Source organism: Psychrobacter raelei (assembly GCF_022631235.3).
In the GTDB taxonomy this organism is placed as follows: domain Bacteria; phylum Pseudomonadota; class Gammaproteobacteria; order Pseudomonadales; family Moraxellaceae; genus Psychrobacter; species Psychrobacter raelei.
In genome coordinates this window covers 2,998,922-3,056,592 of sequence record NZ_CP093310.2, presented here as the reverse complement: position 1 = coordinate 3,056,592, position 57,671 = coordinate 2,998,922, and the positions used below count along the sequence as shown (strand labels likewise).

Genomic DNA, 57,671 nt, shown 5'->3' with positions numbered 1-57,671 from the left:
CGTTAGTATCAGTGAAGATGGTACGAACGTTAATGGGCTCAATGCCATCAGTCCAGCGACCAACTTGCTGTTTGATCCGGTATTTAGCCACCAGATTACAGTGAATAAAAACAACTCAGTGATCGAATCAGGCGGGCGTGCCATCGGCGGCAGTGTGGACATTGACAGTGGATTAATCTCGCGGCAAATAGAGGACAAACCTCAAAATCTTACGCTGGCTATTAAGGATGGAACCAATGCCCCTCGCTCACAGGGTATAAAAGCCAATATGAATAACGAGGACAACCTAAGCATTAATCTGTTGTACTCGGCGCAGCGCCAAGGGCATTACGATATTCCTGGTGACAGCAAGGCGAAGGTCTGTCAAACAGACTTGGTTCGCAGCAATGAATACGGCTTGGGGGTAGATACAGTATTGGCAGACGCCTGCCAAAAGCATGTGGAAAAAACCACTATCTTTAACCCCAAATCAAGACAGTATTTTTATACCGATTATGTTGACCCAAGCACGCTTGAATATACGCAGACCTATTATGACTATGGCTTATCGCCAGGGGATGTTTATACCAATTATGGCGGTTATGGTACGGCAGAGAACCCGCAATACGAGCCAGATCAGCCCGAATATGCTGAGCGGATTAGCAAGATTAACGATGTGACAGAAAACTATCACAATAAGCTTGGGAACAGCCATTTAGACAACCGCCGTTTGGGGGTATCAGGCAGTTATTTTTTTGATAATGTCTATGTTGCTGCTGCTTTGGATAATAAAACCAGCCGTTACGGCTTGCCTGGGTTCTCAATGTCCAATCTCAATTACAATCAAGATTACACCGAAAATGTCCCAGTACAAATCGATGCGGAGCAGACGAAGTATTTGCTAGAGTCGCAAGTTGACTTGACGTATGACTGGTTAAGTCAGCTCAATGTGAATATGGCCCATATCAAGGAGCGTAATGAGGAGTGGTTGGGTGATGATGTCGCCAATCATTATGACTTTGACACTTATAACGCCACTGTAGTCACTCAGCATCAGCCAAGTCTAGGTAAGCTTGGCGTGCTATCTGGAAAGCTGGGCGCTGAGTTGTCGTATCGTGATATTAAAGGTAGGGGTGAGCAGCGTTATTTGCCCGATGTCGATACCCAAAAGCAGGCACTGTTTTTAAAAGAAAGTCTGCCGCTAGATTATCTGACATTAGGGGCAGGCTACCGCTATGAGAAAGTGACACACAAGATTCAAGGCAGCGATTTTAAACCCTCTAGCAAGTCACCGAATTATGAAAAACTGCTCGATACGGATTTTAATCTAAACAGTTATGAGCTGTCCGCCAGGCTTGATATCAATGACTACTTGGCATTTAATCTGCGTTATGCCAACTCTGAGAGAGCCCCCGAGGTGAATGAGCTGTATGCCAGTCAGGCACACTTTAGCAGTATGGCGCATGAAGAGGGTAATCAGACATTAGATTCAGAAAAGGTCGCCAGTACCGAGCTTAGTGCACTGATTAACTATCAAGATATCGACGTTGTCGCCACCGCGTATCAACATGATTTTGATGGTTATTATTCGCTTAGACCCTCAGGGACGACCTTTTTGGCCAATCGCCTGCCCTTAAAGTATTGGCGACAAATAGATACTAAGGTGAGCGGCTTTGAGATTGATGCAAGCAAGCGATTTGATTTTGATCAGTATGGTGATGTGACGGCGCATCTTTTTGCTGACTTGGTGAAGAATAAGCCCAAAGACGGTGAGACACATGGCGAGTATCTCACCAATATCCCAACCGACCGTTACGGCATTGGTCTTAATTGGCAAAACAACAGCTGGGAGAGTGAGATAAACTTTGTTCACTACGCTAAGCCCAAGTATTTAGGAAAAGAGATTAATACTGAGGTGGCGCTGCCCAGCTATAACATGATGGATGTGAGTATCGCCAAAACCATTAACAGTTGGGCTGATTCTACGGTTAAGCTCTTTGCTAATGCCAGTAACTTATTGGATGAGGAGGCCAGACCACACGCATCGCCTCTAAGATACATTGCTCCATTACCAGGGCGCAGTATCAATGCGGGTATTACGGTTGATTTTTAGGGTTTGGCTAAGTTGGCTAAGTGCTTTAAACCAAGCGCATTAAAGCAAGCCAACTACACATTGGTATATTTGCTCGCCTCAGGCATCCAGCGGTGAATCAGCTGGGTGACCTCCGCCTTACGATCGTCATCATTAATCAGGCGTTTGGCCAAATGACTGGCGATCATTAATAAATTCTCATCACGGGTTAAATCGGACACATAATAGCCAATATTACCGGTTTGACGCTTACCAAGTAGCTCACCTGGGCCACGCAGTTGCAAGTCTTTTTGAGCAATCACAAAGCCATCATTACTGTCACGCAGTACATTTAAACGCTCGATACCGGTTTCTGATAGTGGGGTTTGATATAGCAGCACACAGAAGCTTTTAGTTGAGCCACGCCCAACACGGCCACGCAGCTGATGCAGCTGTGATAATCCCAAACGCTCGGCATTTTCTATTACCATCAATGAGGCATTTGGCACATCGACGCCGACCTCAATCACGGTCGTTGCGACCAATAGATCAAGCTCGGCGTTCTTAAACGCAGCCATAATCTCTTGCTTTTCTTTTGACTTCATTTTGCCGTGTACCATGCCGATACGAATATCCAAACGCTCGCTTAAGTCGGCAAAGGTGGCCTCGGCTGCTTGCGCATTTAAGGTGCTTGAGTCGTCGACCAGTGGGCAGACCCAGTACGCTTGCTTGCCCTCTTTACAGTTAGCGGCGATGCGCTCAATCACTTCATCACGGCGGGCACGGTCAATGGTAACCGTGGTAATCGGGGTACGCCCTGGCGGCAGCTCATCAATAATAGAGGTGTCCATATCGCCATAGGCACTCATCGCCAGCGTACGCGGAATCGGAGTGGCCGTCATAATCAGCTGGTGCGGGGTGCTATTGGCCACGCCTTTGTTGGTCAATGCCATACGCTGCTCAACCCCAAAGCGGTGCTGCTCATCAATAATCGCCAGTCCCAATTTGGCAAACACCACCGCATCTTGAAATAACGCATGGGTACCGACCACAATCTGAACCTCATTCTCGGCGACATCGGCCAGTGCTTCACGGCGCTGCTTAGCGGTTTGCTTACCAGCTAGCCAGCCGACACCAATACCTAGTGGCTCAAACCAAGACTTAAAGTTAATCAGATGCTGTTCGGCTAAAATCTCAGTGGGCGCCATGACCGCCACCTGCCAGCCACTATCAAGGGCATAACAGGCTGCCAATGCCGCGACTAAAGTTTTACCAGCACCGACATCACCTTGTACCAAGCGCAGCATTGGAATAGAGGTCGCCATATCACTGGTAATCTCTTTAATCACTCGGTCTTGCGCACCGGTTAAGCTAAAGGGCAGGTTGGCTAGCAGCTTATCAGCCAGCGGGCTATCACCATCACATTTGGGTGCTTTGTGTTGATGCAGCTGCTTGCGGCGATATAGCATGCTTAATTGGTGTGCGGTCAACTCCTCCACAATCAGCCGCTGGCAGGCAGGGTGAGTGCGCGCTTTTAACTGCTCAAGCTGCGCCGTTTGCAACGTAATATCGGTATGCATCGGTGGGGTATGGATTAAGGTCAATGCCTCAAACAACGTTAAATGCTGCCAACTTGGGGCGCTGTTAGGTGATGGGCTGGTTTGCTGAGATGCTGCCGAGCTGGGCAGGCCATAGCTATTGGTCGGTAGCGGTGCTGGTAGATGGTTCACCGCTTCCCAATCAGAGTCATTAAAGACAGACAACGGTACACCTTGCTGATGAACGGTCTGTAGTGCCAGCTTGACCAAGGTACGTAGTTTGTTTTGATGCAGCCCCTTAACCGCAGGATAAATGGGCTGTAGGCCGGTGTTTACCACAGGCGCGCCGGCCGTCACCATATTGTATTCAGGGTGCGCCATCTGCATGCCGTAGCGGCTGATTTTGACTTCACCAAACAGCCTGAGCCGTGTGCCGAGCGTCATGGTCTGTACCAAGCTTGCATAGACCTTAAAAAAGCGCAGCTGAATGGCGCCAGTGGCATCTTCAATGACCACCGTCATGCCGCCACGTTTGTTATCCACATAAGTGACTTGCCCTTCTATAAGCGCCGACTGCCCGTCTTGTAAGTCGCTGATATTGACCAAACGGCTGCGGTCTTCATAATCACGCGGCAGATGCAGTAGCAAATCAAACAAGCGTGACACACCCAGCTGCTCAAGCTGACCCTCAATTTTACTGCCCACACCAGCCAAAACCTGAACAGGCAAATCGACAGCGGTTTGTCTTTGGTTCACGGGTGTGTGCGAGGCGGGCGTATGAGTGTTTGAGGGGATTGGCATAGTGCGTCTCTCGATTGGCAAAATTTAAGAGCTAGTGATTAAAAATGGGGTAAATCTGTCGCCTTATGGCCCCTTTATCATAAGATTATAGAGGATATTTTACCGGTTCATCAGGGCTTATTATATATACTGTATCTGGGCTAAGATTTTTTGAGTCCAGACTGTTATCATACGCATATTATTGGCTTTATGAATAGTGGTTTTGATAAGCGCTGTTTTTTGCGTTCGCTTTGTGTGAGCTTACCATCTCAATCCGCCAGTTTTTCCCCTTATAAAGATACCCGTTACCGGAGCCGTCATGCGAGCCTCAACCCAACATGTGCAAGACAGATTAAACCAACCTTATGATCACCAGCGCAGCTCACAGTTGCCTATCGGTACAGCAGTGATTGTGGCTTGGCTAGCTGGGGCGATGTTTATGCTGTCTTTGGCGCCCTATGGCTACTGGATTATCGCACTGATTTCCCCCGCTTTACTGTATGCGCTACTGCTTGGTGATATGAGCAATAAGCGTGCTTTTATTATCGGTGAAGCGTATGGCATGGGGCTTTGGTGCGTGGGCGCATTCTGGCTATACACCTCGATCCATGATTATGGTGATGTGCCCATGCCGCTGGCCCTATTGGCCATTGCGGTGATGGGGCTGGGCATGGGGCTATTTCATGGTTTTATGGCGCTGATATTTAACCGCTTTGTCGGTAAGCAGCCGCTGGCCTTTGCTGCGCTTTGGGTGCTGCAAGAGTGGATGAAGACTTGGCTACTGACAGGTTTTCCTTGGCTATTTGTCGGATATGCTTTTACCGAGCAGCACTGGTTGTCATCATTAGCGCCTGTGGCTGGTGTATTTGCCCTCTCTTTTGTGGTTGTTTTACTGGCAGCAAGTTTAGTCGATTTGTTCCGCAAGCGCGGCGGTTATCTGCTGGTTTCGATACTATTTTTAGCGTTAAGTATTGGTTTGTGGTTGACAGATCCGGCGTGGACACAGCCTAAGCCCAATACCCCCAATCTGAAAGTCTCCTTAGTACAAGGTAATATTCCTCAAGATTTAAAGTGGCTTACCGAATACCGCTATAAGACGCTTGAGATTTATGCCAAGCTAAGCAGTACGGAGTGGGACCAGGATATGGTGGTATGGCCAGAGTCCTCTATTCCTATGTTCCAGACAGAAGCTTGGCCATTTATTGCCGAGGTGGTCAAAGTCGCAAAAGACACGGACACCACTTGGGTCACTGGCATTCCTTACAAAGATGAGTCGGCTTATAATCCTGAAACGGACAAATACGCACCGTTTTATAACAGCGTGATTGCGCTTGGCGCTCAGGCTGATGGGCTATATAAAAAGCAAAATCTCGTACCCTTTGGTGAATACATCCCTTTTCAAGGGGCGCTGGATTTATTCCCCAATTTGGCCGGTAGCAATGAAGTATTAAGCTATAGCCGTGGTCCAAAAGACCAATTGCCTCTAAAAGTGCGCGGCCACAATCTTGGAGCTGCCGTGTGCTATGAAGTGGCCTACCCGGATACCACGCGCCGTAATGCCCAAAATACCGACTTTTTATTAACCATCTCCAATGATGCTTGGTTTGGTACTTCAGCGGGCCCCTTGCAGCATTTACAAATGGTGCAAATGCGCTCGCTTGAGACCGGCCGCTGGTTTATGCGTGCGACCAATACCGGAGTGACTGCCATTATTGATCATAAAGGTCGTATTGTGGCACAGGCTCCCCAGTTTGAGCGTACGGTGCTGCGTGGTGAGGTGCAGTCGCGTACCGGCATGACGCCCTATGTTCGCTTTGGTAATTATCCTATTTTGATACTTATTGGGCTGTTTTTAGTGTTAAGCTATCTGGCTAAGCGCGCGCAACAATAAGCGTTAATTAGGATGAATTAATACTTCAATCCTTGAGTGTGATGTGTAAAAATATACTGCTAATCCACAAATAGGATGGGGCGTTTTCACAAAAGGTAGCAAATTGCGATATAATAGCAAGAAACGTGACCGGTTCTGACGGTAATATGGCGCCATAGTGTAGAGATTACAGGGAGTTGACTCATATTAGAGCTTAGCTACTTAGTTTCAAAAAGTACCATATTACAGAGGAACTTACTCTCTTAAACCTTTATCAAATTATACAGATAGGTGACCTATGGCAGATGCAAGCCAAAATAAACCGAAGAAAGAATTTATGTATGCTCTAGTGGGCACTGCTGCTTTTTTGGCTATCGTACTTCTTATTGGTATCTCAGCCTTCTTACGCCCAGCAGGCCATCATGTGGCCCCTGAAGCTGCTGTAGAAGAAACCACTGAAGAAGCCGCGGCACCTGAAGCTGCTGCAGCACCTGCCACAGAAGCCGAAGCTACTGCTGAAGCCGCACCTGCGGACGCTGCTACTGCTGAGGCCGACCCTGCTACTGCCGAGACCGCTACTGCTGAAGCGCCTGCCGCTGGTACCGAAGCTGCACCTGCTGCAGATACCGCTACTACCTCAGACACTAACGCTGAAGCTGAAGCTGCTGCGCCTACAGCTACTGATGCCGCTGAACCTGCTACTGATACAGACACACAAAAGACTGCTCAGTAATTTTTTTAGATAGCTGCTAAACCCTTATAGAACCAGCGTTAAAGCCCGTTCAGTCTTTATGACTGTACGGGCTTTTTTGGGTAGTATTAAAATTTTTTTTCTTTACCCTGCTGTAAGTCCATGAAACAATACTGCAGTTTTTTTTATGAAACTGAAAGTTATCTCCCTATTAACTTTTGATAACCTGAAGACATAAAATTACGCTAACTTCAAAACAGAGTGAGACGATGGCTCTCCCTGATTGTTAGAGTCAGCTTCTCTGTTATAGATCTAAGGAATAGGAATTATGAGTAGTGTAAACTCTCAAAACACAGAGTCTTCTGCTGAATTTAAGGGACTAGACAATGGCTTTATGGGGCATCCCCAGCCGCTACGTTCCTTATTCTTCACCGAAATGTGGGAGCGCTTTTCTTACTACAGTATCCGCCCTTTACTGGTGCTGTTTATGGTGGCCTCTATTAGTAATGGCGGCTTTGGATTCGATGATACCACTGCGACTGCCATATATGGTATTTTTGCCGGAACTTTGTATCTTGCTGCGGTACCAGGTGGCTGGCTTGCTGATAATTGGTTAGGTCAAGAGCGTGCCTTATGGTGGGGAAGTATCATCATTGCGCTGGGCCACTTATGTATCGCTTTGTCTGCCTTATTTGGCATGTCTATGTTTTTTATTGGTCTGGTCTGTATTGTGCTTGGTTCAGGCTTATTTAAAACCTGTATTTCAGTGATGGTCGGCGCTTTATATCCCAAGGGTGACTCGCGCCGTGACGGTGGTTTTACCCTGTTTTATATGGGCATTAACATTGGTGCCTTATTGGCTGCACTGATTGTTGGTGTGTTTAAAGAACAGCAAATGTGGCATGTTGGCTTTGGTGTCGGTGGTTTGGGTATGTTGGTGTCGTTATTGGTATACCGTTTTGCTGCCCGCAAAAACCTAAAGCGTTTTGCGAAAGCCAAAGGCATCACCCCTGAATGGGAAGTGGCCAACGATCAGTATCAAAATGTCGGCCGCTGGGTGGGTCTATTTTTAGCGATTTTAATTGCGCTCATTGTGCTTGTGGCTACTGGTGTTATGCCTTTTAACCCCAGTCTGGTTGCCGAATACATGACCTATGTTATTGCCGCCACTGTGCTGCTGTATTTTGGTTATATGTTTGTCTCCCCTAAGCTTGATAAGACCGATAAGCTGCGTTTGCTGATTTGTTTTATTTTAATCATCGGCTCAACGTTATTCTGGTCAAGCTTTGAGCAGCAGCCCACTTCATTTAACTTGTTTGCCGATCGTTATACCGATCTTAATGTCATGGGCTTTGATGTACCAAGCATTTGGTTCCAGTCATTAAACCCCATCTTTATCCTAATGCTGGCGCCCATTGTGAGTATCATTTGGGTGTGGTTAGGTAAGCGTAATCTTGAACCTAACAGTATGGCCAAGTTCTCTTTGGGTATGCTATTGGCGGCAGCAGGGTTTGGTTTGATGACGATGGCCTCTAAACTGGTGGTCGCTAATCCAGACACTCTAGTATCGCCTTTGTGGCTCACAGGCAGTTTGTTGTTATTAACTTTGGGTGAGTTGGCATTAAGTCCTGTCGGCTTATCTTCAATGACTAAGCTTGCCCCAAAAGGCATGCAAGGTCAAATGATGGGTCTGTTCTTCACTTCTGTGGCCATGGGTAACTTAGTTGCTGCCTTCTTTGGCGGTCATGTGTCAGCAGATACCATTGATGGCTTGCCTGGCCTGTTTACCACCATGACCATCTTCTTGGTAGTGACCGCTTTAATCTTGCTGGCTTTATCAAAACCGGTCAGAGCCATGTTAGACCGCAGTGAAGCGGAAGATGAACGCCGCAATGCTGTTTAAATAAGCTTTAGATTCATGGTAAGCTTTTAAGCTGCTTACTAACTGAAAACGGTTCAACAAATCAAACGTGTTACCATAATCTGGTAGCACGTTTTTCACATTTGAAATTGGCAAAAAAAACCACAATAAAAAACACACCATTTATCCCGAGGAACATTATGAGTAAGTCTGTCATCCAAGAGCGTATCCATCAATTACGCCAAGTTCTAAAAAATAACGAAATCAGCGCCCTGATCATCCCATCGGCTGATCCTCATTTATCTGAGTATCTGCCTGAGTATTGGCAGGGTCGTCAGTGGCTATCGGGCTTTACAGGCTCTGTGGGTACTTTGGTTGTGACTCATGACTTTGCAGGTCTGTGGGCGGACAGCCGTTATTGGGTACAAGCAGCGGCACAATTAGAGGGGACTGGTATTACCCTACAAAAACTACAGCCAGGCTCTCCTAATCACGCCCAGTGGCTGGGTGAGTATTTAAAGGCCGGCGATAGTGTGGCCATCGATGGCAATGTGTTGTCACTGGCTGAACAAGATCGCCTGTTAGATGCTTTCGATGAGGCGGCTGAAAGTGAAGAGGAGGGTATCCGTCTGGTCACTGAGCTGGATTTATTAGGCGAGATTTGGCAAGACCGTCCGGCGCTGCCTGTGGCTCAGCTTTATGCCCATGATGCGCAGTTTGTGTCACAGTCGGCGCAAGAGAAGCTGGCCGAAGTGCGGGCACATATGGCGCAAATTGGCGCCACCCATCATCTCATCTCAAGCTTAGATGATATTGCATGGCTGACCAACTTACGTGGCAGTGATGTCGATTACAACCCTGTATTTTTGGCACACATGATAGTCACTGCAGATAAGGCAACGCTTTATATTGACAATGCCAAGGTGGGCGAGGATATCGCCAAATTATTAAGTGACGCCGGTATTAGCGTGGCAGATTATGATCAAGTTCAAAGTGCTTTAAGTGAGCTAACGCCAGAGGATTTATTGTTATTAGATCCCAATAAGGTGGCAGTAGGCACCTTAAATGACTTAGGCGATGACATTGCTATGATTGAGCAAGTTGCGCCAAGCACATTGCTAAAATCCGTCAAGTCTAAAGAGGATATCGAGCATGTGCGTGAGGCCATGCGTCAAGATGGTGCGGCATTGTGTGAGTTCTTTAGCGAGTTTGAAGCACGTCTACATCAAGGCGAACGCTTAAGCGAGCTTGATGTGGACAGTATGTTGATTGATGTGCGTAGCAAACAGCCGCACTATGTATCACCAAGCTTCCCAACCATTGCCGGCTTCAATGAAAATGGGGCGCTGCCACATTACCGTGCCACAGAAGACAAATTTAGCTACCTTGACGGTGATGGACTGTTATTAATTGACTCTGGTGCTCAGTACCAAAACGGCACCACCGACATTACCCGTGTGATTGGTATTGGCCAAGTTAATGAGACGCAAAAACGTGACTTTAGCATGGTGTTAAAAGCACACATTGCCTTAGCCAAAGCCTGTTTCCCAGATGGGATTGCTTCACCACTGATTGATGCGATTTGCCGTGCACCACTGTGGCAAGCCCAAATGGATTACGGTCATGGTACCGGCCATGGTGTTGGCTACTTCTTAAATGTGCATGAAGGCCCGCAGGTCATTGCTTATGCGGCGAGCAACCCACCAGAGCGTGCCATGAAGGTGGGTATGATCTCAAGTAATGAGCCTGGTTTGTACCGTGAAGGCCGCTGGGGTATTCGCATCGAAAACCTAGTGGTGAACCAGCCTGTGCCAACACCGCAAGAGACTGAGTTTGGTCATTATCTAAACTTTGAAACGGTTACGTTATGCCCTATTGATACCCGTTTGATAGAGCCAAGCTTGCTTAACCAAGACGAAATAGAGTGGTTGAACGACTACCACAGCCACGTATTCAATGAGCTAAAAGACCGTGTTTCAGGGGCGGCTTTGGCGTGGCTGACTGAGCGCACAAAAGCCATCTAAACCCTGACTTTATTTGAGGCTGTGGCGTATTGACGTCACGGGACGTATAAAGTAAAAAATCCGCCCAACTTATGTGTTGGGCGGATTTTTTAGGGCTTGTCTTTTACTTCAAGGCTTCAGCCGGTATGTAAGCCCTACAATAGCCACTCAATAGGCAGCAAAGAGCACACCCAAACGCCAAGTCGAGAAAATAGGCTACTGTGTGGCTCGTTATCATACTCGACAGTATTACCGTCATCTAAGGTCTGCCAGTGTAATTTACCTTGCGGGGTTTTGCTCACCTTATAACTGTACTCCATTTGTTTTTGCTTCATATTGTCTGCCAGATAACTTGCCATCTGCTCGCTATCAAACACAAAGCCCATTTCTGTATTTAATGCAGCAGAACGAGGGTCCATATTAAAAGAGCCCACAAACAGCGTTTGATTATCAATAATAAAGGTCTTAGCATGTAAGCTGGCACCACTGCTTTTGAGAATACCGCCATGATTTTTGGTGATAACTGTGGCCTGCGGTTTAAGCTCATATAAGGCGATGCCGGCGCGTAACAGTGGTTTGCGATATTTGGCATAGCCGGCATGTACCGGAATAACATCGGTTGCGGCTAGAGAATTGGTGAGGACGGCGACTTGTTTGCCCTGTTTGGCCAGGCGCTGAAACAGAGCAGTACCTTGCTTGGCGGGTACGAAATAGGGAGAGATTATCAGTAGCTCCTCACGGGTGCCCTGCATTAAGGGAACAAGATGAGCCAGTACCGAGTCCGCCTCTTTCGATTTTTGTAATCCCTTTGCAGGGTCATCACTAATCATCCGTACCTGAGTCCAAATTAGCGGCAATGAGCCTTCACGAAGTTGTTTGACAAAGCTGGACTCTCCCAGCTCTGTTAAGAAAATCTGCGTTTGTTTATCGGTTGCAGGTGTGGTATCAAAAGGCGCGGGGGCGTGTTGCTTAATGATGCTTTGGAGCGGATAAGCAGACTGACTTGCCCAGTAGCGGTCAAAGTCTTGCTCTACATCTTCGGCCACGGGTCCAACAGCCGCCATGTCTAAATCTGCAAACATTACCCCGCTACCAAAGCCAAAATATTCATCACCGACGTTACGCCCGCCCGCTATGGTCACCAGACCATCTGCTGTAAAAGACTTATTGTGCATGCGCCGATTTAGCCTAAAGAAGTCACTAAGATAGCCCAAAGGCCGAAGGGTACGCTGCATAAAGGGGTTAAATAGCCGCACCTCAATATTGGGATGCGCATCGATGCTGGCCAGCAGCGGATCCATGCCGCCAGTGTTATTGTCATCGAGCAACAAACGCACCTGAACTCCGCGCTCAGCGGCTTGGTACAAGCTTTGCAGAAGCAAGTGACCTGTGGTGTCATCATGCCAAATGTAATATTGCACATCTAAGGTGTCTTGTGCAGACGCTGCCAATGCCAATCGGGCCAAAAAGGCCTCGTGGCTGTCATCCAATAAATAAATGCCACTTAAGCCCGGATGCTGCTGCAACAAAGGCAGTAGCCGCTGTGCCAAAAAGCTACTAGGGTCGACTGCTAAATGGCGAGAGGCGGTGTGTGACTGATGGTCAGGCAAGCTTTGATGAGTCACTAGTGCCAAAAGGCTCAAGAGCGCAATGAAACCCACACTAAATAGCAAGATTGTTTTTAACGCCTTTATTAACATAAGGTGGCTCTTTTGAGATAACAGACAGTGTAGTGTGATAAAAGAAGCGGGGCTTGAGTCATAATAGCAAAAGGGTGGTCATAAAAAAGCCCGCTAGAGCATAGCGGGCTTCAGACAATAGCTGTCTATAGAAGCAAACAACTAAAGAAGGGTTAGCCCTTTTTGACCATATAAGTCATAAACTTATAGCTCAGGCCGCTTTTTTCATCAGTAAATGACTCAGACTCTTGAGTGAGTTCAAAGTCTTCGGGTATCTCTGGGTAAAACGCATCGCCGTCTTCGATGTCGGTATCGACAACCGTTAGCTCAATGCGGTCGGTGAACATCATGGCACGTTTAAACACACGCTCGCCGCCGATAACCCAAATAGTTTCAAACTTTAAGCCATGAGCGACGTTGGCTGCATGAGTTAAAGCATCATCCAAGTTATGCACCACATGCACATCTTTAAGACCTTCTAGCCCTTTTTGCTGCGCATAGTCCATTTGAGTGGTGACAATGAAGTTCACTCGTTTTGGCAGCGGCTTTGAGCCCATCGATTCAAAAGTTTTACGGCCCATAATGACAATACCTTTTAGGCCTGTATCTACATAAGCATCGGTCTCAGCGGTGGTCATGGCCTTAAAGTGTTTTAAATCATTGGGGATATGCCAAGGCAAATCATTGCCCTTGCCGATACAGCGGTTGCGGCTAATGGCCACAATTTGGGCAACTTGAGTGTGGGCGTAGCTCATACAAATATCCTTAATCAATAATAACCAATTGTCTGATAAACGGCTTGGCGTATAGCGGCTAAGCTATCTATTTATGCTGTAACTATCTATTGATGCCGCGACGGGCTATTTATACCGCGACGGGTGCTTTAATCGCTGGATGCGACTGATAGCCCTCCACTCGGATATCATCAAAAGTAAAATCAAAAATATCCTTGATGTCAGGGTTGAGCCATAATTTAGGTAACTCATAAGCCTCGCGAGACAGCTGTTCATTGACCTGCTCAATATGGTTTTGATACAAGTGACAATCACCACCTGTCCAAATAAACTCACCCACCTCTAGGTCACAAACTTGAGCAATCATATGTGTTAATAAAGAGTAGCTGGCAATGTTAAAAGGCACTCCTAAAAACAAATCTGCGGAGCGCTGATACAGCTGGCAAGACAGTTTGCCGTCTGCCACAAAGAACTGAAATAATGTATGGCAAGGCGGTAGCGCCACTTGGGTCGCCTCGGCTGGGTTCCAACCGGACACAATCAAACGACGCGAATTGGGGTTGCTCTTAATTTGCTCAATTACCTCAACAACTTGGTCCACCCCATCTTGATTGTAGCGGCCGTCCTCTGCTTTAGTGGCCCCATAATTACGCCACTGATGACCATAGATAGGACCCAGCTCACCCTCAGGGCGACCAAAGCGAGCGGTTTGCTCCGCAGTTGACCATTCGTTCCAAATACGTACCCCATTCTCTTGCAAATATTTGACATGGGTATCGCCTTTTAAAAACCAAAACAGTTCATAAGTAATCGACTTCATGTGCACTTTTTTGGTCGTTAACAGCGGAAAGCCATCTTTTAAATCAAAGCGCAACTGAGCGCCAAAATGACTGCGGGTGCCCGTACCTGTACGGTCTCCCTTCTCGGTACCGTGGTCACGCACATAGCGAATTAAATCAAGATAAGCGGCTTCATTTTTGGAAGTTATCATAGGTCTACAGTCAAATAATTAACAAAGTAAGTGAGCTAAAACAGTTAATACAGCAAAAATCTATTATTTCTAAACGGCGTATTTGCCCCAGTCATATTGCTGACGGCGGTACGCTAAGACCATCAATACTAAGCCAAAGATAATCATCGGCAAGGTATAAAGCTGCCCTTTACTCATCCAACCAAAGATCAGTGAATAGCCTTCATCTGGCTGGCGGAAGAACTCAATAGTAAAGCGGCTGATACCATAGCACAGCATGAATAAGGCACTTACGGCCATACGCGGGCGAGGCTTGGAAGAAAACCACCACACAATAATAAAGGTCAATAAGCCCTCAGCGAATGCTTCATACAGCTGTGAGGGATGACGCGGCAAGAGGTAGTTACCCTCAATTTGGGTCATTAAAGGCTGTAGCGCAGGGTTGGTGGTAATTAACGCGGAATCAAACTTGGCCGCTTGCGGAAAGTAGGTCAACCAGTTGTAACCGCCGTCAGAAACTCGGCCCCAAAGCTCGCCGTTAATATAGTTACCAATACGACCAAATAACAATCCGGTCGGTACGCAAGGAACAATAAAGTCTAATACGCTAAAAATGGGTTTTTTGTACTTACGGGCAAAATATATCATCGCCAACGCAACCCCTACAAAGCCACCATGGAACGACATACCGCCTTCCCAGACTTTGAACAAGTAGGTAGGGTTGGCCAAAAACTCACCGAATTGGTATAACAACACATAGCCAATACGGCCGCCTAATATAACCCCTAAAGCACCGAAGAACACCAAATCGGACACCATATCCGTGGTCCAACCTTCACGCTTGGTGCTGCGGTACCAAGCCAAGCCATAAGCGGCCGCAAAGGCCAGTAGATACATAAAGCCATACCAATGGACTTGAAGTGGTCCAACGGATAAAGCCACTGGGTCAAATTGGGGATGAATCATCATGAGCGAGTTCTGCCTGGTTAATTGATGGTCGTCATAATAGCAAAAATCAGCCTGTAAGACATTAACTGAACGGTGTATTTGAGTTGAGTAAAAGTAAGCCTACGCTCACAAAAAATAGCAAAGGCTCAGACTTGTATTGCGCATCATATAGATAAATCAGTGAGGCTGCCTCATAATGTAGAAGATCCAGAGTACTGTTTGTGCCTTTTAAGGAAAGCCTATGTGTATTACCGCCATTGCTTGGCAGCTGTTTGATGAGATGCCGTTAGTCCTGCTGTCCAATAGAGATGAGTTTTTAGCACGCCCTACCACCCAAGCCCATCAATGGGAGGATTTGCCTATTTTTGGGGGACGAGATGATAAAAGTGGCGGCACGTGGCTGGGCATTCACCAGCAGCCCTTAGAGTCTGAAACGTCGAAACAAACAAATCCGCTATTTAGTCAAAACGGACGCTGGGCGGCGGTATTGAATTTTCGAGATGGGGTGCAAGCCACGCCCGACCAAAGATCACGGGGGGAGCTGGTAACGAACTTCTTAACCGGTGACTTATCGCCTTTGGCTTATGCGCGTCAGATAGAGTTGCAGGCTTATGCAGGCTTTAACCTAATAGTGGGGGACAACAAGCAAGCGGTGCTAGTGAACAATAGAGGCTATCCTGCGACCCCCCTGCACAGTGGTCTGCATATTATTTCAAATGGTCAGCCTGATGAGGCTTGGTTTAAATCTGAGCGTTTGCGCGGCAGAGTGCGTCAAGAGGTGCTGCCATTAATCAGCGAAAGCTTACAGTTTCATCAAGCAGATAAGGAGTATTGGCTACCTGCGGCGTGGAACGTACTCACCGATACGCTGCAAGCTGCAGATGAACAGCTACCTGATACCGGTATGCCTCCTGCTCTAGAGCAAGCCTTATCTTCGATTTGTATTGATACTCCAGAGTTACCCAATTATGGCACTCGGACTCAGAGTATTTTGACCCTGCTAAGAGGTGATGAAGATAATTCTGGTGTTGAGCTACAGTTGGTGAGCCGCGAGTATGCGCATTTGGCTAAAAAATAACAGCAGATTAGAGTGACTTTTATCATCTGTGTAAACCTTAACTGCTCTTTAGTATTACGCTATCTAATCGATAAAGAACACCAGACGAAAAAGAGGCCTGTATCACTAGATACAGGCCTCTTCACATAAAAAATAAGTTAAAAACTAAATCATACTCAAATTAAACGCAAAACTTTATTGAAATCAAACCTGAAGCAAATGGTTTTTAGTCTCAGGTAAAATCAATTCCTTTTTAAGTGGTAACTCACGTGCCAGCTCTCGCAGCGCACGGCGATACACACCTCGTTTAAAATGAACCACTTGACCCAGCGGATACCAGTAGCTGACCCATTCCCAATGGTCAAACTCTGGCTTTGCGGTGTCAAAGCGGATATGTTCGGTATTCGGCTCATCTAGCTTAAGCAAAAACCACTTCTGTTTTTGCCCTATACACAAAGGATGCTGCCCGTGACGTATGTAACGTTTGGGCAGGCGATACCTTAGCCAATTGTCAGTAGCAGCCAAAAGCTGGACGTGTCGAGGATATAAGCCTACCTCCTCCCACAGCTCTCGGTACATAGCATCAAGAGGGGTTTCTCCCTCATCGATACCCCCTTGCGGGAACTGCCAAGAATCATGACCAACTCGTTTTGCCCATAGTACTTGTCCTTGTGTATTTGCCAAGATGATACCGACATTGGCTCTAAAGCCGTCTGCATCAATCATGACGAAAACCTTAAAATTTAGAAATGTTGAAATAAAATCAGTCTACTGCCTTAAAGCTGCGCTTGAATATCTGTTATCGTTTTAATTTCCAATAAACAACAAAAAACAGACAGACTGAAATTCGTTACCTCTATTAAACCAGTAAATCAAGTTAAATGGTAATCATATTTTGATATAAAATGTTTCACACCTTATCTATGACCTAGCCACTTAAATATCAACCAATTCATTGGCTTAAGCGCCAAAAAAATCACACTAACCGCTAAACTACACTTAATAGAAAGCCCTAAAAATATACGCTGCACAGCGAGTAAAATAACTTGGGGTCAAATCCATTAGAGTGTGCTATTTTGTTGCTAGGGATGAAACAATTTGCCAGCTTTTGGCCTGTTGTGTACAATCGTACACTATAATAAGCGACAATAATAGCGATGGCCGTAATAAAAGTTGCGACCAGGTGAGTGATGTTAAGGTGGTTGTTATTGCTCGGTTATTATCCCTGTTAGTGTGAAGGTCATGTAGGTTGCGATGCAGAGTGTCACCACAGTGCTTCGCTGATCGGCGCATTGTTCATGCCTTATTTTATGTTTACTTTATGCTATGACAAGGAAGTCAAGATGATTAAATCTCACCTGTATCAACAAGCCACACAGCCGCGCTTGTATACCCCCTCTATAAAGACCTTATCCCAAGCTATTTTAGCCGTTACATTAGCAGGCATAAGCAGTGCCCATGCCAGCGACTATAGCAGCGTCACCTTTTTTGGTGATAGCTTGACAGATGGCGGTTATTTTAAGCCGGTATTAGACAAAGCAGAGTCAGGTCAATTCACCACCAACCCTGATAATACTTGGGCCACCTCATTTGCTGAGCAGCTAGGATTTAGCTCGACCGCCAACACCATTTTCGATAAAAAATCAGGCAACAACTATGCCATTGGTGGTGCAAGGGCAGGGGTTGATGTTGAAAGAGAAGGGCTACCTGTTGCTTCTGCAAAAACTCAGCTAGATACTTATCTGGCCAATAATAATGTGGATCCAAATGGTCTATATTCAGTTTGGATTGGTGCTAATGATTTGTTTGCTGCTTCAGATTACATACAAAAAAATATTGGGAGCTTTATCTCTAATAAAGGAGAAACTATTCAGAAAGCAATTGATGGTTATATTCTTCCAGCAGTAGAAGATCAAAGTGCTACAGTTAGTAGATTACACACTAATGGTGCTGAATATATTTTAGTTCCGAATATACCTGATGTTGGACTGACACCTGAGACTATTCAAGCAGATGAGGCAATTAAAGAAAATACATTTTTAAAAGAGAGCCTAGGCGAGGATCCTTTTAAAAAAACTGGGAATAGATTAGCAGTTGCCTACAACAATGCTTTGTACCAAGAATTAAAGCAATCAGGTGCCAATATTATTCCACTAGATACGTTTAGCTTATTGCAGCAAGTGGCAGCAGACCCTGCTGCCTACGGCTATACCAATGTCAACGAGGCGGCTTGTAAAACCAGTAGCTCGCTTGAATGTGGTCGAGATAACTTGAAGGAAGCCGGTGCTGAAAACAGCTATTTCTTCGCCGATGGCGTTCATCCCACAGGCCGCGCCCATCAGATGATTGCCGATTATGCCAATGCGGTGGTGACTGCGCCCAGTCAAGTGGGTGTATTACCTCACATTGCCACCCAAGCCGGAATGGCGACCAACCAGCGTTTGCAGACACACATCAATGGGCGACAAAGCTCTACTAACACCAAGCAAAATACCGGCCCTTCAATATGGGCCTCAGCCGATGTCAACTCTTTAGATGCAGCAGGCTTTGATAGCAGTGGTAATACTCAGCTATTATTGGGTATGGATTTTGATCATGCCGGTAGCCCTGACGCTGTCAGTGGTATTTATGCCAATATGAGCCAAACCGAGCTTGATGCCAATAGACGCAGTGGCTTTAATGATGTCGATTTAGATGAGCTTGGCGTGGGTCTTTATCACAGCAATAAACTGGGTCAATTTCAGCTCAATGGCGCCATTGGCTATGGCAAAATCGATATGGATCTAAACCGGACAGTGAGTCTAGACAACATAAAGCAAAGCTTTAAGTCGCAAGCAGATGGTAAGCGCTACTATGCCACGGTGCAGGCCGGTTACCCCATGCCAATCGCCAATATGGCTCAATTTAGTGATACCACTGTGACCCCTTATCTGGGCGCCACGGTGAACCGAGTGACGTTAGATGCCATTCGTGAAAAACAAGTTACAGGCATTGCAATGCAGTTTGAAGAGCAAAAATACAATACCACTTATGGCACTTTGGGTATCAAAGCCAGCAGCCGTTTAAGTGATCGCTTAAATGTGTTTGGAGATTTGCATTATCAAAAGCAATTGGATGACAATCGTAAAGCGGTCAGCGCCCGTCTAAACACTCAGCCGGATCTGCCATTTACCACGCCACAATCAGAGATTGATGATGACAGCTTTGGTATGACGTTAGGCTTATCGCGTCAGTTTGGTAATATCAATGCCAATGCAGGTGTATCACACTCTAGCGGCGATAACGACGATATGACCAGTGTGTTTGTGGGACTTAGCAGCTCGTTTTAATTGGCGCTAATAGCCTCAATAGTACGGATAAAAGACAAAGGCTAGATAGCTTACTATCTGGCCTTTTTAATTTTTAAGTCCAAAAACCGCTGATAAGATTAATTGAAGACAATGATTACGTGAAGCGTATTTGCATCCTTACAAGAGCGTGGTACGATTAAGCTTGGTTTTGTTTAAGAATAACAAATGATAATAAACCCAACGATAAGAGACTGACTATGAGCACCAAAACTCCTACCATCGATCCAAAAGCCATGCCGTTACAAGGTGAGCTGGTGTGGCAAAAAGACAGACATTTTTTGGGCACGGCCCCTTCCGGTCAAACCGTCGATGTGGATGGTAATAAAACCAATGGCGCCAGTCCTATGGAGTTGATTTTACTGGGTTTAGGCGGCTGCGCCAGCTATGATGTGGTGGGTATTTTAGAGAAGGGACGTCAAGACATTGAAGATGTGCGCTGTGAACTCTCAGCAGTACGAGCTGATACAGTGCCTGCGGTGTTCACCGATATTCATTTGCATTTTGTGGTGACCGGTAAGGATGTTAAAGAAAAACAAGTGGCCAAAGCGGTTGAGCTCTCTGCAGACAAATACTGTTCAGCGAGCAAGATGTTGGCCGCAGGCGGCGTAAATATTACCCACAGCTTTGAAGTGGTCGCAAGCTAACAAGCCAAAAGGACAGTCCTATGAGTTGGTTCTTTGCCCTGATACCTGATTCTTCCGGCGTGGCGATTTGGACCATGATAATTGCCAGTGCCTTGCCTTTTATATTTACTTTGCTCGCTAAGGTACTCGGCGGGTTTGGTATGGCAGACAATGCACACCCCCGTGAAGTGCTGGCAACGTTTAGCGGTAAAGCGGCTCGTGCCAATGCCGCTCAGCAAAACAGCTTTGAGAGTCTGCCCATATTTTTGGCCTCAGTCATTGTGGCCATGCTGTTCTTTGTGCCTCAGATTGTCATTAACTATTTGGCCGTGCTTTATATTGTGCTGCGAGTGGGCTATGGCATTGCCTATATTGTTAATTTGCCCACGTTACGCTCTATTGTCTGGGCACTATCCATGGCATGCTGCTTTATGCTGTTCTATCTAGCACTGCGTATGGCGGTCTGATTGTTACGCTAAGTGGTTGCGTTGTTAATAAGCTTGTTAAACACCAGAGCTGTTTTTAGCCTAACTGTGCTTGTAGCAAATCAACAATGGTCTGCTTATTGCGCTCACGTTTAATCTGCTCCCACAGCTGTTTGGCCTCCACATAGCCTTTACTGAGCATACCTAACCACTGTTTGTAACGGCCAATAAGCACCAAGTCATTCTTGGCCTCCCCTTGCAAAAAGGCAATTTGATGTGCAATCAGATGTTGCCACTCAATGACGCTCTCTGGGTTATCAATTTGGGCCACTAAATCTGGGCGGGTCACGGCACCGCGGCCGAGCATCACATGTGACGTATGAGACTGCGCAATACACTGATGCGCGTGCTGCGCATTCCAAATCTCGCCATTGGCAATAATGGGTATCGGTAGCTCAGTAAATGCCACAATCTTTTCCCAATAAGCAGGCGGCTTATAGCCTTGAGTCTTGGTGCGGGCATGAATGGTCAGCCAGTCAGCGCCGCTATCGGCAATGGCTTGGCGGATATCATCGATATTGTTGGCGTCATTATAGCCCAAGCGAATTTTAGCCGAGACCGGAATGTGAGCCGGCACAGCCTCTCGCACCGCAGAGATGATATCACGCATGAGGCGTGGCTCATCGAGCAGCACACTGCCGCCGCGGTGATTGTTCACCGTTTTTGCTGGACAGCCAAAATTTAGGTCAATTGCTGGTGCGCCAAGCTCAGCGGCTGCCAAGGCATTGGCACCCATAAGCTTAGGCTCACTGCCAAGCAGCTGCACATGAATAGGGGTGCCGCTATCGGTTGTGCCTGACTGCAACAGCTCAGGGACGAAGCGGTAAAAGACATGCTCAGGCAAGACATGATGAGTAATACGGATAAACTCACTGACCGACCAATCATAAGGGCGACCCAAGTCGCTGGCAATTTGGGTGAGTATTTGGCGCATCAGTGGGTCTGTAAGCCCCTCCATGGGCGCCAAAAGACGGACAGGCGATGAAAAAAACTGGTCAGAAAAAGACATGGCGGTCACACGTATGGGCTAAAAGAGGGCATGATAACGTATCTGTTTTATTTATGGCGACTTATTATAGATAACTTTTTTGCCATCTCTTAATCCAGAGATGAGATCACTGATATTGGCAATGTCTAAATTATCCTGAGCTCGGGTGCAGGCCACATATAATAAACGCAGCTCCTCGGGGCTGATTTTTATACCATTGGGCGTAACGTCATAATAAAAGTCATCATCAAGCTGTACTCGGCCCCATTCAAGACCTTTGGCCTTGTGGGCAGTAGAGATGACATAATCGGCATCACGCACATCAGTTAAGCTGTTGACTGCTTTGGACAGCACATCGGTGCCATGGTCATCGACCAATTTTACCAAGGTCTTTAAATCACTGCCTTCATTGGTCTCGGCATAATCTTGCACATCATTCCAGTTATAAAAGTAAGCCAATTCGGGCACGCCATAAGCAGACTTGCCTGCTTTTAAGCTTTCGGCCGCGTGACAGAATTTAAGCATTCTATCGGCGTCGGCCTGTAGCGCTACTTTATGGCCGTTTTTTAATCCTGCCAATAACTGTGCCATAGCAGCGGCATTGGTACGACATAAGATGGCGTCTTTTTTTGCACTGCCTGAGGTTTTATGGGTTGTGGAGGTTTTATTAGGATTGCCTTTGAGTGGCACCTCCTCTTGTAGCGCCTTGAGTAATAAGTTGGCCACATCAGCAATGTCATCGCCAAAGCGAAAGGATTGGGTCAACAAGGTCTGCGGCAAAGGCAGCTTTTTCATGGCATTGACCGCGCCTCGCCACTCATAAATCTGCTGATGCGCATCGCCCACATAGATAACCTGACGCGGCTGCTGAGTTAAGATACCCATCATTAATGGGTCAGCATCTTGCGCTTCATCGAATAAGATAAAGTCGGCTGGAATCACAGGTTTTGACAGTGCCCAAAGCTTAAGATAAATGTCATGACCAATACCCGCGGGGTGGCGTGCATCGGTAGATTGTAGCCAGCGCTGTTCAACGGCCGGATATAAGCGCTCACGTAATTGCTCCGCATCCTCAGCACTGACCCAACTTGGGAACTGCAGGTGCCGGGGTGCAGGATGGCTGGCATGGGTACTACAAAAATAGCTGACCGCATCACTGACAAACCGAGCTTGGCGGGCAGGGGTCAAGTTTACATAAGTGGTTTTGCCATCTATCTGCCGGCGTACCTGTACGGTATGCAACCCCAAGTCATCGCCTAAACGTTTTGGCGAAAATCTGGGCAAGGACAATTTGGCAGTAATATCGCGCGCCACATGACGATAGGCCAGCGAGTGAAAGGTGCGACAATCAACATGAGCTGGGAATTTTTGTTTGGCCTCATTGGCGATGCCTTTGTTGAAGGCCAAATATAGGCCTCGGCCGCGCAGACGCTCACCGATAAGCTTAAGAGTGGTGGTCTTACCGGCGCCAGCATAGGCCACGACTTTAAAGGATTTGCCGTCCATGGCCATGTTTAAAGCAGCCAACTGCTCATCGGTCGGGTCACTCATGTAAGCGGGCATTTGAGCGGACGGAGCAGTTAATGACATATTATTACCTATGGATGGAAAAAATCGGGGTTTTGGCGCCAAGCGTTTGTAGCACGTAGAGCATAACTTAAATACGGCAGGACTATAATGCTCAATAAATCCGGTATCTACTTAAGCCATAGGCTAAATACTACCGTTAAAAAAACCATTGACGAGGCAATGGCAGCAGGCGAAGCGTATGAGGTCTGTATCAGCGCACAGGGTATTTAGACAATCAATGAAGGGTATCCTAGCCAGTAGCGAGCGTGTACTGGCTTTAGTCATTATAACAGATTCAACATAGATAATAAGGAGGATGACTGACGAGCGCAGTTAAGAGTTTAAGCCATTAGATTAACTCAGCATAAATGACGTTATTTGCCTTGTATGTATGTGTTATTCACCCTCTTTAAGTGCCGCCTGTTTCTCTTTTACCAGTAATCTGGCCATTAATAAGCCAAATTCAAACAATAAAATCATTGGAATGGCCAATAAAAACATAGAGGGCACATCCGGCGGTGACATCACCCCAGCGGCAGCAAAGCAAGCCACAATCACATAACGACGTTTGTCCGCTAATGATGCCACCGACACAATACCGGTCAATACTAAAATAAGCACCACCACCGGTATCTCAAAAGTAATGCCAAACATCATTAGTAGCTTAGTGACAAAGCTTAAGTAGCTTTCGATATCGGTCATTGGCACCACGCTTGAGGGCGAGAAAGTAATCAAAAAACTCAGTGCCCGGCGTAATACGATAAAGTAAGCGAAAGCCACGCCCGTATAAAACAGCACAATAGAGGACAATAAAATAGGCACAGCAATCCGCTTTTCGTGCTTATAAAGTCCAGGCGCTACAAATGACCAAATCTGGTATAAGATAAACGGCATGGCAAAAAATGCCGAAGTCAATAAGGTTAAGCGGATCGGAGCCATGAAGTTGGCCACCGGATCAATGGCAATCATGGTTGAGGTATGGGGCAGTATCTCAACAAGTGGCTCTGAGATAAAGTCATACAGCTCACGAGAGAACCCCACCAAAGCTAGGAAAATAACTGCCACAACCACCATGATTTTTATAAGGTGCATTCTAAGCTCAACTAAGTGCTCAGTTAGGGGCATATCAGCCAAGCTGTTACTGTCTTCTATGCTATCGCTCACTTTTTCACCGTCTAGCAGCGAAGCTGGGGTGTCAAAGCGGCTTTTTTTGTTTTTAAATAAGCTCATGGTCCCACCTTAGTGCTGTGCCCAGCTGCTGTATCATATAGCAGGGGAATGGCCTTATAGTCAGGAACAAAGGGTGCTGGCGGTAGCCGCCGGGCTCGGTCATAATCTCCCAACAAAAACCACATGTTCTCCCAAGGTCTGGTAAGCGGCAGCTGATTTTGCTGAGCTGCAGTATCAGTATCAGTAATGTTGGCTTGGCTGCTATCTAGGTCTTGAGGGTCTATATAAGCAGTGGCAGCTGAGGGTGCATAAGCATAATCTGAATGAGATTGGCCCATCGTAGTGGCATTGGCTACCGGATGCACCCATGGTTTTTCTAAGCGCTCTGATGCCTTTTGTTTGCTGGCAGCCTTTTCAGCGATGTTCTGATTAGAATCGCTCAACGTACTTGATGCCTCTACTTCAACAGAGGTATCTGTAGAGGAGGCAAAGCTTGCGCTGTTTAAGGTTTGCTGTAGCTGCGATTTTTGTTGCTCAAACTCTTTCATACTACCGCGCAGCTCGTCCATCTCCTTTTGCATCTCAGCCTCGGCAAGACGAATTTTTTCCAGCTCCTTTTGCATCAGCTGACGGGTTTCGGCCAAATCAAGTTCTGCCTCCATCTCAGCTTTCAAGGTGCCTACAGTGCGGCGAAACTTAGAGTAGTAAGTGCCGACCGTACGTACTGCTTGGGGCAATTTTTCTGGCCCCAAGACAATGAGTGCGATGATGCCGAACACCAACATTTCATAAAAACTAAAGTCAAACATAGCCGCTTATTATCCTATTACGGTATTAAATAAGGATTAGGATTGATGCGTGTCTTCAGCTTTGATTTTTACCTCATCCACTTTCACCTCAGGGTGCGTAGAGGCTTCGTGGTCGATAACTTTGGGTTCAATCTTGCTTTTGGCGTGGGCGTCTTCTTCATCTTTTACCGCATCTTTGAAGCCTTTGACCGCGCCGCCTAAATCTTTACCAGCATTTTTTAGCTTTGAGGTGCCAAAAATCAACAGTGCAATACCCAGAATAATTAGTAACTGCATGGGAGATAAGCTCATGGTGGTGTCCTTTTATTAACTCAGTGGTTTAACTTAATGGTTTGCCTTAATCGCCGTGTTATAAATGGCTATACGTGTCGAGCAAGGGTAGAAAAAAGGGATAAAGATATTAACTTAACTCTTAATGGGAGCGGCTATTTTTCTCTTCGATGCCTGAGAGGCCAAAGCGGCGCGCCAACTCAGCCAGTATGCGATCGGACCCGATATTAAACCATGCCAATGTGACCAAAGTGTGAAACCACACATCAGCAATCTCATAGATCAAATCATCGCTTAAGGCTTGCTGTACCTCATCTAGCGGCTCAGAGTTTTGGGTATTAGGTGCAGACACCTGGCTTAGCGCAGCCAAGTCTTTGGCCGCAATAATGCTCTCTACTGCTTCTTCACCTACTTTTTCCAAAATCTTATTAAGACCTTTGGCATAAAGGCTTGCCACATAGGAGCTGTTGGCATCGGCCTTTTTGCGCGCCACTAATACCGCATCTAGCTGTTGTAATACGCTGTGAGCTTGTGTGTGTGATGCTGGCTGCGCATAGGTGTCAGTACTGCCATCTTGAGCAGTATGCTGAGCCGCTATTATATCATTGGCAGACTCAGATGCAGTAGTGCCATAGATGGCGTCAGGATCTTTTAATACCGGAGCGACGGTCTGCCAACTTGGCGCCCCACCGGATAGATCAAGCTTACGATAAAAGCACGATCTGCGTCCTGTGTGACAAGCAATATCCCCAATTTGGGTGACGGTCAGTACAATCACATCCGCGTCACAATCTAGATGAATGTCATGCACAATTTGAGTGTGCCCTGAGCTCTCCCCCTTGTGCCACAGCTTACCGCGCGAGCGTGAAAAATACACGGCAGTTTTGGTCTGCGCAGTCAGATGCAATGCCTCTTTATTCATCCAAGCCATCATTAGGATTTCGCCGCTGTCTTTGTCTTGTGCAATGGCGGGAATGAGGCCATCAGCGGTAAAAGTTACTTGTTCTAACCAAGCGGTATTGGCATCTGTCATCTGTTGTGGCTTGGCAGTTTGCGTATTGTGAGAGGACATAAAGCACCCTATTGTATCTGGTTAAATGAGTTGTCTTGACGTCTTTGCTGCTCAAGGTATGCTAGGGTAGCAGGCGGCCAAGTCGTATCAAAGGCTTAACAATAAACATATCAGTTTTAGTATATAGGTTTTGAGGCAACTCGGCATCACATTGTAGTCTATGATTGGTGCGATTAATACAGCTGCAAATGAGCTTTATGACAAGATTGAAGCTTGTAGTGTCGCTAAACGCTGTATCACTGTTATCATTACCATATTTCTTATGAGCCATCGCAGGAATTTAGTTGGTTAAAGGCTGAGTATCTGATATAATGCGCGCTTCCCACCTCAAGGCAGTGCTGGAATAGTATTTATAATCCGTGATTTATTAGGGCTTATAGCTACACACCCACTGACGAACAGGTTTTCCCTTGGCTGTTAAGTTAGGTGTCATCTATTAATAGATACGCACTCAGCTGGCAACAAAGAATAAGAGGTTCTTATGAAAGTTAAAATGAAAACAAAACGTGGTGCTGCTAAGCGTTTCAAAAAAACTGCTAACGGCTTCAAGCGCAAACAAGCGTTCAAACGTCACATTCTGACCAAAAAGTCTCCTAAACGTATTCGCCAATTACGTGGTACTAAACTGGTGCACGTTGCTGATGTAGCTGCGGTTCGCCGTATGTGCCCATACATCTAACCCACTTAATTTTCGAAGTTCTTATATTATTGAATATACAGACAGTATAAGTTCAGGCAAATCAATTTATTAGGAGTATCTTATGGCCCGTGTAAAACGTGGTGTTCAAGCAAACCGTCGTCACAAAAAAATCTTAAAGCGCGCTAAAGGTTATTACGGCGCTCGTTCACGTGTTTATCGCGTAGCGGTTCAAGCTGTAACTAAAGCTGGCCAATATGCTTATCGTGACCGTCGCAACAAAAAACGTACTTTCCGTCGTCTTTGGATTGCTCGTATCAACGCTGGTGCACGTTTAAATGGCTTAAGCTATAGCCGTTTCATCAATGGTCTGAAAAAAGCAAACATCGAAATCGATCGCCGTGTACTAGCTGACATCGCTATGCATGACGCTGCTGCATTCACTGCATTGACTGAAAAAGCAAAAGCTGCCTTAGCTTAATTTATTGTAGACAAATTAAGCACTAAGTAGTTTTTATTGTTATAAAAGAAGCCATCGCATATGATGGCTTTTTTTGTTTTATTTGCTTACAATTACTTGAGCGGCTTTAGCATAATTATTATACAAACACGCCTTATAAACTTGCTCTTAATGTGCGGCCAGTATCTGATTTTTCATAAACTTTAGGCGTCTTAAGCCCATATCGCCAATAGCTAACAAACTCTGAGAATGCTTACATGACTCAATCTGACGTTTCACCTAATAACACCTCATCTACTCAAGACAGCACGGCTACCCATACGGCCTCTGAGAGTAAACGTGGCTTAACTGAGCTTATCGCCAGTTTGCCAAGCTTATCGGATGTTTTAAGCGAGTTAACCGAAGCTGAGTTGCAAGACTACGCTCAAGCGGCGCAGTCGGCCGTAAGTGAGATTGCAACCAGTGCTGATCTGCAGCAGATGCGGGTGAATCTAACCGGTAAAAAAAGCGCCTTAACCCAGTGGTCAAAACAGATGGGCAAGCTTGATGCTGAGGCCAAAAAGACCATGGGCGGCTGGCTACACCAGCTGCGTACCCAGATTACCGACAGCCTTAATGCTCAGCAGCAAGTTTTAGAGCAAGCAGCATTGACCGCTAAGCTAAATGCAGAGCGTCTCGATATCAGCTTGCCGGCCCGTGGCCAACAAAAAGGTCAGCTGCATCCAGTGACCATGACTGCGCAGCGCATGCAGCAATTTTTTATGCAAGCAGGCTTTAACGTGGCGACTGGCCCTGAAGTAGAAAGCGATTATTATAACTTCGAGGCGCTCAATATTCCGTCGCACCATCCGGCGCGTGCCATGCACGATACTTTCTACTTTGATGCCCATTACTTGCTGCGTACACACACCAGTCCGGTACAAATTCGCACGATGGAGTCGGGTGAGCCACCAATTCGTATTATTTGTCCTGGCCGTGTTTACCGCTGCGACTCAGACCAAACCCATTCACCTATGTTCCATCAATTAGAGGGGCTAATGGTCACTGAGCGTACCACTTTCGCTGAGCTCAAAGGTTTAATTAACGAGTTCTTAGCTGCCTTCTTTGGTAAGCCGCTTACAGTGCGATTTCGTCCCTCATTCTTCCCCTTCACTGAGCCCTCAGCAGAGGTGGATATCTTAGCGGACAACGGCAAATGGCTTGAGGTGATGGGCTGCGGTATGGTACACCCAAAAGTATTGACCAACTGTGGTATTGATGCCGAAAAATATACAGGCTTTGCCTTTGGTATGGGTATTGAGCGCTTTGCAATGCTGTATTACGGTATTGATGACTTGCGTTTATTCTTCCAAAACGATGTGCGTTTTTTACGCCAGTTTGGCTAAGCTCGGCGCTGATAAATCCGGAGACCCCATATGCTTTAGGGCAGGTTATCTGGTAAATACTTTATACGATAACAGACATAATAATTTGACAGCCTTTTTGAGAATTCTATGAAAATTAGCGAACAATGGTTACGCGAGTGGGTAAACCCCAATAATGATACCCAAGCTTTGGCCGACCAATTAACCATGGCAGGCCTTGAGATTGATGATATCGAAGCGGTCGCTGCCGACTTTAGTGGTGTGGTTGTGGGCGAGGTTATCAGTGTTGAGCAACATCCAGACGCTGACAAATTACGAGTGACTCAGGTCAATATCAACTCTGATGCGCCGCTACAAATCGTCTGCGGTGCGCCCAATGTACGAGTCGGTATGCGCGCGCCTGTGGCCACCATCGGTGCCAAGCTGCCTACCGCAGATGGTCAAGGCTTTAAAATTAAAAAAAGCAAGCTGCGCGGTGTGGAATCACAAGGTATGCTGTGCGGGGCATCAGAAATTGATCTGCCTGATGTGGTAGATGGTTTGCTTGAGCTGCCAGATGATGCGCCCATCGGCACAGACATTCGTGAGTATCTGGGTCTGGACAATAAGATATTAGACATCTCAATTACCCCAAACCGTGGTGATTGCTTTAGTGTGCGCGGTATCGCCCGTGAAATTGGCGTCATTAATGGTTTGCCAATTACCGCCCCAGAGGTTACGGCTCAAGCCGATGAAGTACAAGCATCACAAGCAGTAACTGTTGAGGCCACCGAGGCGTGCCCACGTTACTTAGCGCAGCCTGTACTTGAGATTGACCGTAGTATTGAGACACCAGATTGGATGCAAAAGTCCTTATTACAAAGTGGTCAGCGTTTACATAATTTTTTAGTAGATGTGACCAACTATGTCCTATTAGAGCTGGGTCAGCCGTTACATGCTTTTGATGCCGATAAGATTGTGGGCGATATTCAAGTACGTATGGCCAAAGCTGGTGAACAGCTAGAGCTGCTTAATGAGCAGACCGTAACTTTGACAGGTGACGAGTTGGTTATCGCGGATGACCAAGGCATCTTGGCCTTAGCGGGTATTATGGGTGGTATGCGAAGTAGTGTGAGCGATAGCACCACCAATATTGTGTTAGAAAGTGCATTTTTTGATCAATTGGCCATAGCCGGTCGTGCTCGCCGGTTTGGCTTACACACGGATGCCTCACAGCGCTTCGAGCGTGGGGTGGACTTTGAGCTGCCATTGACGGCGCTGCGCCGTGCAGTAAATTTAATCAGCAGCATAGCTCACGGCAAAGCCGGTCAAATTACCGTCATTGAACACAGTGATAAACTGCCAAAACGGGTACCTGTACAGCTGCCTTTTAATAAAGTTGCAGAAGTTATTGGCATTGAGATAGAAAAACAGCGTATTATTGACATACTCACTCAGCTTGAGATTGACGTTGAAGTGAGCGAGCAAGATGGCAATACCGTATTTAATTGCTTGCCACCAAGCCACCGCTTTGATATTGAAATCAAAGAAGATTTGATTGAAGAGATTGCCCGCATCTACGGTTATGACAATATTCCAAGTACCTTGCCTAAGCTAGGCGTGGACATGCGTTATGATGACACCGCTGACTTAACCCATCGCTTAAAACTGGCGATGGTAGATGCCGGTTATATGGAAGCCATCAGCTTTAGCTTTAGTGATGAAAAGATTGAAAATATCTTAGATGACGTCAATTTGGGTAACTTATTGGCATTGGCCAATCCCATTTCATCAGATTTAGCCGTCATGCGTCGCACCTTGCTATCAAGCCTAATCCCTTGTGTGCAATATAATTTGAACCGTCAGCAGCCTCGGGTGCGCTTCTTTGAGACGGGTCTAAGCTTTGTGGGGGCTACCATAGATGAACTGGTGCAAACGCCAAGCTTAGCTATTGTGGCCACAGGTGATGTATATCCTGAACAGGCGCACAGCAATCGTGCTATGGACTTCTTCGACCTTAAGCATGATGTTGAGCAGTTGCTACCTGCAACACTGGATGAATCACGTATCAGCTATCAGCGTAGTGAGTTGGCATTTTTACACCCAGGCCAAAGTGCTGAGCTGTTAATTGATGGTGAAGTGGTGGGCTGGCTGGGTCAATTACACCCCAGTGTGGCACAGAAGCTTGATTTGCCAAGCACTTGGGTGGCGCAGTTGGCATTGGCCCCAATTTTGGGTCAAGCGCGCGCTGTTCAAAGCATCACTAGCCCATCGAAGTTCCCCCAAGTGCGCCGAGATATTGCTTTATTGGTGGATGCTGAAGTTTCACGTCAGGCCTTGTCTCAAAGCATTCGCCAAGCTGGTGGCGCGTTATTGCAACAGCATTGGTTATTTGATGTTTATCAAGGTGAGCATACACCACAGGGCATGCGTTCAGTAGCCTTTGCCTTAGTATGGCAAGACCCTGCTCAGACTTTATCTGATGACGTGGTCAATGATGCGATGCAAAAAGTGATTGCTGCACTACAAACTGAGCATGGGGCACAGTTAAGAGACAGCTAAAAAAGTGGGGGTCTACTGAGTAGGATGCTTGGTAGATACCCTCTATGAAATCTCCCCGGTCATGATGACTATTTAAAAGGGTTTTACACGATAAGGAAGCCGTAATGAAAGCAAAAAACTCAGAGACACAAACATTAACCAAAGCAGATATTATTGATCATTTGGTGGTTAAGTTTGGTTTTACCAGACAACAAGGCCGCATGCTAGTAGATTCATTTTTTGATGAAATCTATGATAATTTAGTAGGTGGTAAGGATGTTAAGCTATCAGGCTTTGGTAATTTTATTCTAAAAGATAAAAAAAGCCGGCCAGGACGCAATCCTAAGACGGGGGAGGAGGTAGAGATATCAGCTCGCCGTGTCGTCACTTTCAAAGCAGGTCAAAAATTACGCCGCCAAGTAGACGAAAGTCAGCTACAGGCATAAGCTTTATAAGTAGTTAGGTCAATTAGATGGCGTGTTGGAGGCTATATTTGTCTAGTAGCTTCCGCACTGCAAACAAAAAAAGAGAGCCAATGGCTCCCTTTTTTTTGTGCTATTACAAAGTAAAGTTACTAGGCAATAGACAGGTCTAAAGCTATATTACTGAATTACTGAGCAGTAGTAGTCTCAGTAGTAGTAGTCTCAGTAGTAGTAGTAGCAGTGTCTGCAGCAGCAGTATCAGCGGCAGCAGCAGCTTCAGCGTTAGCGTCAGTACCAGCAGCTTCTAAGTTGTTAGCTTCTTCAGTAGCTTCTGCATCACCAGCAGCAGCAGCAGCTTCTGCATCAGCAGCAGCGGCTTGAGTGTCAGCTAAAGCAGCGTCTGCAGCAGCAGTTTCTTCGCCTTCAGCAGCGGCTTGATCAAGCTCAGCAGATGCGTCTTGTAGCTCTTCTTGAGCGTCGTTTACATCTTCAACAGCGTTTTCTTTGTTGCTGTCACAAGCTGCTAGGCCCATAGTAGCTGCCATTAAACCTGAAAGTGCAAGTAGCTTAAGTTTCATAATTTTCTCCAAGAAAGTGAAATATAACTGACAAAACGCATTATAAAAAGTTACGCAGCAATAGGAAGTATTGTTGTCATTAAACTTGATATAAATCAAATTTCGTAGAGTCAGAATTCGTTAGCGATTATACATCACTAATATTACAAGTGAAAGTAAATTTGGTTAAAGATTGTATTTAGATACAATTTTTAACGTAACATGCGACTTATAGTAATCGGACCATTGCCACTGTTGGCTAAACAAATATACAAAATAGCTATTTATAAAGTTTGCAGGTGCTCTAAACTCTAATCCTATATGGTTGCATATAATATAGGTTTGCTAGTAAAAAGCTATAAAATACTTTAGGTAAAAAGTGACTAATTGTAAATATAGACAGTTTTAGCAGCACAAGTTTTGATAATAGTGCCTAATATGTGCTAATTATACTTTTTCACTGAGCAAACTGCATCTATAATTTTATATAAAGCGTAATTATTTATCTCTAAATTCTCTCTGACGTTGTTAACACATAGCATTTGACGACTATATAAAACAATTTATCTAATATTCGAGGCGTATATCGATGAAATGGCGTGGTAGAAGTGGCAGCTCAAACGTACGTATGAGTGGCGGTAAGGCTGCAGGTGGTGGTATCTTTGGTATTATTATTGGTTTGGTATTGTGGCTGGTATTTGGGGTGAACCCCATGACCGCTTTTCAGACAGGCCAATCTATGACAGCAGGCAGTAGCAGCAGCACGCAGCCTCTCGATGATGAAGGCCGCGATGCACAATTCGTATCTGTGGTATTAAAGGACACTGAAGCGGTTTGGCAAGAGGTATTTCAAGAACTAGGTAGCCGCTATCAGGAGCCTACCTTGGTGCTGTTCAATGGTAGTGTTAATTCAGCTTGCGGTAGTGCCACCTCAGCGACCGGCCCATTTTATTGCCCAGGCGATCAGCAAGTGTACTTGGACACCTCATTTTTTGCAGAAATGCGTCACAATTTAGGTATTACCGGCGATCAACAAGGATCAGGTGATTCTGAAAACGCAGACAAAGCAGGTGACTTTGCTCAAGCCTATGTCATTGCGCATGAGGTCGGCCACCACGTTCAAACCCTGCTTGGTACCTCACAAAAGGTAAATGAAGCACGCCGCCAATTGAGTGAAGCACAAGGCAATCAGCTCTCAGTTCGCCAAGAGTTACAGGCTGACTGTTATGCTGGGGTGTGGGCCAACCGCAATCAACAGCGCGTTCAGTTTTTGGAAGAGGGTGATATCGATGAGGCACTACAAGCGGCCAGTCAAATTGGCGATGATCGCTTAGCACAAGCCAGTGGCCGTGCTGTTATGCCTGATAACTTCACCCATGGTACCAGCCAGCAGCGCGTTAACTGGTTTACTCGTGGCTTTCAAAGTGGCGATATCCGTAATTGTGATACCTTCTCAGGAGCGATTTAGTTTTTGGCATTTAGTTTTTGGTATAGTCTGGATATATAGTCTGGATATAGTCTCGATGTTATCTTATCCTTATCCTCTACAGTCGGTGGTTTTACGGCGATAGATGACAAAGAAGCCTGCAATTGCAGGCTTCTTTTTATCGGCTGAGTTTAATCTAATATGGCTTTAGATTAGTTAGTGTGGTCGATAACGTAACCGGTACCACCACCTAATACAGCACCTACCGCAGCACCTTTAGCGATATCTTTGCTGTCGCCTTTACTTTTAATAAGAGCACCAGCAACCGCGCCTGCTGTGGCACCTTTGGCAGTATTGCTCATATTGTTGTAGTTGTAGCCACCTGTTGAGTTACAGCCTGCCATCAGTAGAGCAGAGCTGGTCATTGTAGCGAGAGCTAAAGTTTTGGCAAGTTTCATAATATATTCCTTGGAGTTAAAGCTTATTAATCCTAAGCGTGAAGTGACCTTAAGTAAATAAGCAAATTAGAAAGCTTTAAAAAAGCACTAATACACTAAAATGAGTCAGGCCTGATTTATAGTTCATGTTATTTATAATTCATATTACCTTAGTACTGCATAAAAACTGTATCAAAATAGCTAACCTATACCTTCAATACGTAATTGTTGTTACACCTATGTATCGATTTTGCCAACCTATCAAGCTTTTTTAGTTGGCTATATAAATAAAGGCCACTGAATCAGTGGCCTTTATTTATATAGCTTATCTTGAGCTTATTAGTTTTGTGATTTGCGCTTCATTTGATCGAAAAAGTCGTCATTGGTCTTGGCTTCTTTTAAGCGATCTAATAAGAACTCAGTGGCTTGTACGCCATCCATAGGCTGTAGCAGTTTACGCAAAATCCAAACTTTACGCAGCGTATCTTCGTCAAGCAAGCGCTCCTCACGGCGGGTGCCTGATTTTTTGATATTAATGGCTGGGAATACTCGTTTTTCGGCTAAGTCACGCTCAAGGGTAATCTCTTGGTTACCCGTACCTTTGAATTCTTCAAAGATAACGCTGTCCATTTTACTGCCCGTATCAATCAGCGCAGTTGAAATGATGGTTAAGCTGCCCCCTTCCTCGATATTACGTGCCGCACCAAAGAAGCGCTTGGGCTGGGCTAGAGCGTTGGCATCCACACCACCAGTCAACACTTTACCTGATGAGGGCACCACAGTGTTATAGGCACGAGCCAATCGGGTAATTGAATCTAATAAAATCACCACATCTTGCTTATGTTCTACCAAGCGCTTGGCTTTTTCGATGACCATCTCAGCCACTTGAACGTGACGCTGTGGCGGTTCATCAAAGGTTGATGCAACCACTTCACCGCGCACAGTACGCTGCATTTCGGTCACTTCCTCTGGGCGCTCATCGATAAGTAGTACAATCAGATAGCATTCAGGGTTATTGCGGGTAATAGATTGAGCGATGGTTTGTAGTAGAACAGTTTTACCGGCTTTGGGCGGCGCCACGATAATGGAGCGCTGGCCTTTACCAATAGGGGCGATTAAGTCAATGACACGTCCGGTTAAGTCTTCGGTTGTACCATTGCCCATCTCAAGCTTTAATTGCTCGGTGGGGAATAGTGGGGTTAAGTTCTCGAAGATTAATTTGTGACGTGAGCGATCTGGGGTATCGAAGTTGATTTCACCCACTTTAAGTAAGGCAAAGTAACGTTCTGAATCTTTTGGTGGACGGATGGTGCCGGCAATAGAGTCGCCTGTTTTTAGGCTAAAGCGGCGGATTTGGCTTGGGCTTACATAGATGTCATCAGGTCCAGCCAAATAAGAGCCTTCTGAAGATCTTAGGAAGCCAAATCCATCAGGAAGCACTTCAAGTACCCCGTCGCCGTAAATGGCTTCACCATTTTTGGCATGCTTTTTTAAAATAGCAAAGATGATGTCTTGTTTGCGGCTACGTGCCAAATTATCGAGCCCCATTTCTTTTGCTATATTTAGCAATTCAGCAACGGAGTTCTTTTTTAGTTCAGTCAGGTTCATAGAGGTTTCGTTCGATGGTTGTTGAGTCATAGTCAGCTGCCGGTACGCCTAAAAACTAAGCATATGCAATAAATGATAATGGTGTAGGCGACAAAAGGCCTGCGCTACACGTAGATAGAGTTGGTAAAAAACAAAAGTAGGAAAATGGTTGTGTCATTAGCATGAAGAATCTTACTTAATTCAATAAGATTTATAGTCCATTAGGTAAAGATAAGCGCACAGCTTATTAACTTCTTAAAATATAAAGTATGTATCAGGTACAGATGGGATATACGGTTATGCAAGACAGTGAGAAAAGATGTTTTGATTGTCAGTATGCTGCTTACTTTAGCCACGCATTAAGCTGTATATATTTAATACAGTCACTATTATAACGAAGTAAATTTGGCCTGTAGCCATTGGCATCATCAATAAAGGCTATCCACTGGCGTATGGGTCGACAACTGCGCAAGATTGAATAGGATTGTGTTAATAAAAGATGATAAAGCAAAGATTGCGTGCAGATAAGTGTGAGCTTGTCATAGTTAAATCTATGTCGCACACCATTTCTAATGGGGGCTCGCAAATTGACAATAGGTATTCTCTAGGAGTTAAACTATACGGTGTTTACCCTTATCATGTCAATGTTTTTGTTGCAGTAAATCAGATTTTTGCGACGCTTAGCACAAAAAAAAGCGACCATAACAATAACAGTCGCTTTTTTATCGCTGCCTATATCAGGCAAGCCTACTTACTTTATAGCGGTTAATGACCGCGTATAAGCGCTTATAGATGCTTGTCTAGTAAAGCGGCTAGATCTGACTTTGGCTGTAGACCCATAACTGTATCTACTTTTTCACCACCTTTAAATACCATTAAAGTTGGGATGCTACGGATGCCGAAGCGGCTGGCAGTTTCTGGGTTTTCATCGACATCAATCTTAACAATTTTAACTTTACCATTGTAGTCATCAGCAAGCTCTTCTAGTACAGGCGCGATGGCTTTACAAGGACCACACCACGCTGCCCAAAAATCTACCAGTACAGGCACATCAGACTGAGCAACATCTTGTTCGAAGTTTGAGTCGGTTGAATTAACGATTAAATCTGACATAATTTTTTCCTTTTGTGGATGTTAAAATCTGAATAAAACAGTACAGACATCAGCGGCCAGCTATATTATTTACTGCGTTTATTGCCGGTTTTCACTGAAGGACTATCTTCAAAAACTGCCGTGTCTGAATCATAAGGTATATATTACCATTTATTGCACTAAATTTTGTCTTTGAGCCGTTAAGTATGGTTAATAATTGGTATCAGTTGGATTGATGGTATACTGCCATGCTCAGTTATTGGCCAAAAAATTGGCTAAAAAGCCACTGTGCTTATTTTTTTATTCTCAAATTTGTGATCTACTATGGCAATCTCGATAGAAACTGTAAACCAATTAAACCTTAAAGAAGCGGCCCGTGACACTCAGTTTTTCAAAGACTTTATGACCCAAGTTACTGTCTATGAAGATGAGGATTTATTGTTGGTGGATAAGCCTGCCGGTCTTTTAAGCATCGATGGCAAGGACTTAAAGGTCAGCTTGCTTTCTCGCTTAGAGCGTGCCAATCCAGAAGTAAAACTCATTCATCGCTTGGATATGGACACCTCGGGGCTCATGATATTTGCCAAAAACAAACAGGCACAGACTCACATCAGTAAGCAGTTCATCGAGCGCATCCCGCAAAAGGAATACCAAGCGATTGTACAAGGCACGCTTGCCATACCTGGCAAAAAAGGCGAGATAAATATACCCGTACGTTATGAGCCAAGTATTAAGCCCAAGCACGTGGCCGACCCTGAGTGGAAAAAGCATGCGCTAACCCATTATGAGGTACTGCATCATGAGCTGCGCAAAGGCCAACCGGTAACCCGAGTGGCGCTACATCCTGTAACTGGTCGCAGCCATCAATTAAGGGTGCACATGGTGCATTTGGGCCATGTGATTATCGGTGATCCTATTTATGCCGAAGGTGAAGCGCTTAGCTTGGCGCCAAGGCTTAACCTACATGCCCATAAACTGCGCCTAAAACATCCCACTATGAACACTTGGATGGCCTGGGAGAGTGCAGTGCCATTTTAAAGCTTAACTACTGATACGCGTCCTTAGCTTTAAAAAATGTTACTTATGAAAACTGATGAAGTCTCAATTGAGGCTTTTAATCTCTTGCGACAAGTAGTATTTTATTTAAGTAGATATAAGACACTGAACTACAAGGACCGTATCATGAGCATTATTCATTCAGCTTCTCATTTTAAATCGGCCCGTGACGCTGCCAAGCCCCTACATAGAGTAGAGGAGGTGCGTGCTGCGGCTGAAGATTTCCGCAAAACTATGCTGGCCAACCCAAAGGTTAAGTTTTATAAGACCTTTGAGTTGATCAGAATACCTTATCCCACCAAGTATGGCTATCTTAATGCCTACGCCTTGCCTACGCCCTATATGCACATCTGTAATAAGCTGTTTGTCATTCAGTTTGATAGCGAGGAGGGGATTAAGACCTTGCTGGTTAGTCCTTCTGATTGGGAAAATCAGCGTGATACACCTTACTTTTACCATATGCTAGAGGATATGGGGGTTTTATCTAAGCCAGTTGAAAAGATGATTGTTCGAGCCAGTGATACTGTGCTTAGCGCTATTGCCAAGCTAGGTTTGGCTCCTGAAGATGTAGACTATATTACCTATGACCACTTGCATACCCAGAATCTCACCCGCTGGCTGGGCGGTAATGGTCAAGCGGCCATCTTCCCCAATGCTAAGCTATTGGTGATGCGCGAAGAGTGGGAAAGTACCCAAGCTTTGCTGCCGTGGCAGAATCAGTGGTATTGCCCAGGCGGTATCGACGGCATTGACGACAGTCGGATTGAGATTCTCGATGGCGACGTATTTTTGGGAGATGGTTCGGTAGCCTTGATGCATACTAAGGGTCACACCGAGGGCAACCACTCTATCGTGGCACATACCGATCAAGGCCTATTGGTCACCTCAGAAAATGGCGTGAGCATGGACGCCTATGCGCCGCAGCATTCTAATATTAAAGGCTTAGCAAAATATGCCGAACTTACTGATGCAGAAGTGGTGATGAATGGCAATACATTGGAATATGGTATCGATCAGTATTTGTCTATGATTCAAGAGAAAACGGTGGCGGGCCCTTATCCAAAAGATGAGCGCTTCTTTAATATGGCACTTTCATCTGAGTCTGCCGGCTATTATCTGTTCCCTGGTACCGCCCCTACCGTACGTATGGGTGAGTTAGAATTTGGTACCTTTACACCAAAAACAACCAAAGCTAAAAAAGGGGGTGGCCTGTGGCGCAAACTTATATCGTAACTGGTGCTGCTTCAGGTATCGGCCGTGCTTTATGCGAGCGGCTGCTGACAGACAAAGGCAATCAAGTTTGTGCCTGTGATATCAACTATGAGGCCCTAACGCAGATTTATGCCAATCATAAATTGGCAGATGCCGGTGGTTCGCTAATCTTGCAGCAGTTAGATGTGCGCGATGTGCAGCAGTGGCAAGAGGTCGTTAACACGGTGATAGCTCAGTGGCAGCACATTGATGTGATGTGTAATATAGCAGGGGTCTTAAAAGATAACTGGATTGCAGATATTGCCCTTCCTGATGACGTTGATTTACACTTTGATATCAATGTCAAAGGCACCATCTTTGGGACCCAAAGTGTGGTAGATACCATGCGTAATCAAGGCAGTGGTCATATTATTAATGTGGCATCGTTGGCGGCGTTATCACCTGTACCAGGTTTGTCACTATACAGTGCCAGTAAGTATGCGGTGCGTGCTTACTCCCTAGCAGCTGGCATGGAGCTTGAAAAATACGGCATCGCAGTGACTACCTTATGTCCAGATGCAGTACAAACACCGATGCTCGATCAGCAAAAAGATAAAGAGCAGGCAGCATTGACCTTCTCTGGCAGTCGTACGTTAACGGTGGATGAAGTGGTTGATGCCATTGTCGGACCGGTACTAAAAAAACGTCCTTTTGAAATGGTTCTACCGCCAAGCCGTGGTGTGGTGGCAAAAATTGCCAATATTTTTCCGCAGACCACAGCCAATTTTGTGGATAGCTTCCGTAAGCAAGGGGCCAAAAGACAAGACAAGAGTAAAAATTAAACCACCGCTAATCAACTTACTGTCATCCCTACCCATAAAAAAGCAGCCCTAATTTCTTAGGGCTGCTTTTTTTGGATAAACTTTATGAGTAGCGTTTATCAGGGCTCTTTGGACAGCAGTATTGGCCAGTTAATTATAGACCGAATACTTTTAGGCGGCTGTCAACAGGAGCGAATTGTTTTTCGCCTGCAGGCTGCTCGATACCACCGAATACTAATTGAGCAACAAGGTCCCACTCAGGGTCGATATTCCAAGTGCTGTCAACTTCTTCATCAATGATTGGGTTGTAGTGCTGTAAGCTTGCGCCAATGTTTTGGCTAGCTAGAGCAGTCCAAACTACGTACTGATGCATAGCGCTAGCATGCTCTGACCATACTGGGAAGCGGTCTGCGTATAGTGCGAAGTTTTCTTGTAAACCTTTAACAACAGTTTGATCTTCATAGAACAATACTGTACCAGCGCCCGCTTTGAAGCTGTCAATTTTTTGTTTGGTGCTTTCAAAAGCAGTATCGTCATTTACGATAGCACGTAGCTTGTCTTCAGTGATTTGCCATAATTTTTTGTGGTCTTCACCAAATAGTACAACCAGACGGCTTGACTGAGAGTTAAAAGCTGATGGCGTGTGCAATACAGCGTGCTCAACTAACTTAACGATCTCTTCTTTAGATACTGGTAGTTGATCGTTGATAGCGTAGATAGAACGACGTGCTTCTGCTAGTGTTTGAAATGCTTGTAGATTTGACATAATAATACTCCAATTTATGAGTGGATGTTATTAAAAGTGAGATTAGCTCATTTAGTACAGGTCGTCATTTATTATTAAATACTACAAGAGGTAGGGCAAATAAAATCACTTACGGTTATAAGCAGCCACCAGTTGCTGAGTATCTAGGTCGAGTCAACGCCTGTGGAAACAACTGGAGCTAATTATAAAATAAATAAAAAACTTCGCCACTAGTTTTTTGTAATTTTATTTAAACAGTGCGACCTATTATTTAAATAATTCTAAAGAGATTATTCTTTAAAACCTTCAGGTAAAGCAGGGGCTTCTAATCGTTTTAGATCAGAGTCTACGTTACCAAAACGTGGGTGATTATTATTCCAATCATTAATGGCCAGTTCAATATCTGCTTTGTTATCAGCAACGAAGTTCCACCACAGTAGCACTTTTTGATTCAATGGCTCACCGCCTAACAACATAAAGCGAGCGCCTTTTTTACCTGAAACTTTAATGGTTGTTGTCTCAGAGATGTCATCAAAACGGATTAATTCGTTTTGTTTGTACTGCTGGCCTTGATACTCGATACCATCTACAACCATTAAAATACCGTATTCAAAACCAGGCTCTAAGGTCAGCTCAACGTCATCGTCTTGAGTCATGTGCACATCTAGACCAATAAGTTTGGTGTACTGAATAGTCGGTGCTTCGTAGCTGTCACCTTGTGGCGTGGTGTAGCTACCGGTGGTTAGTACAAAATCAGCAGTATCAGTAGACCAGCTTGGTAGCTCTGGGTAGTGATGGAAGTTACGTTCAATTTTTTGATCAAGCGGTAGCGCAATCCACAGCTGAACCATATTCATACCACGCCAAGCATCAGCAGAGCCGCCCGTTTCTGGGAATACGCTTTGCTCAGTGTGACTGATACCCTGATCGTTACCAGTACCTGCCGTCATCACGTTGACTTGGTTTTTGGTAATCAATTGTTCATTGCCGATGCTGTCTTTGTGTAGGACTTCACCTTCAATCATCCAGCTGAAAGTTTGTAGGTTGATGTGTGGATGGCGACCCACTTGCATACCCTCTTCATCGTCACCAAATTCGGCAGGACCAGCATGATCCATGAAGCACCAAGCACCAATAGGACGCTTGCCTTTATTTGGTAATAAACGAGCAATGGGAATACCACCGACATCAGCGATACGGGGTTCAAGAATTTCAGTTTTCATAATAGACCTCGATTTGTCGTTATAAAAAAATTAGCAAAACTCAGCTAAAGGCTGCTCTAGCTTGGGGGATAATAAAGTAGTCACTTATTGTCGTTTCTTCAGTAGGCACGTGGGTAATTATTTGTTTAATTATTGTCGGTTAATGCACCATCTGCTGCTACGCTTATTTAGAAGTTCATTTATTTAGAAGCTCATTGGGACATCTATGACAAGAATTTGAGCATCCTCAATCACATCCATTGTGAAGTTTTTGGTATCGGTGATACCAAGCCCATCACGAGGCTCTAGGGTATTACCATTAATCACCACTTTGCCTGAGATAACAAACACATAAGCACCATTAAGAGTACTACGTAAGCTATAAGTTGTGGTCACACCTTTGTCAAACTCACCGATACTAAACCAAGCGTTTTGATGGATCCATACGCCAGCATCTTCTGGATTAGGGGAGAGCACTTGGTTGAATTTATTGCGCTGGAGCAGTTCTACCAAGTTTACTTGTTGATAGCGTGGTGCCACATCCATCTTATTGGGCACTACCCAAATTTGCAAGAATTTGACTGGATTTTCGTCATCATCGTTCATCTCAGAATGGACCACACCAGTACCGGCCGACATTACCTGAATTTCACCACTACGAATGGTGCCATAGTTGCCCATACTGTCACCATGACGAAGTCTGCCAGACAGCGGAATGCTAATGATTTCCATATTGGCATGGGAGTGATCGCCAAAGCCCATCCCTCCTTCAACATGGTCATCATTGATCACACGCAAGGCACCAAAGCCTACGCGCTTGGGATCATAGTAGTCAGCAAAGCTAAAGGTATGCTTACTTTTAAGCCAACCGTGGTGAGAGCCGCCACGACTTGTGGCTGGGTGATGGACGGTCTTCATACCTGCCCCTTATGTCAGTAATATGTTATTTAATTATTTTATAAGCACTGTTTAAGTTTTATTAAGCTATCTTAATAAAGTCAGATATAAATTTAATATGACTACATAATAGTATCTTTGAAAAATAATTCAAGTCAGGACAATTTATTTTTACCAAAATCAATCAAAGTTGCCTAGAATGGCGGCTTAATTAAGGGGTAGTGGGTTAAATATATGACCCAATCCTGAAGATTTGGTTAAGCAAATGATACAGTTAATACACAGTATAACTAGACGCTTGCTTTGCTAGTGAGTATCATCACTAGTCAATGCTATTTGACGGGGCTGTTCATGTTGCTGTTGACATGAATCGGTTTTTGGTCGATTTTTGGCACAAGTTAAATTTAATAAAAAGAGAGAATCGTTATGACGGACAATCAAAAACCAAGTTACGAAGTTATCGATAATAAAGAAGCCAAAAAATTTGAAATCCATGTAGATGGCTATGTGGCATTTGAAGATTATGATTTCTTTACGACAAGTGCTGGTGAGCCTGGTATTGCCTATTTGCATACAGAAGTGCCAAAAGAGCTCGGCGGCCGTGGCATTGCGGGATTTTTGGCCAAATATTTACTAGATTATGCCGCTGAAAATAAGCTGCGTGTAAAGCCTATTTGTCCCTTTATCAAAGCTTACATTGATAAGCACCCTCAATATCAAGACAACTCAGTATTTCATAACGCTACGCCATAGGTTAAGTTATCTGTCAATTGAGCCGATTTAAATGACCTGTAAAGCAAAGTGTGATCAGCAGAGCGAATGATTTAAATACGCCTCATCTCAATGACGTTTTATATAAAGTGAGTGGCACAGCGCCGCTCATTTTTTTACTTTAAATTTTTTACTTTATATGCTGGTGTCTCTTATTCTGGCATTTTTTAACTAACTTACTTTTAACTAACTTACTTGCTGGCTGTCTATAAAAAACATCCCAAATAGCCACAGGCTAAATGGGATGTCGAAAATAAGGCTTACTAATGACATTACTATAAGCTGCCACATAAGCTACCAGCGGTTTAGCAGATAAATGATAACCTAGTTAGCATAAACAAATATAACAAAGCCGACCTTATCTTAGAAAACTGCTGCGATCTTAGGTGATCAATTATTACAGTAGATCTTTTGGATTGGCATTTTTAACCGCATTGTAGCTATCTACCAAGGGGGCATACTCTGTACTGATCTCATAGAACAGATTTAGATAGCCTTCCATATCTTCACGCCAGTCACGACGTAATTCGTTCGACATAGCAAACCAAGTCAATAACTGAGCGCCTTCTTGCTGCATACGTAACCAAGCGGCGTTACGGCTCATATCATTAAAGGTGCCTGAAGCATCTGTAACTACGAACACCTCATAGCCTTCAGCCAGAGCAGATAATACTGGGAATGCCACACAAACTTCCGTTACGATACCGGCAATAATGATTTGTTTACGGCCAGTTTTCTTAACTGCTTTAACAAAGTCTGCATTATCCCAAGCGTTAATTTCACCAGGACGAGCAATGTAAGCTGCATCTTTAAACATCTCTTTTAACTCTGGCATCATTGGACCATTAGGACCTTGCTCAAAGCTGGTAGTCATTACCACTGGTAAATCAAAGTATTTAGCAATTTTGCCCATAGCCAACACGTTTTTTTTGAATTCATCAGCTGGCATGTCTCGGCATAGGGTCTGAAGGCCAGTTTGATGGTCTACAAATAAGACCACAGCGTCATCTACAGAAAGACGTTTATAAAGATTGTCATCAGTTTTAAGTTTTGTTTTTTTTGGCTTAAACATACTTTGATCCTTTTTTTTAGTCGGTTTATAGTCGTAAAAGTGAGTCTAGATTAAGTTGTATTATCAATGCCTTGTTCTTATCCCTCAGCACATTAATAATGTTGTCTTCATTAAGTTAATCGTAATGTTATTAGAACTAAGTAGTATCGATACAATTAAAGAATACCATTACCTTATAAAATCACTTTATTGACTTAGTATTGTTTGGTACTTGCTTTGTAAGTATTGTATTTAACTTGAATTTGGAGTAACACAATCAAAAAGGATAACAATGAAAAATGAACTGAGTGCCAGATATCAGATAGATTGCATGGAAGATGATTATGATTATGATATAAATAAAAAGAACACCCGAAGGTGTTCTATGTGTTTGTTATTCGGGTATAGCATGCTGCAATCAAGACTTAGCTGACATGTTTTGTTGTACCAGATATTGCTCGTCACGAGATTTAAAGGCCAAATAAAACACAGGCAGGATAAATGGCGCAATCGACCAAAAACCAATCTTCATATAGAGCAAAGTACCAATTAATGCACCAAAGGCAAAGAAGAAAACAATAGCCGCACTGTGCTTTAAGCTTTCCATGTTGCAGCGATTACGGTCAAAGAAATAATCTGATAAATCGATACCCAACTGTGTGGTATTACCCGTCATCAGTAGTGTCGGACGTACTTTACCCATGACCGTCTTACCCGCTGTGTTACGAATAGCGAAGGCCATCAGACCTAAGAAACCAGTAATGGCTAAGTCAATAGCACCTGGGTCTTCGAAAGGACCGAACATCAGTGCTGAAACCATAAAGGCCGTTAAAAACAACACTTCTGCAAATAAAAGTTCGCTTAAAATAGGCTTATCAGCCGATCTTCTGGTGATATAACGCTGAGTGAACATGACGGTAATAATAAATACCGGTAAGGCCCCAAGTTTAATCCAAAGATCATCGCCACCTTTGACCAGTCCACCACCAGCCATCACTAAGTTTCCTGTGACGTGGTTGGTAAAGAAGCCAAGTAAGGCGATAAAACCAATGGTATCAATTGCGCCGCCCACTAAGGTTAATAAGATTGCCGCCTCAAAGCGCTTCCAAAAACCACCGCCTGTTGACTTGGGTTTTTCAATCTTATTGCTTTCGTCTTTTCTATCGTCAATATTTTGATTACTCATATTATTCTTCTATAAATTGGACTAGTGCATCGGCGAATTTAGTTAAATACTGTTGAGTTTTTTCGTTACTAACTTTGCCATCTTCAATACTGTCAGAGGCATGACTCAAATAGACCTCAGGGGCAATCATCACTTTGGCTGACAAAGCTTGCATCGATTTGCGCACATCAAGCCCACATTCTCTTCCACCATAAGTGCCTGGTGACGCGGTAACCACAGCTACTTTTTTACCACTCCAAGCGCTGTCGCCATGAGGACGTGAGGCAATATCTATCACGTTTTTTAGGGCAGCAGGTAAGGTGCGATTGTGCTCTGGCGTCACGATTAACACCGTATCCACTTCTTTGATTTTTTGACGGACCTGATCGTAGCTTTCGATGGTTTGTTTGTCATAATCTTGATTGTATAAAGGCAGTTGTGCAATCTCGATCTCTTCGACCTCTATATTTTCAGGAAGCTGAGATACGATATATTCAGCTACCATACGGTTGATAGAGTCTTTGCGCAAACTGCCAATGATTAGGCCAAGTTTTTTTGTGTTATCCATGATGAAATTCTCCCAATGTAACTCATCCACAATATAATCATTATTATTTTATAATCAATCAGATAGCCTATTGTCTGGCTGCCCATTTATAGCCATCTTTATAAAAATTAATTAAACAATGGGATGATAAATATACTTTTAGATAAAAAAATAAACCTGTTACTGGCTCAACTCAGTGAAGTATAAAAACTATACAAAATTCACGAATTTGGTCTGTATCAAGCTTATTACCGTGATTTAATTATGCTATATGACTATGAGCTTTTGGGTTGTGTTTCAGTTAAAAGCTTAAACGTTTTGCATCCACTGCTAATAAATGATAATCCCTACTTTTATTATGGTTTTTTATATTTGAGCAGGGGTTAAGTCATAAGCACTCTTGTGTGCTGCTTGATAGAGTAGGCATCAACTTAAGCTATGGCTTAGGTTTTTTAACAGGTTAATTACTCTAATAGTAAAGGGTGTATTGAACATCTATTCAATACACCCTCGATTAAAAACTTGGTTCAAAATAAGGATATTTTACGCTAAATAAAGCTGGCCTTATCGTACACTTTTTTGAGTGCGAGTACCGTCAATACCTTCGTCAAAAGAGAATGCACCTGGACCGTGTGAGAAGATCATTAAGAAACCACCAGCCATTGCAAAGTTTTTCAAGAAGTTGTTTTGTTGCTCAGGATCACTAAATGGGTGGAAGATTAACGCAGATAGAATGCTAAAGCCTGCCATTAATAGAGCAATCCAACGCGCCTTGAATCCAAATAAAATAGCAATACCGCCCAATACTTCTAAGATAATCACTAAAGGTAGCATAAAACCTGGAACGCCCATGGCTTCCATGTAGCCTTGTGTGGCTGCATAACCGGTGATTTTACCGATACCTGAGTAGATGAAGATCGCAACTAATAAGAAGCGGCCAACTGGAGCACTGATGTTTTGTAGCTGGTTCATAAGTAATTCCTTAAAAAGAGAGAGTTTTGTGTAATGTTATTAAGTAATGGCAATATTTTAATTGTTGACTAAACTTATGTAAACCCTAATAATTGCAAATTATAGTTCTTTTATAAAGAACAATACAATTGAGCAGATTTTTTTGATACTGACTTTGGAGTAAAGATGGGTCAATTAGAAGATATGGCATTATTCGTACGTATCGTGGAATCTGGCAGCATTACTAAAGCATCGGAGCAACTAGACATTGCTAAGTCTGCCGTAAGTCGCCGCTTAAAGGAGCTTGAGACCAGCTTAAATACACAGCTGATTAGCCGCACCACCCGTCGCTCTACGGTGACTGAGGCAGGGCAGAAATACTACCAACAGGCATGTAGCATTCTTAGTGAAATTGAGGTGCTTAATGAACAAATCAGTGGTGTGGCTTCGCAGATAGAAGGCACCATGCGAATGACCGCTCCGTTGTCTTTTGGGCTGATGCATCTAAATGACATTATCCACAATTATGCACAGCAGCATCCGCAGCTAAACTTTGAGCTTGATTTCTCTGACCGGCATATTGATTTGGTAGAAGAGGGGTATGAAATGGCCATTCGTATCGGTGAGCTTAAAGACTCTTCTTATCAAGCCAAGCGGCTAACTGTGATTCGGCGTGTGCTGTGTGCCAGTCCTGATTATATAGCGCGAGCGGGCATGCCACAGACTATTGCAGATTTAAAGCAGCACGCATTTTTGCAATATGGGCTACAAAGTAAGCAAGGAGAAATAGATCTCATTGATGCTTCAGGACAGCATCATAAGATTGAGACTCAGTCTAGAATTAAGGCAAATAACGGTAATTTCTTACTAGACATGGCAATTAAAGGCTATGGTATTGCTTATATGCCCACCTTTATTGCCTATCAAAGCTTGGCAGAGGGTAAACTTATCCCCGTTATGGCAGACTTTGAGCTACCTACTTTAAATGCTTATGCGGTTTATCCTGAGAATAGATTTTTATCCAAGCGCTGCCGATTGCTTATTGACTATATTATTGAAACAATTGGCGATGACCCTTATTGGGATAAATATATAACCTAAAAGCGTTAGCCAAACAAAAAGCCCCTCACAAAAGTGAAGGGCTTTGTATGTCATTATATACCAGCATATCAGTAGCAGATAAGCGCAGTTAAGGCTTATTTGGCAAGCGCGTCGCTTTCGGCCTTGATGTCATTTAAAATATCAATAATCTGTGCTGAGGTCAGATATCTTGGCACCGCATAAGTATCACTGACTTCTTTGGCAGCGGCTTTGGCCATCTTTTTAAAGTCAGCCGGATTAATACCTTTAACCGTGACATCGATGTTTAGAGAAGCAATTAAGGCTTTCACTTTAGCAATCAAATGGTCAGTCAGCTCGCTGTCTTCAGCATGGGTATCAGCTGCCCCTAAAATCCCTACTTTTTTGGCCAAGGCCGCCAATCTGTGCTGTGATACCTTTCGGTTAACTTCTAAGATATGCGGTAATACGATGGCGTTAGCACGGCCATGAGGAATACCATAGAACGCCCCTAACTGGTGAGCGATGGCGTGAACATATCCCAAGCCGGCCTTATTAAAAGCAATACCGCCGTAGTGCGCAGCCACACCCATCTCTTCTCGAGCCTTTAGATCCGAGCCATCTTTATAAGCTTGCGGCAGATACTGCATCACCGTTCTAGTGGCAGAGGCGGCATAGTAGTCAGTCTCACTGCTGGCATTGGCACTCATCCACGCCTCTAAAGCATGGGTTAGCACATCAATACCGGTATCGGCAGTAATGTGGGGCGGCATGCCTTTCATAATCACAGGGTCTACCGCTGAGGCTAGAGGTACCATGCGTGGATCAATGGATAAAGACTTTTGGTGAGTCTTGTCATCTGAAATTACCGCGCCTAATGTTGCCTCAGAACCGGTACCTGCTGTGGTGGGGATACAATATAAAGGCATGCATTTAGAGGCTTTTAATAACCCCATTAATTGTTGAGGTTTGCGCTTGGTGGCCTGACTCATCGCAATAATTTTTGAGGCATCGATAACCGAGCCACCGCCGATGGCTAAAATGGCGTCACAGTGATTGTCCACAGAGTGGCGCAACCCTTCTTCTACCACGCTAAAGGTAGGGTCTGGCGTAATACCATCAAACAAATGATAGCTGACGCGTTTATCTTCTAAATAAGTAGTGACTTTTTCGGGAACACCCAACTGGTTTAATACCGCATCAGTGACGATTAGTACATTGGTAGCGCCTTCATTAATCATCAAGTCGCACAGCTCATAACAGGACTGTTCGCCGATAAATAATTGAGGTCTTGGAATGGGAGCGACCACTGCAAAGGCATGTAAAGCTTTGGCACGGGTCTTGGCAACAGCTAGGTAGCCGGCATGTTGTATGCTATTAGGAGAAAAAAGCTTTAAGGCATTAAGCGCTTTGGTTGCGTGCATAGAAAAATCCTTTTCAGTGGTTCGTTCTGATTTAAATAGGTTAAAGAACATAAGTTGATTGCTTGTGATCACATTGTGCCACTATAAAAAAAAGATAGAAAGAGCAAACACTGATAAGGAGAGTAAAAACAGACGACTGATGAGGACATAAATAACAAGAATGGCGGTGAAGGAGGGATTCGAACCCTCGATACGCTATTAACGTATACACACTTTCCAGGCGTGCGCTTTCGACCACTCAGCCACTTCACCGTTTTGCAGCCCCATAGTATACCTAAAGGCAGGGCAGTTGTCATCCTAAGTCACAGGTTTTGATAATAATTCAAGCAATTAATGTAGCTTTAGGCGCAGTTTGGGCGCAAAAAAAAGAGGCTAAGTGTCACTCAGTGACGTTTATGCTGCTTGAACTCTTTACAGTTGGGATGGGCATTGCTAGCATGTCACTGCTTGAAAAGACAGTGGGTTTTTTTGGCTTATTGCTTTAAATACAGCGGCGTAATTTAGTTAGGGTAGAGATTAACAGTGGTAAATCATCATAAGCGGCCTCTACAGTGGCACAATCATATCAGTCACATAAGCCATATAAGATTAATAGCAGGTGCTAGCAAAGAGCTAACTGGCAGCCTAGAGATAACTTATAAGCACGACAAGCCAGCGTTGTCAGTAGCCACGCTGTTCGTTAAGCTTGGGCTAATACTTCTTAGTGTCTTGTTGTCATCCGGGGCTTGGGCGGGGAGCTTTGATAACTGCAAACAAAACTTCTATGCCGTCACCGCCCCTGATTATCTTAATCAAAAGCTACTTAATAAAAGCATGGAGCTTTGCTTCGATGGGTTTGCAACCTTGTATTCTGGTGCTTCTCGAACCCCTTTATGGTCAGCGGAGCATTTAACCCGTGAGCGCTTATATCAAGCTGAGCAAATCCCTCGAGAAGACAGTTTTCATAGTGAAAGCCGCCTGCCAAATAGCATGCAAGCACAATTGGCCGATTACAAAAATTCAGGCTATGACCGTGGGCATTTAGCCCCGAATGCTGATATGGCCAATACCAGTCAGCAATATGACAGCTTTAGTCTGGCTAATATTGTGCCGCAGGACCCCAGAAATAACCGTTATTCTTGGAAAAATATTGAATCGGTTACCCGCTATTTAACCAAAAAGCATGGTGAGGTGTATGTGGTGACCGGTGTGGTATTTGCCGGTAAAAAGGTCACTCAGATTAATAATCGGATATTGGTACCAAGTCATATGTTCAAGGCGGTATATGTGCCGCAGACTGAGCAAGCGGGAGTATACTACTCACCCAATGATGACAGTGACATTGTAGAGATTATCAGCGTCGATGAGTTGGCGCTGCGCTCTGGGATTGATGTCTTTCCTGCCATTAGTTCACAGGCCAAGGCCGCCGCTATGCCGTTAGAGATTAGCCTCGGTGATGTCAGTGATAGGGGCGATTATGACAACAAAAAAAAAGCCGACCCGAAAGCCGATCAAGAACAGCCGCTGTGGTATCTTATTTTGATTGAGATTTTACACTGGGTAGTGGATAATTTTTTTAAGAAGTAAGTCGCTATAGTAGCCATCTCTCTTTTACATAGGATGCCTTATCATGACGCAGCCAGACAGTGCCATAAATACCGAACAAAATATTGAGCAAACACAGACCAAAGACCCAATGAGTCAAGCTGATCAACGTATAAAGCCAGCCTTTGCTCCTTATCAAAATGACCATCAAAGCTTGCAAATTGGCTCATTAATATTTGAAAACCAGACCGATAAAATCATCGTCTATGGTGATATAGATATTCAAAAGACGCCAGAGGGTTTAAGCCAAGCCATGCGATTACAAACCCTGTTTTCTGATATCGTCAGTGAGCTACAAGCGGCTCAGTCAACAGGCGAGCTTGAGCCAATTTCAAAATCCCAAAGTTTTGTAAGTGAGCAGACGCAAAATAGCAAGGAAGTAGACAATCCTTTTTCATAACTCTTACGTTTTAAAAATAGTGTAGTAATAATTTATTGATTTAACACTTTTTTTTTATTTATTAGACGTTATAATTAATCATACCTTTTATGGTAGTTAAATAAAAAAATATCTTGACCGTGTTCAATTGAGTGTCTAAGATATCTTAAACCATGATTTAAGCATGGCAGATTGAGTGGTGATTGTGTTTAGCTTTACTAAGCGTATGCATTAACTCTTTAAGTTTTTTATCTCAATCAACCCATGTCTCCACTTTTCGAAAGGAATCGTACTATGAAACTATTCAACCAGTCTGTTCTCGCTTTATCAGCTTTAGGCATCGCTACCGTAGCGATGGCAGCAGATCCATTAGCCAATACTACTTGGCAAACTTATGACGATGGTCAACCAAAAGCTGTGGTTCAAATCACTGAATCTGGCGGCGTATTAACTGGCAAAATCATCTCTACTACACGCGCTGAAGGTAAGAAGTTTGTGGGCCGTACTGTAATGTCTGGTCTAAAAGCAACGGGTGGCGGTAAGTACAGCGGTGGTCAGATTACTGATCCAGAAAATGGCAAAACGTATCGTCTAACTGCTGAGTTAAAAGGAAATGACCTAAAGCTTAAAGGTCACTTAGGTCCATTCTCACGCAGCCAAGTGTGGAAGAAAAAGTAACTTTTTTGTTTAACGCTTTTTGTTAACCCGTTGATACTGAGTTTAAATTATACTGAGTTTAAATTAAGCACTGCGGTTAAATTAAACGTTGCAATCAACACACTTGTTTCATACTTTTCTCCCCATTAAAGAAGCCAGATACCCCGTGTATCTGGCTTTTTTTATGCAGGTTATTCCACTTCAAAAGCATAAGACGCACCCGCATACGCGGTGATTTTACCGTCCCATCCGTTTTTCCAATCTCCTTGATGCAGTATACGGTAAGTACCAGAAGGCGTGTCTTTATCAATGCGTCAATCAATGGTAACTTTGCTATACGTGATGCCCTCGCGCGCCCAACTGTACCGAGTATCAAAGCTTGCATCCGTCAGGTAGTCTACCCATTTACCTTGCACTAGGCGCTGCACTTTTAAAAAGGTGTCCTCGGTGCGTAAGTTATTTTTTGGATGGGCACCGCGGAAGCTCACACTAACCACCTCGGCCTTCTGATAATGCTGCTTGGGCTGCACAAGTACCTGTCCCCAAGCTTGGTTAGAGGGCTTGTCATCAAATACGACGCCGGGTCGCTCAGCGAATTTGCCAGCTGCTATAGAAGGTGGCGCGGTATGGTTCTTTAGCGGCTGATTGTGTTTGAGTGCCCGAGCCAGTTGTACATACTCTTGCACATAGGCATTACTTTGATATGGGCCATATTCGGTAGAGGCGCCCTCATAATGTTGCAGTGCATATTCCTCACGGGTCGCAACATAGCCGCTATAGTTATTGGCCAGTCCATTGACGATGACAGTATTGACGCCGCTGTCTTTTAATTCATCCAGCACCGCAGATTGCAAACGCCGCCCCACCATGGTAGTTGGCTCTCCGGGTATGGCAACTAAGGCTAGGTTGGCAATGCGCATTAATTGTACCGGCTGTTTGCTATTGACCCAGCCCAATTTACCGGTAGGTAGGAGCACCGGCTTTTCGGCCTGACACGGATCTTGACTGACAGCGCCCACCACACCAAAAGCGGCTCGAGTAGCGCTGCCCAATATCGAAGTATCGGTTTTGTTAATTTTGTCAGTGATACTCAAAGAGTCTTTGGTCATACCTTCATAGATACCGGGTATGTCGGAGGGGCCATTTTCTGCACCGGCGGCAAACGCATAGCCGCGAGCTGGCACACATAATCTTTGCTCGCCAGCACCGTGGGTGTATTGAGCATCCACCACATAGCCATTTAAATCAATCCAGCGGGCGCGTGTGTCAATGGGTCCGACTATTGGCTCGGCTTTGTCCCATAGCTCAAGTGCTTTATTAAGCTGCAAGGAGCCATCACGAACCACGTTATGCCATTCCTCATCTTCTCCCTCGAAGCCTGCCGAGGAGTGGGCATTACCTCCTGCGGCCACCACATCTCCCTCATCAGCGTTGGCAAAGGCGGCCACAAAGGGCTGGCCTGTTTTTTTGGTAATGGCCGCTTGCATGCCTTGCTGAGCATAGCCTTTGTTATCGGCACTTAGGTACATAAACTGATTGCTAAAGCTGGTTGGGTGAATGGCAAACCAGTTAATGGCGCCCAAAGGCTTGCCATTTTGATCATCAAGGCGCAGCTGAGTCATGGTGTCATTGACATTACTGTCATAGGCTTTGGCATCGGGATTATTGTTATAAGCGGCGGCTGAGCGGTTGCGTGTCGCGCCTGTGAGCTTGCCTTGCGCTAGTGATAAGGTGCCGGGTGTTAAGTTTTGATGCGCCTTACTAATAGCGCGTACGATGCCATCCACTATGGCAGTGAAGTTCTGTTCGCTATAGCCGGCAGTGGTGTCATCTTTACTGGCAATTTGATACAGTCTTTGATGGGAGTAGCCGGCATTGCCCACATGGGTATGGGTAGCCGTGAGCATAACGTTGGCATCTGTGTATAGTGGGCCATACAAGGCGTGCAAGCGTTTTAACACTTCGAGTCTGACCGCATTAAACATAGCACCCATATCGGCCGATACATAGACAATACGGGCGCTGTTTTGAGCAGTTTGTGCGCTGTCTGCCTGATTGTCTACAATAATAAAGGCATGAGCGTACAATCTATCATTGATACCTTGAGCCACTTGCTGCGCGGCATAACCGAACATACCTGTCTCTGCCGCAGCGCCTGTGATATCAGCTTGAGCTGCACCGAGTAAATATGGCGCTTTATTGGGTTTAAGCTGAGGATGACTAGCGCCAGTGTGAGTACTTGCCGCAATAGGTACTACTCGGTCACTAGTGCTTAGTTGAGAGTTCTCTAATGAGCCATTATCTTTAACATAGAAGGCCGATGCAGAGCTCGCTAAAGAGATGGGGTTAGAGTCGTTACGGCAGTTGATTGTCTGTAAAGATAAAGACAAAGCGGAGGTGGCGCATAAAGAGGTTAATAGCATAAAGCCTCGCCAATTGAACAGTGAATAAAAGACAACCACATAGCGGCCGCTAAGTTAGCGCTTGCGTGCAGTGGCTGCAAATACTATGCTAAGCTCAGTACTAGGTTATCTTATTAGTATCAGCTCATTAATAACAGCTTATTAATAGTAGCGTGAGGGTCAGACCTGCTTTGATTTTGATACCAATCATCACCGTGATCCTGATATTAAAATGGATTGAATAATTGTGCTCTAAGGTTGAATACTTATGCCAAAAGAACTTTGCCCCTGCCGTACTGTACCGGCCACTGTCGCCTTGGGTACCCACACAGATAGCGATGCTGTGCAGGCACAAATGAGCTATAGTGAGTGTTGTCAGCCCCTGCACCAAGGCCAAGCGATAGCCGCGACCAGTGAGGCCTTAATGCGCTCTCGCTACAGTGCATTTGTGTTGCAGTTGATCGATTATATTATCGACACCACTGTTCCTGCTCAGCAAAGCCTACTCAGCCGTCAAGACATTAGCGACTGGGCGCAGCAGACCCAGTGGGCCGGACTACAAATTGTGCAGCACATTGCTAAGCTGGGCAAACGCCACTCACAAGTTGAATTTAAAGCTTACTATCACAGTCTAGAAGCTGGTAATTTAGCGCTACATGCCCATCATGAGCTGTCTACTTTTGTTAAAGTAACAAGCGGCAACAAGCCAGCTGGTGACGCGGCCACCGAGCAAAGCGTCTGGTATTTTTTAGACCCCACAGTGGTGATGGGACTTAGCCAAAAGCAGCCTTGTCTCTGCGGCTCCGGTGAGAAGTTCAAACGTTGCTGCGGGGCGTATTTATAAACTGGCGCCCACTTGACGGGCAATGGCAATACCCTCTTCAATGGTTAAGTATTTGCGCAGGCTTGGGGTATCACGAAATATAATATCGCCCTCTTGAAAGACCAAACATTCATTGACCGCCAGTTGCTGCCACTCTTCATTTTCGGTCAACGGCACAGTGACCAAAATGCTCACCTTATCTTTATCGGTTGTGACATCCCCAAAGTTAATAGATAACTCATCATCAGCCAGCTTGGCTTCACCAAAGGGCGCCTTACGGGTCAGATAAAACAGTAAGGAGTTGGCATACGCCAATTGCCAATCTCCATTAGACAGCAGACAGTTAAACAATCCATTGGCTGCTAAATAACGGCACTGGGCGGTCAAAAATCGAAACAGCTCCTCATCAGAGGGGCGTTTTTTATAGGTGGATTTTAGACGATTAATTAAATAACAAAACGCCACTTCAGAATCGGTTGTGCCAACTGGCCGGCAGTACTCGCTATTGCCATTGTCTTGTAGACGTTGGCAGCGCTTAATAAAGCCTTCACTCATTTGACCATTATGAGCGAATACCCATTGCTCGCCCCACACTTCACGCACGAAAGGGTGGGTGTTGGCCAAGCAGTTGCTACCTTGGGTGGCTTTACGGATGTGAGCCACTACGTTAAGTGCTTTGATGGGATAGTTTTTTACTAAGTCGGCCACTGGGGATTCATAGCTTGGCTTATCATCATGAAACAGGCGCAGTCCGCGGCCACGACCTTGTGCCTCAGACTGGTTGGGTGCATCACATTTGCTCGGTTCAAAAAAAGCGATACCAAAACCATCGCTATGGTGGTCGGTGTTTCCGCCTCGGTTGTGAAATCCTGTGAAGCTAAACCCGATGTCCGTTGGGGTATTGGCGTTCATACCTAATAATTGACACATTTATAACTTACCACCTTGTTGATTGTCTATTTATCTATCTATCTATTAACAGTTGCAACTATCTTAGTCATCAGCTGCCGGCGTGACATCGATATTTTGTAAAATTTCATTGGCTCGAGCCAAGTCGGCTTGTTGTACCCATATAACCAAGCCAGAATTAAGGCCAGGAATTGCGCTCAGAGCTTGTAGCGACACAGCAATGCCATTATTCTTTAGCAAGTTGGCATGCAGCTCGCCTTGAATATTGGTGTCATAACTTGCCAGCTTGTGCCATTCATCAACCGGGTTACTCATCGTATTTCCTTATCAGAGTTAATTAAGTTGACTGAGTTCAACTCAACTTAACTCAAAGCGTGGGTGGGGTAAATATAACGTTTTAGTCAGTGTTTCACGTGAAACATAACTATATGTCCCTAAAACTCAGCACGGTTAACTTAAATAGCCAGTCACTGACGATACATTTATATTTTTATGGTTTGTATTTATGGTTTGTATTTATGGTCTGTATTAGTCGCTACAAGCTTATGGGTAGTAAGTTATGGCTTATCGAATCCTGAGGTGAAATTGATCTGACCTAAAGGATAGGCGTCTATAAAAAAGCCATTGGGATAATCTTTAAAGCCAGGCTGGTCTTTGAGCTGTTCAATAGCCGCCTCGGCTTGCTGCTGAGCTGCAAAAACACCAATAAGTTTAAAGCCAGTAGCATCCTTGTCACGGTTATCTGCCTCAAAACAAGCATGTTGTAATACATAAACTGTTTGCTGCTGGGCTCGTAATTTCTCAACTTGATTCCAGTGATAAGCGGCCAAGCGTTTCATCAGGTCTGGGTTTTTGACCATGATATTATCGCCGGTTCGACCTTGTTCACGGTTGTAATATATGACATTCAAGCGCAGTAGCCAGAAGGTAACGGCTGCCATGGCCAACATGATGGGCAGCGCTTGCTGCTCAGCGGTGCTCAGAGGACGAGCACTTTGATAGCCTTCAATAAAAGCCT

52 protein-coding genes, 1 tRNA gene and 1 pseudogene (2 of these 54 running past the window's edge) are annotated in these 57,671 nt (G+C 44.8%); 25 read left to right on the top strand and 29 right to left on the bottom strand.

Features of this window, described 5'->3' with window-relative positions; all coding sequences use genetic code 11:
- Positions 1-2,092 carry the 3' portion of a TonB-dependent receptor plug domain-containing protein gene (locus MN210_RS12820; protein ID WP_338412310.1) on the top strand. The gene continues 302 nt to the left of window position 1, outside the view, so only the last 2,092 of its 2,394 coding nucleotides appear in the window; its start codon lies off the left edge, out of view; the stop codon is at positions 2,090-2,092.
- Between the two features lie 53 nt (positions 2,093-2,145).
- On the opposite strand, the gene recG is transcribed toward MN210_RS12820, so the two are convergent.
- Positions 2,146-4,389 (bottom strand): ATP-dependent DNA helicase RecG, encoded by a 2,244-nt coding sequence (recG, locus tag MN210_RS12815; protein WP_338412309.1) that lies wholly within the window; start codon positions 4,387-4,389, stop codon positions 2,146-2,148.
- A 298-nt stretch (positions 4,390-4,687) separates the two neighbouring features.
- On the opposite strand from recG, the gene lnt reads away from it, so the two are divergent.
- The 4 genes from lnt to MN210_RS12795 all read left to right on the top strand — a co-directional run bounded on the left by lnt (position 4,688) and on the right by MN210_RS12795 (position 10,814).
- Complete coding sequence (lnt, locus tag MN210_RS12810; protein WP_241878756.1) at positions 4,688-6,259, top strand: apolipoprotein N-acyltransferase; 1,572 nt, start codon at positions 4,688-4,690, stop codon at positions 6,257-6,259.
- Positions 6,260-6,536: 277 nt separating this feature from the next.
- Positions 6,537-6,971 carry a hypothetical protein gene (locus MN210_RS12805; RefSeq protein WP_338412308.1) on the top strand — a complete coding sequence of 145 codons (435 nt, stop codon included), beginning with the start codon at positions 6,537-6,539 and terminating at the stop codon, positions 6,969-6,971.
- A 286-nt stretch (positions 6,972-7,257) separates the two neighbouring features.
- Positions 7,258-8,832: a peptide MFS transporter gene (locus tag MN210_RS12800; protein WP_011961546.1), complete on the top strand. Its 1,575-nt coding sequence runs from the start codon at positions 7,258-7,260 to the stop codon at positions 8,830-8,832.
- 158 nt (positions 8,833-8,990) lie between these two features.
- Entirely contained in the window at positions 8,991-10,814 is a 1,824-nt protein-coding gene (locus MN210_RS12795; RefSeq protein ID WP_241878754.1) for an aminopeptidase P family protein, read from the top strand.
- 134 nt (positions 10,815-10,948) lie between these two features.
- Here the strand turns inward: MN210_RS12795 and MN210_RS12790 are convergent, their stop codons facing one another.
- The 4 genes from MN210_RS12790 to lgt form a co-directional block, all read right to left on the bottom strand.
- Positions 10,949-12,493 carry a phospholipase D family protein gene (locus tag MN210_RS12790; protein ID WP_338412307.1) on the bottom strand — a complete coding sequence of 515 codons (1,545 nt, stop codon included), beginning with the start codon at positions 12,491-12,493 and terminating at the stop codon, positions 10,949-10,951.
- 152 nt (positions 12,494-12,645) lie between these two features.
- A complete protein-coding gene (locus MN210_RS12785; RefSeq protein WP_011961543.1) occupies positions 12,646-13,227 on the bottom strand; it encodes a dihydrofolate reductase in 582 nt (193 codons plus the stop codon).
- 109 nt (positions 13,228-13,336) lie between these two features.
- Entirely contained in the window at positions 13,337-14,197 is an 861-nt protein-coding gene (locus MN210_RS12780; RefSeq protein WP_338412306.1) for a thymidylate synthase, read from the bottom strand.
- 69 nt (positions 14,198-14,266) lie between these two features.
- Positions 14,267-15,145 carry a prolipoprotein diacylglyceryl transferase gene (gene lgt, locus MN210_RS12775; RefSeq protein ID WP_241878753.1) on the bottom strand — a complete coding sequence of 293 codons (879 nt, stop codon included), beginning with the start codon at positions 15,143-15,145 and terminating at the stop codon, positions 14,267-14,269.
- A gap of 220 nt (positions 15,146-15,365) precedes the next feature.
- Between lgt and MN210_RS12770 the strand changes: the two genes are divergently transcribed.
- Positions 15,366-16,202, top strand: a complete 837-nt coding sequence (locus MN210_RS12770) for an NRDE family protein (RefSeq protein ID WP_338412305.1) — start codon at positions 15,366-15,368, stop codon at positions 16,200-16,202.
- 183 nt (positions 16,203-16,385) lie between these two features.
- Here MN210_RS12770 and MN210_RS12765 read toward each other — a convergent pair whose 3' ends face one another.
- Positions 16,386-16,907: an RNA pyrophosphohydrolase gene (locus MN210_RS12765; protein ID WP_011961539.1), complete on the bottom strand. Its 522-nt coding sequence runs from the start codon at positions 16,905-16,907 to the stop codon at positions 16,386-16,388.
- A gap of 617 nt (positions 16,908-17,524) precedes the next feature.
- Here MN210_RS12765 and MN210_RS12760 point away from each other — a divergent pair.
- The 3 genes from MN210_RS12760 (at position 17,525) to MN210_RS12750 (ending at position 20,621) form a co-directional block, all read left to right on the top strand.
- Positions 17,525-19,510 carry an autotransporter domain-containing protein gene (locus MN210_RS12760; RefSeq protein WP_338412304.1) on the top strand — a complete coding sequence of 662 codons (1,986 nt, stop codon included), beginning with the start codon at positions 17,525-17,527 and terminating at the stop codon, positions 19,508-19,510.
- A 254-nt stretch (positions 19,511-19,764) separates the two neighbouring features.
- Complete coding sequence (locus MN210_RS12755) at positions 19,765-20,175, top strand: OsmC family protein (protein ID WP_413775378.1); 411 nt, start codon at positions 19,765-19,767, stop codon at positions 20,173-20,175.
- 20 nt (positions 20,176-20,195) lie between these two features.
- Positions 20,196-20,621: an MAPEG family protein gene (locus MN210_RS12750; protein ID WP_201545320.1), complete on the top strand. Its 426-nt coding sequence runs from the start codon at positions 20,196-20,198 to the stop codon at positions 20,619-20,621.
- Positions 20,622-20,676: 55 nt separating this feature from the next.
- Here MN210_RS12750 and MN210_RS12745 read toward each other — a convergent pair whose 3' ends face one another.
- Positions 20,677-21,648, bottom strand: coding sequence for a tRNA dihydrouridine synthase (locus tag MN210_RS12745; RefSeq protein WP_338412303.1), 972 nt, complete (start codon positions 21,646-21,648; stop codon positions 20,677-20,679).
- Between the two features lie 51 nt (positions 21,649-21,699).
- Complete coding sequence (locus MN210_RS12740) at positions 21,700-23,217, bottom strand: UvrD-helicase domain-containing protein (protein ID WP_110817196.1); 1,518 nt, start codon at positions 23,215-23,217, stop codon at positions 21,700-21,702.
- Between the two features lie 87 nt (positions 23,218-23,304).
- Here MN210_RS12740 and MN210_RS12735 point away from each other — a divergent pair, with 87 nt between their 5' ends.
- Positions 23,305-23,427, top strand: a complete 123-nt coding sequence (locus tag MN210_RS12735; protein WP_255016728.1) for a hypothetical protein — start codon at positions 23,305-23,307, stop codon at positions 23,425-23,427.
- 165 nt (positions 23,428-23,592) lie between these two features.
- Here MN210_RS12735 and tatC read toward each other — a convergent pair whose 3' ends face one another.
- The 4 genes from tatC to hisI form a co-directional block, all read right to left on the bottom strand.
- A complete protein-coding gene (gene tatC, locus MN210_RS12730) occupies positions 23,593-24,426 on the bottom strand; it encodes a twin-arginine translocase subunit TatC (RefSeq protein ID WP_011961533.1) in 834 nt (277 codons plus the stop codon).
- Complete coding sequence (tatB, locus tag MN210_RS12725; protein WP_241878748.1) at positions 24,423-25,175, bottom strand: Sec-independent protein translocase protein TatB; 753 nt, start codon at positions 25,173-25,175, stop codon at positions 24,423-24,425. The genes tatC and tatB overlap by 4 nt, the downstream gene beginning before the upstream one ends.
- Positions 25,176-25,211: 36 nt before the next feature.
- Entirely contained in the window at positions 25,212-25,466 is a 255-nt protein-coding gene (gene tatA, locus MN210_RS12720; protein ID WP_011961531.1) for a twin-arginine translocase TatA/TatE family subunit, read from the bottom strand.
- Positions 25,467-25,587: 121 nt separating this feature from the next.
- Entirely contained in the window at positions 25,588-26,517 is a 930-nt protein-coding gene (gene hisI / locus MN210_RS12715) for a phosphoribosyl-AMP cyclohydrolase (protein ID WP_338412302.1), read from the bottom strand.
- 481 nt (positions 26,518-26,998) lie between these two features.
- Between hisI and rpmI the strand changes: the two genes are divergently transcribed.
- The 5 genes from rpmI to MN210_RS12690 all read left to right on the top strand — a co-directional run bounded on the left by rpmI (position 26,999) and on the right by MN210_RS12690 (position 31,944).
- On the top strand, positions 26,999-27,196 hold the full coding sequence (gene rpmI, locus MN210_RS12710) for a 50S ribosomal protein L35 (protein ID WP_011961529.1): 198 nt from the start codon (positions 26,999-27,001) through the stop codon (positions 27,194-27,196).
- 82 nt (positions 27,197-27,278) lie between these two features.
- Positions 27,279-27,635, top strand: a complete 357-nt coding sequence (gene rplT, locus MN210_RS12705) for a 50S ribosomal protein L20 (protein ID WP_007394884.1) — start codon at positions 27,279-27,281, stop codon at positions 27,633-27,635.
- 236 nt (positions 27,636-27,871) lie between these two features.
- Entirely contained in the window at positions 27,872-28,999 is a 1,128-nt protein-coding gene (gene pheS, locus MN210_RS12700; protein WP_227535315.1) for a phenylalanine--tRNA ligase subunit alpha, read from the top strand.
- Between the two features lie 108 nt (positions 29,000-29,107).
- Positions 29,108-31,519 (top strand): phenylalanine--tRNA ligase subunit beta, encoded by a 2,412-nt coding sequence (gene pheT, locus MN210_RS12695; RefSeq protein WP_338412301.1) that lies wholly within the window; start codon positions 29,108-29,110, stop codon positions 31,517-31,519.
- A 104-nt stretch (positions 31,520-31,623) separates the two neighbouring features.
- Positions 31,624-31,944 (top strand): integration host factor subunit alpha, encoded by a 321-nt coding sequence (locus tag MN210_RS12690; protein ID WP_011961526.1) that lies wholly within the window; start codon positions 31,624-31,626, stop codon positions 31,942-31,944.
- Positions 31,945-32,108: 164 nt separating this feature from the next.
- Here the strand turns inward: MN210_RS12690 and MN210_RS12685 are convergent, their stop codons facing one another.
- Positions 32,109-32,498: a hypothetical protein gene (locus tag MN210_RS12685; RefSeq protein WP_110817191.1), complete on the bottom strand. Its 390-nt coding sequence runs from the start codon at positions 32,496-32,498 to the stop codon at positions 32,109-32,111.
- A 568-nt stretch (positions 32,499-33,066) separates the two neighbouring features.
- On the opposite strand from MN210_RS12685, the gene ypfJ reads away from it, so the two are divergent.
- Positions 33,067-33,945, top strand: a complete 879-nt coding sequence (gene ypfJ, locus MN210_RS12680; RefSeq protein WP_011961524.1) for a KPN_02809 family neutral zinc metallopeptidase — start codon at positions 33,067-33,069, stop codon at positions 33,943-33,945.
- A 170-nt stretch (positions 33,946-34,115) separates the two neighbouring features.
- Here the strand turns inward: ypfJ and MN210_RS12675 are convergent, their stop codons facing one another.
- From MN210_RS12675 to trxA, 3 genes are all read right to left on the bottom strand, one after another.
- A complete protein-coding gene (locus tag MN210_RS12675; protein ID WP_011961523.1) occupies positions 34,116-34,361 on the bottom strand; it encodes a YMGG-like glycine zipper-containing protein in 246 nt (81 codons plus the stop codon).
- A 318-nt stretch (positions 34,362-34,679) separates the two neighbouring features.
- Complete coding sequence (gene rho, locus MN210_RS12670; RefSeq protein WP_041773372.1) at positions 34,680-35,948, bottom strand: transcription termination factor Rho; 1,269 nt, start codon at positions 35,946-35,948, stop codon at positions 34,680-34,682.
- A 765-nt stretch (positions 35,949-36,713) separates the two neighbouring features.
- Positions 36,714-37,040, bottom strand: a complete 327-nt coding sequence (gene trxA / locus MN210_RS12665; protein WP_011961521.1) for a thioredoxin — start codon at positions 37,038-37,040, stop codon at positions 36,714-36,716.
- Positions 37,041-37,343: 303 nt separating this feature from the next.
- Between trxA and MN210_RS12660 the strand changes: the two genes are divergently transcribed.
- From MN210_RS12660 to MN210_RS12650, 3 genes are all read left to right on the top strand, one after another.
- Positions 37,344-38,057, top strand: coding sequence for an RluA family pseudouridine synthase (locus tag MN210_RS12660; RefSeq protein ID WP_241878747.1), 714 nt, complete (start codon positions 37,344-37,346; stop codon positions 38,055-38,057).
- Between the two features lie 144 nt (positions 38,058-38,201).
- Entirely contained in the window at positions 38,202-39,308 is a 1,107-nt protein-coding gene (locus MN210_RS12655; protein ID WP_011961519.1) for an MBL fold metallo-hydrolase, read from the top strand.
- The gene (locus MN210_RS12650; protein ID WP_338412300.1) at positions 39,287-40,108 is read left to right on the top strand and encodes an SDR family NAD(P)-dependent oxidoreductase; all 822 of its coding nucleotides are present in this window, start codon (positions 39,287-39,289) and stop codon (positions 40,106-40,108) included. Before MN210_RS12655 ends, MN210_RS12650 begins: the two co-directional genes overlap by 22 nt.
- A gap of 133 nt (positions 40,109-40,241) precedes the next feature.
- Here MN210_RS12650 and MN210_RS12645 read toward each other — a convergent pair whose 3' ends face one another.
- From MN210_RS12645 to MN210_RS12635, 3 genes are all read right to left on the bottom strand, one after another.
- Entirely contained in the window at positions 40,242-40,853 is a 612-nt protein-coding gene (locus tag MN210_RS12645; RefSeq protein ID WP_011961517.1) for a nitroreductase family protein, read from the bottom strand.
- 269 nt (positions 40,854-41,122) lie between these two features.
- Entirely contained in the window at positions 41,123-42,055 is a 933-nt protein-coding gene (locus tag MN210_RS12640; protein ID WP_011961516.1) for a pirin family protein, read from the bottom strand.
- 183 nt (positions 42,056-42,238) lie between these two features.
- Complete coding sequence (locus MN210_RS12635; RefSeq protein ID WP_011961515.1) at positions 42,239-42,952, bottom strand: pirin family protein; 714 nt, start codon at positions 42,950-42,952, stop codon at positions 42,239-42,241.
- Between the two features lie 405 nt (positions 42,953-43,357).
- On the opposite strand from MN210_RS12635, the gene MN210_RS12630 reads away from it, so the two are divergent.
- Complete coding sequence (locus MN210_RS12630) at positions 43,358-43,684, top strand: GNAT family N-acetyltransferase (RefSeq protein ID WP_011961514.1); 327 nt, start codon at positions 43,358-43,360, stop codon at positions 43,682-43,684.
- Between the two features lie 415 nt (positions 43,685-44,099).
- Here MN210_RS12630 and ycaC read toward each other — a convergent pair whose 3' ends face one another.
- The 4 genes from ycaC to MN210_RS12610 all read right to left on the bottom strand — a co-directional run bounded on the left by ycaC (position 44,100) and on the right by MN210_RS12610 (position 47,437).
- On the bottom strand, positions 44,100-44,774 hold the full coding sequence (gene ycaC, locus MN210_RS12625; RefSeq protein WP_110817185.1) for an isochorismate family cysteine hydrolase YcaC: 675 nt from the start codon (positions 44,772-44,774) through the stop codon (positions 44,100-44,102).
- 397 nt (positions 44,775-45,171) lie between these two features.
- A complete protein-coding gene (locus tag MN210_RS12620) occupies positions 45,172-45,939 on the bottom strand; it encodes a YoaK family protein (protein WP_110817184.1) in 768 nt (255 codons plus the stop codon).
- 1 nt (position 45,940) lies between these two features.
- Positions 45,941-46,486, bottom strand: coding sequence for an NADPH-dependent FMN reductase (locus tag MN210_RS12615; protein WP_338412299.1), 546 nt, complete (start codon positions 46,484-46,486; stop codon positions 45,941-45,943).
- Between the two features lie 543 nt (positions 46,487-47,029).
- Entirely contained in the window at positions 47,030-47,437 is a 408-nt protein-coding gene (locus tag MN210_RS12610) for a DoxX family protein (RefSeq protein ID WP_011961510.1), read from the bottom strand.
- Between the two features lie 165 nt (positions 47,438-47,602).
- On the opposite strand from MN210_RS12610, the gene MN210_RS12605 reads away from it, so the two are divergent.
- On the top strand, positions 47,603-48,517 hold the full coding sequence (locus MN210_RS12605) for a LysR family transcriptional regulator (RefSeq protein ID WP_011961509.1): 915 nt from the start codon (positions 47,603-47,605) through the stop codon (positions 48,515-48,517).
- Positions 48,518-48,612: 95 nt separating this feature from the next.
- On the opposite strand, the gene MN210_RS12600 is transcribed toward MN210_RS12605, so the two are convergent.
- Positions 48,613-49,899, bottom strand: coding sequence for an iron-containing alcohol dehydrogenase (locus tag MN210_RS12600; RefSeq protein WP_338412298.1), 1,287 nt, complete (start codon positions 49,897-49,899; stop codon positions 48,613-48,615).
- Positions 49,900-50,060: 161 nt separating this feature from the next.
- Positions 50,061-50,151, bottom strand: a tRNA-Ser gene (locus MN210_RS12595).
- Between the two features lie 459 nt (positions 50,152-50,610).
- Here MN210_RS12595 and MN210_RS12590 point away from each other — a divergent pair.
- From MN210_RS12590 to MN210_RS12580, 3 genes are all read left to right on the top strand, one after another.
- On the top strand, positions 50,611-51,465 hold the full coding sequence (locus MN210_RS12590; RefSeq protein ID WP_338412297.1) for a DNA/RNA non-specific endonuclease: 855 nt from the start codon (positions 50,611-50,613) through the stop codon (positions 51,463-51,465).
- Between the two features lie 43 nt (positions 51,466-51,508).
- The gene (locus MN210_RS12585) at positions 51,509-51,883 is read left to right on the top strand and encodes a hypothetical protein (protein ID WP_241878737.1); all 375 of its coding nucleotides are present in this window, start codon (positions 51,509-51,511) and stop codon (positions 51,881-51,883) included.
- Between the two features lie 273 nt (positions 51,884-52,156).
- Complete coding sequence (locus MN210_RS12580; RefSeq protein WP_011961505.1) at positions 52,157-52,540, top strand: DUF2147 domain-containing protein; 384 nt, start codon at positions 52,157-52,159, stop codon at positions 52,538-52,540.
- A 170-nt stretch (positions 52,541-52,710) separates the two neighbouring features.
- Here MN210_RS12580 and MN210_RS12575 read toward each other — a convergent pair.
- Positions 52,711-54,942, bottom strand: a pseudogene (locus MN210_RS12575) (neutral/alkaline non-lysosomal ceramidase N-terminal domain-containing protein).
- A gap of 247 nt (positions 54,943-55,189) precedes the next feature.
- On the opposite strand from MN210_RS12575, the gene MN210_RS12570 reads away from it, so the two are divergent.
- Positions 55,190-55,765 carry a YchJ family protein gene (locus MN210_RS12570; protein ID WP_011961503.1) on the top strand — a complete coding sequence of 192 codons (576 nt, stop codon included), beginning with the start codon at positions 55,190-55,192 and terminating at the stop codon, positions 55,763-55,765.
- Here MN210_RS12570 and MN210_RS12565 read toward each other — a convergent pair.
- The 3 genes from MN210_RS12565 to MN210_RS12555 all read right to left on the bottom strand — a co-directional run.
- Positions 55,760-56,674, bottom strand: a complete 915-nt coding sequence (locus MN210_RS12565; RefSeq protein ID WP_110817177.1) for a class II glutamine amidotransferase — start codon at positions 56,672-56,674, stop codon at positions 55,760-55,762. The two genes, MN210_RS12570 and MN210_RS12565, sit on opposite strands and share 6 nt — an antisense overlap.
- A 63-nt stretch (positions 56,675-56,737) precedes the next feature.
- Positions 56,738-56,968 (bottom strand): putative signal transducing protein, encoded by a 231-nt coding sequence (locus MN210_RS12560; RefSeq protein WP_011961501.1) that lies wholly within the window; start codon positions 56,966-56,968, stop codon positions 56,738-56,740.
- A 242-nt stretch (positions 56,969-57,210) separates the two neighbouring features.
- Positions 57,211-57,671 carry the 3' end of a homoserine kinase gene (locus tag MN210_RS12555; RefSeq protein ID WP_155587286.1) on the bottom strand. Its footprint extends 781 nt past the window's final position, so 461 of the gene's 1,242 nt are visible here — the last part of the coding sequence; the start codon falls outside the window, past its right edge — the gene reads right to left on this strand; the stop codon is at positions 57,211-57,213.

Bases quoted from the DNA above. Each gene is read 5' to 3' on its own strand.
- MN210_RS12660 (WP_241878747.1), top strand. From the start codon at position 37,344: ATGGCAATCTCGATAGAAACTGTAAACCAATTAAACCTTAAAGAAGCG.
- pheS (WP_227535315.1), top strand. From the start codon at position 27,872: ATGACTCAATCTGACGTTTCACCTAATAACACCTCATCTACTCAAGAC.
- rplT (WP_007394884.1), top strand. From the start codon at position 27,279: ATGGCCCGTGTAAAACGTGGTGTTCAAGCAAACCGTCGTCACAAAAAA.
- MN210_RS12610 (WP_011961510.1), bottom strand. From the start codon at position 47,437: ATGAACCAGCTACAAAACATCAGTGCTCCAGTTGGCCGCTTCTTATTA.
- MN210_RS12735 (WP_255016728.1), top strand. From the start codon at position 23,305: ATGCTCAATAAATCCGGTATCTACTTAAGCCATAGGCTAAATACTACC.
- MN210_RS12560 (WP_011961501.1), bottom strand. From the start codon at position 56,968: ATGAGTAACCCGGTTGATGAATGGCACAAGCTGGCAAGTTATGACACC.
- MN210_RS12805 (WP_338412308.1), top strand. From the start codon at position 6,537: ATGGCAGATGCAAGCCAAAATAAACCGAAGAAAGAATTTATGTATGCT.
- MN210_RS12565 (WP_110817177.1), bottom strand. From the start codon at position 56,674: ATGTGTCAATTATTAGGTATGAACGCCAATACCCCAACGGACATCGGG.
- MN210_RS12630 (WP_011961514.1), top strand. From the start codon at position 43,358: ATGACGGACAATCAAAAACCAAGTTACGAAGTTATCGATAATAAAGAA.
- MN210_RS12690 (WP_011961526.1), top strand. From the start codon at position 31,624: ATGAAAGCAAAAAACTCAGAGACACAAACATTAACCAAAGCAGATATT.
- rho (WP_041773372.1), bottom strand. From the start codon at position 35,948: ATGAACCTGACTGAACTAAAAAAGAACTCCGTTGCTGAATTGCTAAAT.
- MN210_RS12790 (WP_338412307.1), bottom strand. From the start codon at position 12,493: ATGTTAATAAAGGCGTTAAAAACAATCTTGCTATTTAGTGTGGGTTTC.
- MN210_RS12755 (WP_413775378.1), top strand. From the start codon at position 19,765: ATGCCGTTACAAGGTGAGCTGGTGTGGCAAAAAGACAGACATTTTTTG.
- MN210_RS12780 (WP_338412306.1), bottom strand. From the start codon at position 14,197: ATGATAACTTCCAAAAATGAAGCCGCTTATCTTGATTTAATTCGCTAT.
- MN210_RS12645 (WP_011961517.1), bottom strand. From the start codon at position 40,853: ATGTCAAATCTACAAGCATTTCAAACACTAGCAGAAGCACGTCGTTCT.
- MN210_RS12765 (WP_011961539.1), bottom strand. From the start codon at position 16,907: ATGATTGATGCAGACGGCTTTAGAGCCAATGTCGGTATCATCTTGGCA.
- lgt (WP_241878753.1), bottom strand. From the start codon at position 15,145: ATGATGATTCATCCCCAATTTGACCCAGTGGCTTTATCCGTTGGACCA.
- MN210_RS12635 (WP_011961515.1), bottom strand. From the start codon at position 42,952: ATGAAGACCGTCCATCACCCAGCCACAAGTCGTGGCGGCTCTCACCAC.
- tatA (WP_011961531.1), bottom strand. From the start codon at position 25,466: ATGAGCTTATCTCCCATGCAGTTACTAATTATTCTGGGTATTGCACTG.
- lnt (WP_241878756.1), top strand. From the start codon at position 4,688: ATGCGAGCCTCAACCCAACATGTGCAAGACAGATTAAACCAACCTTAT.
- MN210_RS12740 (WP_110817196.1), bottom strand. From the start codon at position 23,217: ATGTCATTAACTGCTCCGTCCGCTCAAATGCCCGCTTACATGAGTGAC.
- pheT (WP_338412301.1), top strand. From the start codon at position 29,108: ATGAAAATTAGCGAACAATGGTTACGCGAGTGGGTAAACCCCAATAAT.
- tatB (WP_241878748.1), bottom strand. From the start codon at position 25,175: ATGTTTGACTTTAGTTTTTATGAAATGTTGGTGTTCGGCATCATCGCA.
- MN210_RS12785 (WP_011961543.1), bottom strand. From the start codon at position 13,227: ATGAGCTACGCCCACACTCAAGTTGCCCAAATTGTGGCCATTAGCCGC.
- MN210_RS12605 (WP_011961509.1), top strand. From the start codon at position 47,603: ATGGGTCAATTAGAAGATATGGCATTATTCGTACGTATCGTGGAATCT.
- rpmI (WP_011961529.1), top strand. From the start codon at position 26,999: ATGAAAGTTAAAATGAAAACAAAACGTGGTGCTGCTAAGCGTTTCAAA.
- MN210_RS12620 (WP_110817184.1), bottom strand. From the start codon at position 45,939: ATGAGTAATCAAAATATTGACGATAGAAAAGACGAAAGCAATAAGATT.
- MN210_RS12745 (WP_338412303.1), bottom strand. From the start codon at position 21,648: ATGTCTTTTTCTGACCAGTTTTTTTCATCGCCTGTCCGTCTTTTGGCG.
- trxA (WP_011961521.1), bottom strand. From the start codon at position 37,040: ATGTCAGATTTAATCGTTAATTCAACCGACTCAAACTTCGAACAAGAT.
- recG (WP_338412309.1), bottom strand. From the start codon at position 4,389: ATGCCAATCCCCTCAAACACTCATACGCCCGCCTCGCACACACCCGTG.
- MN210_RS12655 (WP_011961519.1), top strand. From the start codon at position 38,202: ATGAGCATTATTCATTCAGCTTCTCATTTTAAATCGGCCCGTGACGCT.
- MN210_RS12800 (WP_011961546.1), top strand. From the start codon at position 7,258: ATGAGTAGTGTAAACTCTCAAAACACAGAGTCTTCTGCTGAATTTAAG.
- MN210_RS12750 (WP_201545320.1), top strand. From the start codon at position 20,196: ATGAGTTGGTTCTTTGCCCTGATACCTGATTCTTCCGGCGTGGCGATT.
- MN210_RS12760 (WP_338412304.1), top strand. From the start codon at position 17,525: ATGATTAAATCTCACCTGTATCAACAAGCCACACAGCCGCGCTTGTAT.
- MN210_RS12640 (WP_011961516.1), bottom strand. From the start codon at position 42,055: ATGAAAACTGAAATTCTTGAACCCCGTATCGCTGATGTCGGTGGTATT.
- MN210_RS12770 (WP_338412305.1), top strand. From the start codon at position 15,366: ATGTGTATTACCGCCATTGCTTGGCAGCTGTTTGATGAGATGCCGTTA.
- MN210_RS12675 (WP_011961523.1), bottom strand. From the start codon at position 34,361: ATGAAACTTGCCAAAACTTTAGCTCTCGCTACAATGACCAGCTCTGCT.
- hisI (WP_338412302.1), bottom strand. From the start codon at position 26,517: ATGTCCTCTCACAATACGCAAACTGCCAAGCCACAACAGATGACAGAT.
- tatC (WP_011961533.1), bottom strand. From the start codon at position 24,426: ATGAGCTTATTTAAAAACAAAAAAAGCCGCTTTGACACCCCAGCTTCG.
- MN210_RS12615 (WP_338412299.1), bottom strand. From the start codon at position 46,486: ATGGATAACACAAAAAAACTTGGCCTAATCATTGGCAGTTTGCGCAAA.
- MN210_RS12685 (WP_110817191.1), bottom strand. From the start codon at position 32,498: ATGAAACTTAAGCTACTTGCACTTTCAGGTTTAATGGCAGCTACTATG.
- MN210_RS12585 (WP_241878737.1), top strand. From the start codon at position 51,509: ATGACGCAGCCAGACAGTGCCATAAATACCGAACAAAATATTGAGCAA.
- ycaC (WP_110817185.1), bottom strand. From the start codon at position 44,774: ATGTTTAAGCCAAAAAAAACAAAACTTAAAACTGATGACAATCTTTAT.
- ypfJ (WP_011961524.1), top strand. From the start codon at position 33,067: ATGAAATGGCGTGGTAGAAGTGGCAGCTCAAACGTACGTATGAGTGGC.
- MN210_RS12570 (WP_011961503.1), top strand. From the start codon at position 55,190: ATGCCAAAAGAACTTTGCCCCTGCCGTACTGTACCGGCCACTGTCGCC.
- MN210_RS12600 (WP_338412298.1), bottom strand. From the start codon at position 49,899: ATGCACGCAACCAAAGCGCTTAATGCCTTAAAGCTTTTTTCTCCTAAT.
- MN210_RS12795 (WP_241878754.1), top strand. From the start codon at position 8,991: ATGAGTAAGTCTGTCATCCAAGAGCGTATCCATCAATTACGCCAAGTT.
- MN210_RS12580 (WP_011961505.1), top strand. From the start codon at position 52,157: ATGAAACTATTCAACCAGTCTGTTCTCGCTTTATCAGCTTTAGGCATC.